The organism is Streptomyces sp. SM10 (assembly GCF_002910915.1).
In the GTDB taxonomy this organism is placed as follows: domain Bacteria; phylum Actinomycetota; class Actinomycetes; order Streptomycetales; family Streptomycetaceae; genus Streptomyces.
In genome coordinates this window covers 1-43,804 of sequence record NZ_NEUF01000093.1, presented here as the reverse complement: position 1 = coordinate 43,804, position 43,804 = coordinate 1, and the positions used below count along the sequence as shown (strand labels likewise).

Below are 43,804 nucleotides of genomic sequence, written 5' to 3'. Positions count from 1 at the left end.
CGGACAGGTTCACGTTCGGTCTGTGGACCGTGGGCTGGCGTGGCAACGACCCGTTCGGTGAGCCGACACGTCCCGCGCTGGACCCGGTCGAGTCGGTCGAGCGGCTCGCGGAGCTCGGTGCGCACGGGGTGACGTTCCACGACGACGACCTGATCCCGTTCGGGTCCTCCGAGACGGAGCGCGCCCGGCTGATCGGCCGGTTCAAGGACGCCCTGTCCCGCACCGGGATGAAGGTCCCGATGGCCACCACGAACCTGTTCACCCACCCGGTCTTCAAGGACGGCGGGTTCACCGCGAACGACCGCGACGTACGCCGTTTCGCGCTGCGCAAGGTCATGCGCAACATCGACCTGGCCGCCGAGCTCGGCGCGACCACCTACGTCGCCTGGGGCGGCCGCGAGGGCGCCGAGTCCGGCGGCGCGAAGGACGTCCGTATCGCCCTGGACCGGATGAAGGAAGCCTTCGACCTGCTGGGCGACTACGTCACCGAGCAGGGCTACGACCTGCGCTTCGCGATCGAGCCCAAGCCCAACGAGCCCCGCGGCGACATCCTCCTGCCCACGATCGGCCACGCCCTGGCCTTCATCGAGCGCCTCGAGCGCCCCGAGATGGTCGGCGTGAACCCGGAGACCGGCCACGAGCAGATGGCCGGGCTGAACTTCCCCCACGGCATCGCCCAGGCCCTGTGGGCCGGCAAGCTCTTCCACATCGACCTCAACGGACAGTCCGGCATCAAGTACGACCAGGACTTCCGCTTCGGCGCCGGCGACCTGCGCCAGGCCTTCTGGCTCGTCGACCTCCTGGAGACCTCCGACTACACCGGATCCCTCCACTTCGACTTCAAGCCCGTACGCACCGACGGCATCGACGGCGTCTGGGAATCCGCGAAGAACTGCATGCGCAACTACCTCATCCTCAAGGAACGCGCCCTCGCCTTCCGCGCCGACCCCGCCGTCCAGCAGGCCCTGACCGCCTCCCGCCTGGACGAACTCGCCCAGCCCACCGCCGACGACGGCCTCAAGAGCCTCCTCGCCGACCGGTCCGCCTACGAGAACTTCGACGCCACCGCCGCAGCGGAGCGCTCCATGGCCTTCGAAGCCCTCGACCAGCTCGCCATGGAACACCTCCTCGGCGTCCGCTGACCCACCCCCCGGGGCACCCGGCCCACCACCGGGCGCCCCGGACGGGCGGGCCCGCTGACCGGCGCGGGCCGGTGTACGTGAGCCCGCTGTCAGACGTCCACCGGCGCGGGCGCGGCGTACGCGACCGGGTCGGCCAGCACGTCCTGCACCACCAGTGCCGCAGCGCCGCGCGCCGCGTCGCCCGCCACGGACGACGCGCGCAGTCGGCCGTCGCCCCGGGACCAGAGGCCGGACACCACGCGGTCCGTCAGCTCCGCGTCGGCGGGCGGCGAGAGCCACGGCATCAGGCCGCGGTACATCCCGCCGAGCACCACCGCGTCCGGGTCGAAGAGGTTGACCGCGCCGGAGAGCACCTGCCCCAGCATCCGGCCGGCGTCGGCCACGGCGGCCAGCGTCACGGGGTCGCCCGCCCCCGCCCGCCGCTCCAGCTCCATCACTCCGGCCGCTCCGCCCGGGGCCTCGTCGATACCGGCCGCCCTCAGCAGGGCCGACTGGCCGGCGTACTGCTCGAGGCAGCCGCGTGAGCCGCACCGGCACTCGGGCCCGGTGGGGTCGACCACCACGTGCCCGATCTCCCCGGCGAAACCGTGCGCGCCGCGCAGCAGTTCGCCGTCGAGCACCAGGGCGCCGCCGACGCCGATCTCGCCCGTCAGGTACAGAAAGCTGCGGACGGTGTCGAGCCCGCCGAACCACAGCTCCGCGAGCGCCGCCAGATTCGCCTCGTTCTCCGAGCGCACCGGCAGCGGTGCCGTGCCGGGGCGCAGGCCGGCGAGCGCGTCGGCGAACAGGTCCTCCGCGGCGACCTGGTTCCAGCCGAGGTTGGGCGCCTGGCGCACCGAGCCGCCCGAGACGAGTCCCGGCAGCGCGAGCGCCGTACCGACAGGGCGGAGGTCCTGTTCCCGCGCCGAGTCGAGGGCGCGGGCGGCGATGCCCGCCGCCCGGGCGAGGACCTCCTCGGGCGGGGCGCCGCGGTTGTCCAGGTGCTCGGTCTGCCGCACCCGGCCGGCGCCCGCAAGGTCCACCACGCAGACCGACACGTAGTCGATGTTGACCTCCACCCCGAGCCCGGCGGGTCCGGTGCGCGCCACCTTCAGGGCCGTGCCGGGGCGCCCGGCCTGTCCGCTGAACGTCTTGCCCGACTCGGTGACGAAGCCGCTGTCCAGCAACTGCTCGACCAGAGAGGACACCGCGGCCCGGGTGAGTCCGACCCGCGCCGACACTCCGGCGCGGGTCGCCTCGCCGGCCTCGCCCTCGTCCCGCACGGCACGCAGCACGAGGCTCAGGTTGTGACGGCGCACGGTGTCCTTGTCGGCCTTGGACCCCAGGGGTGTGAGGTAGCTCTTCATATCGTCGACGAGCCTATGCGATCCCCCTCCGGACGCGCCGCGGGAGACCTGGCCGCGGGCTACAGGCCCGCCGCGTCCTTGACCGCGCGCAGGTCCACGAACTTGAAGCCGGTCGCCTCCCGGCCCTCCTCGCTGCCCGAGGCCGACGTCTCGTGCCCGTCCTGGACCACCAGCAGCCCGTGGGGATAGCGGGCCCCCAGCGGCTTGTCGAGCGCGGCGGTGCCGTCGCACTCCTCGCTGCCGTCGAGGTCGGCGGAGACGGCGGTGACCCGGAAGCCGCCCTTGTAGGCGTTGCGCCCGGAGACCTCGCGGCCGTACAGGGCGAAGCTGTTGTCACCCTGGCCGGAGGCCATGAGGTAACCGTGGCCGCCGGGCTTCCCGAGGAGGGTCAGGCCCTCCACGTCGGCCGCCAGACGCCTGCCGCCGAAGCCGGGGTCGGTGCCCGGCGCGCACTCCTCGGTCTCCGGGTCGTACGTGCCGGGGATGCCGTACTCCCGGACCGTGTCCACCAGGACCGGGCGTCCGTCCAGCCCGGCGGGCAGGCGCCAGATGCCGACGTCCTCCTGTCCCGCGTAGAGCGTGCCGTTCTCCGGGTCGACGACCATGCCCTCGACCTGCGGCAGCTCACCCGGCTCGCCGCACGGGGTCCACGAGGTGCCGTCCGGCAGCCGGAAGGAGGAGGGCAGCGAGAGGGTGCGCACCAGGCGGTAGCCCACCGTGCCCGCCGCCGTGGGCCGGAGCTCCAGCAGGGCCAGGTCCGTGGTGTCGCGCCGGCTGACGAGCGCGTACGAGCGTCCGGTGGAGCGGTCCTGCCAGGTGGCGAGCCCGTACGCGGTCCGCTGCTCGTTGATCTCGGCCTGGTCCGCCGAGAAGACAGGGGCGGCGGCGGGGTCCGTGACGTCCTTCAGCGGGCCCCCGCGGCGCGAGGGGTCGATGCGGTAGACGCGCAGCCGGTCGTTGCCCCGGTCGCTGACCACGGCCACGTCGGCGCGGCCGGCCGGGGTGCGGAGCCCGGTCACGAGGTCCACGTTGTTGAACCGGCCGGGCGCGTCGTCCTCCGTCGCCGGGGAGGGCGCCGGGACCGACTGGACCAGGGCGGCGTCCAGACCGTAGACGCGGAGCCCGCCCTCCTTGGCCGTGGCCACCACCAGACTGCGCCCGGGGTGGGCGTCGTCGCGCCAGATCGCCGGGTCGTCGGCGTTGGCGTTGCCACCGTCCTCGTCGTCGTACAGCGCCGCCGTCTCCGCCGTCGCGCCGACGGCCGGGAGCGACCGCGCGTAGGCGGGGGACAGCGGGACGAGGGTGAGGAGCGCCGTACCGAGCAGAGCGGTGGCCGCAAGGCGAGGGGAGCGGTGCATGCGCACAGTGCTTCCTGTCGTGAGAGGGACATGTCCATGACTCGTCAGGAAGTGTCGGGCGGCGGAGCGGTGCACCGGTGTCGAGGCCATGAGGACGACACGGGCGGCAGGTGAATTCGCGGTGTGAGGAGCCGGGGCCGGTGACGGGGCCAAGCGGCGTGGGGCCCGGGTGCGGTGACGGCTGCCACCGAACCCGGGCCCACCCGCTGCGCGGGTTCAGGGCTTCGCGCCCCGGGCCTCGAGCATGTCCGCCATGAGCGAGATCTCCGAATCCTGCGCCCGGGCCATGCCTTCGGCGAGATTCCGGATCTCGTCCGTGCCGGCCGATCCGGCCGCGGCCCGCGCCATGTCCGCCCCCGAACGGTGGTGGACGGTCATCAGCCGCAGGAACAGCACCTCGGCGTCCCTGCCCGAGGCCGCGCGCAGACCGTCCAGCTGGGTGTCCGTCGCCATGCCCGGCATGAGCGAGCCGTCGGACGGGGTGACCGGGTGGCCCATCCACTCCATCGGCGGCCGGTCCGAACTCTTCGGCCTGTCCCAGGACTCCAGCCAGCCCAGCATCATGCCGCGCTGGTTGGCCTGGGTGTTGATGACGTCGTACGCGAGCCGTCGCACGTCCTCGTCGTCGGTGCGGTCCCGCACGAGGAACGCCATCTCGACCGCCTGCTGGTGGTGGACCGACATGTCCCGCGCGAAGCCGACGTCCGCCGAGCTCTCACCCGGGACGGCCGGGGCCGCCCCGGAGCCGGACGGCGAGGCTGCCGAGGGTCGCACCACCATCAGCAGCACGAGCCCCACGGCCACCACGAACACCATGGCACCGGCCCAGACGAGTGCGCGGGGAGCCCGCGCGGACGAGCTCACTCGGCGACCCCGCCGGAGCAGGCTGCGCCCGGCTCCGGGGTCTGCGCGCCCTGGACGTACTTCGTGAAGAACTGCCCGACGCGCGCGTCGGTGGCGCTCTTCACCGTGAGCTGCTTGCCCCAGGCGCTGAGCATCAGCGGGTCCTTCTGATCGGTCACGGGGCTCATCAGCGAGTAGGGCGTCCTGGACACGCGGTCGGAGAGCGCCTCGACGTCGGCGTCCTTCGCCGTGTCGTTGTACGTGACCCAGACGGCGCCGTGCTCCAGCGAGTGGACGGCGTTCTCGTCCGGTATCGCCTCGGTGTAGACGTCGGCGTCGCAGTTCATCCAGACCGGGTTGTGGTTGCCGCCGACGGGCGGGTTCATCGGGTAGTCGACGGGCGTCTCGACATGGTCCTGAGTCAGGTCGTCCCAGGACTTCTCGCCGGTGACCGGCGAGGTCCTGGCCTGTTCCTCGGCCTTGTCCTGCTCGTCCGCGGCCGACATCAGGTAGCCGCCGCCGGCGACGAGGCCGGCGAGCACGACGACGGACGCGGTGATGGTGATGACGCGGCTGCGACGCTCGCGGGCCCGCTCCTTGCGGCGGGCCTCGTCGAGCTTGGCGCGGCGTGCGGCGGACGGGCTGTTCTGGTTCTTGGCGGAAGCCATGTCAGGTCCTCGGGTTCACGGATCGCGTGTGCGCACGGCGCGTCACGCGGGGCAAGGGCACGCGGAAGGCCGCCTCCGGCGCATCGGTGGCGCGGAGGGCGGACCCGGGCGGGGCCTAGATCCGTTGGATCTGAAGACGCATCCGGTCGACAGCGCCCACGCTGTCGTCGGAGGGGCCGCGGATGGCCGCGGCGCCGGTGAGGGGCGCGGTCCTCGTCACTGCCGAGGGGCAGGGCAGGGCGACGGGGGTGGGGTGGCCGGGCAGGACGACGGCCGTCGAGTGGTCCGTCGCCCCGTGGCAGGAGCTGCCGATTCCGCGTTCGTCGGGGGCGTCGACCACGACGACCGACACGGCCGCTCCGGACACGGGGGTGAAGCCCCTGACCGCCGCCGCCGAAGGCGTCTCGGCGCCGGCCGCGGCGCCGGTGTGCGGGGAACAGCAGAGGAACACCGCGATGAGCAGCAGAGCCCAGCCGAGGACGGCGGGCAGGCTCCTGCCGCTCCGTCTCCGGGCCGTCGGTCCGCTCGCTCCGGTCATCGCCGCCATCATAGATGGTGTGTGAATCTTCAAGGAGTTCGGCCCGGGGGTTGGCGGGATTCCGGCCCCCGGCTTGGCAGGATAGTGTGCCCCGGTGACGACGCAATCGAACGTACCTGCGGGCTGGCATCCGGACCCCCATGGCGCACCCCAACTGCTGCGCTACTGGGACGGCTCGCAGTGGACCGAGCACACGCACCCGGCTCAGGGGCAGGCGCCCGCCCAGGGGCAGGCCTCCGTCCAGGGACAGGCACCGGCCCAGGCGCAGGCGCCCGCCCAGCAGCACGCCGCGATGCCGCAGCAGCAGGCCGCTCCCCAGCAGTTCGCCCCTCAGCGGGGCGCTCCTGGTGCGGGCTCGCTGTTCAACCAGCAGGTCCTGGTCGTGAACCAGAAGGCCAAGCTGATCGAGGTCACGAACGAGTACCGCGTCTTCGACCAGCAGGGCAACACCGTCGGTTCGGTCGTCCAGGTCGGCCAGAGCGCGCTGCGCAAGGTGCTCAGGTTCGTCTCCAGCATCGACCAGTACCTCACGCACCGCCTGGAGATCCGCGACGCCCACGGGCAGCCGCAGCTGCTCCTGACCCGGCCGGCCAAGTTCATCAAGTCCCGGGTCGTCGTGCAGCGCCCGGACGGTCAGCCCGTCGGCGAGATCGTCCAGCAGAACGCCATCGGCAAGATCAACTTCGCCATGATGGTCGACGGGCAGAAGGTCGGTGCCATCAAGGCCGAGAACTGGCGTGCCTGGAACTTCGCCATCGTCGACGGCAACGACGCCGAGATCGCCAGGATCACCAAGACCTGGGAAGGCCTGGCGAAGACCATGTTCACCACGGCGGACAACTACGTGCTGCAGATCCACTACCAGCTCCCCGAGCCTCTGCTGAGCCTCGTCGTGGCCACGGCCCTGACCGTGGACACCGCGCTCAAGCAGGACTCCCGGGGCCTCGGCTGACCGTCCGGGTGCGGGGGGCCCGGCGGTGGCAGGATGCCGGGCATGCCCACTCTGGTTGCCCCCCACATCCCGCCGGGACGGCTCTCGTCGTGCCCACAGCCCTCGATTCCCGCCGACGGCGGACTGCACCAGCGCACCCAGATCGGCGATACCGGCTCCCGGGCCGATCGGTCCGGCCGACGAGCCGCCGTGCCCGGGGAGGTCCCACCGCACGACCCGGTGGGCGGCGGAGAGCTCGGGGGCGACCCCGTCCCAGAGCGCGGTGGAGGTGCCGAGGGAGGGGCCGAGCAGGAGCGGGGGAGCGCCCGCCGGTCCTTCGGCGCTGTGGTGGAGGAGGAGGGAGGATGTCATGGTCATCGGCGCTCCAGAGCGCGGTCGGTGAGGGGCCCGGCGCAGCCGGAGTAGCGGACAGGGTCGGTCAGTTCGTCGAGGTCCAGGCCGTCGAGGGCGGGCTCGGCCGCGAGGATTTCCGCGAGCGGTCCGCCCTCGCCCCGGGAGCGCGCGGCGGCCTCGTTGAGGATCACCTCGGCCCGGTCGCGGCCCACCCGCTCGGCGGCGACGGCGGCCAGCCTCTCGGAGACGATCAGCCCGCCGGTCAGCCCCGGATGGCTCCGCATGGCCGCGGGGAACACCTGGAGTCCTTCGGTGAGTTCCGCCGCATCCTTCGCGGCCCCGCCGACCAGGCGCAGAAGGTCGCGGAGCGGCTCCCATCCGGCGTGCCAGGCACCGGCGGGCCGCCCAGGTGCCGCCGACGGCTCACTCAGGCAGATGATTTACATGTGTAACACCTGTTAATCTAAATGGGTGAGTGATACAGCCGTGCGGCCCCGGAAGCCATCCGTCCACAAACTGCCGGTCACCGGTGTCCTGCGGCTCAGGAGCCCCGCCGAGACCTGGTACAAGCCCGCGCTGAGCGTGGTGGTCGCCTCAGCGGTCCCGAACCTGCTGCTGTACTCCCTCGACCGCCTCGACCTGGTGATGTACACCATGGCGGGCTCGCTCTGTGCGCTGTACGGGCACAACCTGCCGTACGCACGCAGGGCGCACACCGTCCTCCGTGTGATCCTCGGGATGGCGGCGGGCCTGACGGTCGCCCTGGTCGCCGCCTCGCTCACCGACTCGACGGCCGTGCTGATCGCCGTCGGCGCGCTGCTCGCGGCCGTGCAGAAGACCTTCTGCGACGCGAGCCGTCTCGGCCCGCCCGGCAACGTGATCTTCGCCTTCGTCACCTCGGCCGCCCTGTTCGCCCCGCAGGAACTCGGGCAGGTACCGGGGCACCTGGTCCTCATGCTGACCGTGGGTGCCTTCTCGTGGCTGGTCACCGCCGCTCCGGCCCTGTGGCACAGGGAGGGGCCCGAACGCCTGGCCACCGCGCGCGCTCTCGACGCCGCCGCGGCCCACGCCGAGGATCCCGGCGCCCGGAACCGGCACGCCGCCGCGGCAGCGGTCCAGGCCGCCTGGCAGTCCCTGCTGGCCGCCGGCCGCCCCACCCCCGTCCGGCAGGAGCTCGAGCGGCTGGTCGTGCACGCCGAGCGGGCCCTCGCCACCTCCGCGCTCGACGGCCGTGCCGGCGGCGCGGACCCCCAGGAGCTGCGCGGATGGGCGGTGAGGACCCGGGGCCGGGGCCCCGTCCCCTGCCCGCCGCCCGCACCCGGCACGGTCGAGCAGCTCTTCGGGATCGACGCGGAACGGGCCGGTCAGCGGATGCGGCGGGGCCGTCGCGAGGCGCGGCGCAGGCTGCTGCGCACCCTCGGTCCGGGCTCCCCCGTGCTGCCGACCGCCGTCCGCACTCTCGTCGGCTGCGCCCTGGCCGGATGCGTCTCCTCGGCGCTCGGTGTGGGGCACCCGTACTGGGCCATCGTCACCGCAGCCTCCGTCTACCAGCCAAACCTCAGCCTCTCGTGGAGCAGGGCCGTGCAGCGGACGGTCGGCAACCTTCTCGGTGTGCTGGTCTTCGCGGCAGTCATCCCGCTCGCCCGGGTCAGCCCCCTCGTCCTCGTGCTCTGCGTCCTCTGCTTCAACTTCGCAGCCGAGGCCCTGATCACCCGCAACTACTGGCTCGGCTCCGTCGCCGTCACTCCGATGGCCCTGCTGATCCTGGAATTCGGGGGGTTCCAGCCGGCGGGCGAGCTGGTCGCGGACCGCGCCCTGGACACCCTCGTGGGTGTCGCCCTGGGCATCCTCGCCGCGGTGGCCGTCACCAACCGCCGGGCGTCCGGCCTCGTGGAGCGTGCCCTCGCCGCGGTACGCGACGCCCGGGAGCGGGCCGAGCGGACGGTCGCCGACCCGGCGTCCGGAGCCCCGGCGCTGGAGGCCGCACGCAGGAGGCTCACCGCGTCGCTCGTCGAGCTGCGCGACGCGAGCGACGTCGCATCGGGAGAATGGTGGCAGCGTGCCCTGCCCGAGGAAGAGCTGCTCACCGCTGAGCAGGCAGGGCACCGTACGCTCGCGGCGACAGCACGACGGCAGGGTCTGATCACCCTGCCCCCGGCGAACGGAGCGGTGTGACCGACGACATCGTGGCCTCGGTGGTACGGCAGTGGCAGGCCGTCATCCCGGGGCTGGACACCGGACCGATGGAACTCATCGGCCGCATCAACCGCTGCGCTGCCCTCCTCCAGCAGGCCGAGGACGCACCCTTGCGGGCCGCCGGTCTGACCCGTGCCGAATTCGACCTGCTCGGCGCGATGCGCCGCACCGACCGTGAGCTCACCCCCGGCGAGCTGGCCCGTGAGACCTTCTCGTCGGGAGCCGCTGTCACGAAGCGGCTGCGGGTCCTGCAGGACGCCGGTCTGATCGGCCGGCGCAGCGACGACAGGGACCGCAGGGTCGCCCACGTGGGCCTGACGGAGGCGGGGCGCGAGCTGGTCGACCGGCTGCTGCCGGAACAGCTCGCCTACGAGCGTTCGGTGCTCTCCGGGCTCGACGAGGAGACCCGCAGCGGGCTCAGCGGACAGCTCGGCGAGCTCCTGGTGCAGCTGGAGGGCAGGCTCGGCGGCGCCCGCCGCTGACGAGCCGCGTGGCTCCGTCCGCGGCCGGCCACCGGCCCGCGAGCTCACCGACCGTGAGGGGCGCGCCGTGGGGGAGGCCGCACCCTCGGAGCCCTGTGCCCGGCGGCAGGTGCCTCCCCGCGCTCGCACGCGGAGCGCTCGCACACGCGTCCGTCGCTCAGGGATCTGCTCCTTTCGATCCGATTCGATCGTATGTGCCCTCGTCCCGTTCTGAGGTGCACTTGAATTCGCATGCGCTCGGGGCTGTCGCTCGCGCGTACCCATGATCAGGCGTTTCTGCTGGTCATTCGCCGCTTGTCGGAACCGGCGTGAGCGCCTTCTGTCCCGCAGGACGGGACGGAAGGGTCTGTATTTCCCCGATTTTCGATCACGTCACTCCCTGCGCACGCTCGGCGGCGGTGAGTGCGAAAACTGGCGAGTGTATTACCGCCGGCGGGCTCGCGCAGGGGGTTGGGTGAATATGCCGAGGCACTGTTCTGATCTGGTTAGGCTCACGCGCAGTGAAGTCGAGTTGAGATGAATCCAGGCACTTGTTCACACCTGTCCGTGCAAGTGCGTATACCTCCCGAATCAACCGCCAGAGGGTTTAGATGGTCCGTGTTGAATCACCGCCGACCAACAGAGACGTCCCCGTAGTACGCGCCGCGCTCCTGCCCGTTGTGCTGATGGCCGGCGCCACCGCCGCCGGCGCGGTGCCGGTCACCGGGGCCACCCGGGCGGCAGTCGTCTGGTGCGGTGCGATCGCCACCGTCGTGGTCGCCACGCTCACCGTCGTACTGAACCGCCGACGCCGGGCGATGCGTGTCCAGCGCGCCGAGTACGAACAGCGCATCGCCTTCCTGGAACACCGCATCGCCTCCTACGACCAGGAGACCGCGCGCCTCAGCAGGGAACTCCTGCCCGCGGCCATTCGCCGGCTGCGCGCGAGCAACTCGCCGCAGGAGGTGATGCGCGACATCGTCGACGCGGACGAGTCCTACCGCAACCTTCCCCAGGCACAACGCGCCCTGGTCCTCCAGGTCCTCGACATCATCGACAACGAGGAGGCCATGCGTGACTCCGCGCAGCGCGCCTTCGTCAGCGTCGCCCGCCGGGTCCAGGCCATCGTCCACCGGCAGGCCAGTGAACTCCGGGAGATGGAGGATCACCACGGGCGCAACCCCGACGTCTTCGACGACCTGCTCCGCATCGACCACGGCACCGCGCTGATCGGACGGCTCGCCGACTCCATCGCCGTACTCGGCGGTGCCCGCCCCAGCCGCCAGTGGCCCAAGGCCGTGCCGCTGTTCAGCGTGCTGCGCGGAGCGATGTCCCGGATCCTCGAGTACCAGCGCGTCGATCTGCACTCGATCGCCAAGGTCGCCATCGTCGGCACCGCGGTCGAACCGCTCATCCACGCCTGCGCCGAACTCCTCGACAACGCGACGCGCTACTCGCCGCCCCAGACCCGGGTCCACGTCACCGCGGTCGAGGTGCAGACCGGCATCGCCATCGAGATCGAGGACGGCGGCGTCAGCCTCAGCGAGGAGGCCCGCGTCAGGGCCGAGAACATGCTCGCCCAGGCCCAGGCCGGCATCAACATGAACGACCTCGGGGAGTCCCCGCGCCTCGGCATGGCCGTGGTCGGCCGACTCGCCCGCATGTACCAACTCCAGGTCTCCCTGAGGCAGTCCGCCTACGGAGGTGTCCGCGCCGTGCTCATCGTGCCGCGCGACATGATCACCACCGGCCCCGCGCCGGGCATCGCCCACGGCATCGGTGCCACCTCGCGGCCCCAGAGCTCGCTCGACATGTCGCAGATGCAGCACGTCGTCCCGCCGCGCGGCAAGCACAAGACCCGTCCCGCGGCGAGCGGGCCCGTCCCGTCGCTCGCGTCCTCCGCCGCCGCGCCCGTCCCCGCTCCGGCGGCGTCCGCACCACGGTCCGCGCCCCCCGCGCCGGCCATGGGCGCCGACGACGAGATCGTCGTCACCGAGTGGACCGACGGCGGCCTTCCGCAGCGCCGCAGCCGGGGGCGCGCACCCCTGGGTTCGCACAATCTTCCGCAGCAGTCCGCGCCGTCCCCGGAGGCCGCCCCGCGCAACGGGCACAACGGCGGCGGCGCCGCGGCGCCGCCCGGCCTCTGGCTGGAGGCCTTCACCCAGGCCGTCAACGGTGTGCCCAAGGAGCCGAAGAACGACTCAGACTCTGACGACGCGTGGGACAAGGGAGACGAGAAGTGATCCAGCAGCGGGGAAACATGGACTGGATGCTCAAGGAACTGGCCGACGACGTACCGAGCATTCACCAGATCGTGGTGCTCTCCGCCGACGGCCTCCGGATCGCCCGGCACGGCGGTGACCCCGACGTCGCCGACCGTCTCGCCGCCGCCTGCGCCGGGCTGCAGAGCCTCGCCGCGGCCGTCGCCACCGAGATCCCCTACAGCGACGGCCTGATGAAGCTCGTCGTCATCGAGGTCACCGGAGGGTTCTTCTACCTGATGGCGGCGGGCGCGGGCGCCTACCTCGCCGTCCTGGCCGGCGAGACGGTCGACGCGGGGCTGGTGGGTGCCCGCATGCGCGACATGGTCGTACGGATCGGCGCGCACCTGACCAGTCCTCCGCGCCATGACGGGCAGGGCGGATGAGTCCTCCCCGACGAGAACGCCGCAAGGCCGAACCGGCGTTGAGTGATCCGGAACGGCTGTATGTGATCACGGGCGCCCCGGACGGCGAGCGAGCGGCGCTCGACCTCGTCACGATGGTGGTGTCGCAGGCCGAGCCGTCGCCCACGGTCCAGCCCGAGCAGGCCGCGATCCTGCGGCTCTGCAGGGCCCCGTTGTCCGTCGCGGAGATCTCGGCCTATCTGAGCCTGCCCTTCAGCGTGGTCACCTCGCTCCTGACAGAACTCCTGGCGACCGAACTGATCGAGTCGCGTGCGCCCATCGTCCGCGCCGCGCTCCCCGACCGGTCCCTTCTCGAAGCGGTGATGCATGGACTTCAGAAGCTCTGACACGATCACGGGCCCCCGCAGCGAGGACGTCCTTCCCAGCACGGCCACGGCCGCGGTGAAGGTCGTCGTCGTGGGCGGGTTCGGGGTCGGCAAGACGACCATGGTCGGCTCGGTGAGCGAGATCCGCCCCCTGACGACCGAAGAGACCATGACCCAGGCCGGTGTCGGCGTGGACGACAACGTGGGTGTGGAGACCAAGACCGCCACCACCGTCGCCATGGACTTCGGCCGGATCAGCCTCAGCGAGGAACTGGTCCTCTATCTGTTCGGTACCCCCGGCCAGGAGCGCTTCTGGTTCCTGTGGAACGGACTGTTCGAAGGAGCGCTCGGAGCTGTCGTCCTCATCGACACCCGCCGGCTCCAGGTCAGCTTCGACGTCATCGGAAGGCTGGAGGAGCGCGGCGTGCCGTTCGTGGTCGCGGTCAACACCTTCCCGGACGCACCGCACCACCCCGTCGAGGCGCTGCGCAGCGCGCTGGACCTGCCGGACGAGGTGCCGATGATCGACTGCGACGCCCGGCTGCGCGCGTCCAGCCGCGATGTGCTGATGACCCTGATGCGCTACCTGCACCGCCTTGCCGTGCCGCTCGCCTGACGACCGCACACCCCTCTGCCTCTGAACGGGCCCTGTCCCCCACGCGCCCGGACTCGGAACGTCTTATTCCTGGAGCCACTGTGACAACCCCCTTCCAGCACGAACCCGGATCGGCCACCGGCCCGGTGCCGCCCCCGCAATGCCCCGCGCACGGCATGGGCATCGGCCCCGGCGGGCTGCGCCGGCTGTACGGCCCCGAGGCCGAGGCGGACCCCACGGGCCTGTACGAGAAGCTGCGCGCCGAACACGGCACGGTGGCGCCCGTCCTGCTCCACGAGGACGTCCCCGCCTGGCTGGTGCTCGGGCACAGCGAGAACCTCCACATGACCCGCACCCCCTCGCAGTTCTCCCGCGACTCACGCCGCTGGCGCGGCCTGCAGGACGGAAGCGTCGCCCCCGACCATCCCCTCGCCCCGCTCTTCACCTGGCAGCCCGTCTGCTCGTTCGCCGAGGGTGCCGAACACGAGCGGCTGCGCGGGGCGGTCACCGACAGCATGGCGCGCATCGACACCCGTGGCGTACGCCGCCACATCAACCGGTACAGCAACCGGCTCGTCAACGACTTCTGCCGGGCGGGCCGCGCCGAACTCGTCAGCCAGTTCGCCGAGCGGCTCCCGATGATGGTGATGTGCGCGATCATCGGGATGCCCGAGGAGTACAACGACCGCCTGGTGCAGGCCGCCCGCGACATGACGCGGGGTTCGGAGACCGCCGTGGCGAGCAACGTCTACGTGATCGGCGCCCTGGACCGGCTGGTCCGGCGCCGCCGGGCGGCCCCCGCGGAGGACTTCGCCACCTGGCTGGTCGAGCACCCCGCCGGCCTGACCGACAAGGAGGTCAGCGAGCACCTGCGGGTGGTCCTCATCGTCGCCTACGAGACGACCACCAACCTGATCGCCAACGTGCTGCGCATGGTCCTCACCGACCCCAGGTTCCGGGCCAGGCTCAGCGGCGGGCACATGACGGTGCCCGAGGCGGTCGAACAGACGCTGTGGGACGAACCGCCGTTCACCTCCGTGCTGGGCCGGTGGGCGGTCGGCGACACCGAACTCGGCGGGCAGCAGATCAAGGCGGGTGACGCCCTGATCGTCGGCATCGCGGCAGCCAACACGGATCCCGCCGTACGGCCCGACCTCACCGTCAACATGGAGGGCAACCGTGCCCACATGGCCTTCAGCAGCGGCCCCCACGAGTGCCCCGGCCAGGACATCGGACGCGCCATCGCCGACGTGGGCGTCGACGCCCTGCTGATGCGCCTGCCCGACCTGGAACTCGGCGTCGACGAGAGCAGGCTGACCCGAGCCGGGAACTTCATGTCGCGGCACCTGGTGGAGCTGCCGGCGGGCTTCGCCCCCGCCCCGCAGCAGGAGATCGACGCCGAACCGCTGCCCGCGGTGGCCCGGTCCCGGTCGCGCGCCGACTGGGAGGTGTCGTCGCCCGCCGTCCACCGCACCCCCGCGGGAGCCCCCGGGGGCCACTCGCCGGCCGCACAGGGCAGTGCGGAAGCGGCACCCGGGGCGGGAGCCGTCATCCCGGCACAGCGCAGCGGGCCGACGAGGATCTGGCAGGCCGTCGTGCGCTGGTGGAGCGGCCACTGACACCGTCGCCGTTCCCGGTGCCCCGGACCCCAGGGTCCGGGGCACCGGGCCTCCCGCCCCGTACCATCGAGCAGCGTGAAGCTGACAATTCTTGGCGGTGGCGGATTCCGGGTCCCTCTCGTGTACGGGGCGCTGCTCGGCGACCACGCCGAAGGCCGCGTCTCCCGGGTGACCCTCTACGACACGGACACGGACCGCCTCACCGCCGTCGCCCGGGTTCTGGCGGAGCAGGCGGCGGGCGTGGACGACGCCCCCGTCGTCGTCGCCACCGGTGATCTCGACGAGGCCCTGCGAGGTGCGGACTTCGTCTTCTCGGCGATCCGGGTCGGCGGCCTGGAAGGCCGCGCGGCGGACGAGCGCGTCGCGCTCGACGAAGGCGTCCTGGGACAGGAGACGGTCGGAGCCGGCGGGATCGCCTACGGGCTGCGCACCGTCCCCGTCGCCACGGATCTCGCCCGGCGCATCGCCCGCCTCGCCCCCGGTGCGTGGGTCATCAACTTCACCAACCCGGCGGGCCTGGTCACCGAGGCCATGGCCCGGCACCTCGGCGACCGGGTCATCGGCATCTGCGACTCCCCGGTGGGACTTGGCCGCCGCATCGCGCGGGTTCTCGGCGCGGACCCGGAGCGGGCGTGGATCGACTACGTCGGGCTCAACCATCTCGGCTGGGTCCGCGGCCTGTGGGTCGGTGGCCGCGACGAACTCCCGCGCCTGCTCGCCGACCCGGGGCTTCTCGGCTCCTTCGAGGAGGGCCGGCTCTTCGGCCCCGACTGGCTGCGCTCGCTGGGTTCGGTCCCCAACGAGTACCTGCACTACTACTACTTCAACCGGGAAGCGGTCCGCGCCTACCAGGAGGCCGAGCAGACCAGGGGCGCCTTCCTCCGCGACCAGCAGGAGGGCTTCTACGCCCGGATGAGGGACCCGGCCGCCCCACCCCTGGCCACCTGGGACCGTACGCGCGCCGAACGGGAGGCGACGTACATGGCGGAGAACCGGGACGTGGCCGGAGCCGGTGAGCGCGAGGAGAGCGACCTGGAGTCCGGGGGCTACGAGCAGGTGGCCCTCGCCCTGATGCGAGCCGTCGCCCGCGACGAACGCACCTCGCTGATCCTCGACGTCCGCAACCGGGGCACCCTCTCCGTGCTCGACGACGACGCCGTCATCGAGGTGCCGTGCCTGGTCGACGCCAACGGCGCGCACCCCGTCGCCGTCGACCCGCTCCCGTACCACGCGGTCGGGCTGGTCACCGCGGTCAAGGCCGTGGAGCGCGCGGTGCTGGAAGCTGCGGAGAGCGGCTCACGGGCGGCCGCGGTGCGGGCGTTCGCCCTGCACCCGCTGGTCGACTCCGTGTCGGTGGCCCGCCGCCTGGTCGAGGGATACACCGCCGTCCACCCCGGGCTCGCCTATCTCGACCGGCCGTGAGCGGACTGCGCCCCGTCAGGGGGCGTGTACCGCCCGCGGCCGGCCCGCCGGGTCCCAGGACGGCGCGACGCCGGTGACCTGACAGACCATGAGGAAGAGCGGAATGGGGGGCGTGTACGGCGTACGGCTGTCCGGCGCGTGGATCAGCCGGGGGCGGCCCGCGGGGACGTAGGCCCCGGCGGCGTACGACGCCTGCTCCGGCCAGTCCAGATCCTGGTCGGAGCCCGACGGGACGATCCACCACCACTGGTCCGCGTCGGCGAACACGCAGCCGGCGCGCGGCAGATGCGACATCAGGCGGAAGCCGTACCGTGCGGGCACGCCCACCGCGTCGCAGCCGAGGCTGGCCGACAGCGCGGGCGGCAGCGGGAGCCGGACCCGGCGCCGGCCGTCGTCCTCCTCGCCGGGGCGGGCGCGGCGAGCGCCGAGCAGCTGGGACCAGGCGTTCTTCAGCATGTCCGCTCCGGACCGTACGGCAGTTCCGCCCACACGATGCGTCCCGAGTGGTTCCCCGCGTCGTGGGAGCCCCAGGCGGCGCTCATGGCGTCGACGAGCAGCAGCCCACGGCCGTGCTCCCCCTGGGCGTCGTGGGACAGCCGGGGGCCGCCGGGCTGATGGCCCTGGTCCTGCACGGAGATGCGCAGCCGTCCGCCGTCGCAGGCCAGCTCACTGACGACCCGTGTGCTCGCCGTGTGCACCACCGCGTTGGTGACCAGCTCGGAGACGATCAGCACCGCCGATTCGTGGGCGTCCCCGGCGACCCCCCAGTCCGCCAGTCGGGCGCGCGTGAGGCGCCGGGCACCGGCGACCGACTCGGGGTGCGCCGGCAGCGCGAAGCAGTAACGGAGCGCCTCCGTCCCGGGGCTGAGGTCCATGAGCCGGGGGATGAGCGCACTGCCAGGTGCCACGACCGATTCCTCACAGTGGGGGCTGTGTCACGCTTCGCACCGCCCTGGGCGGGCCGGGCACGATCACGCGAACTTGGTTCGGCCTCCAACTCTCCCCCTGACATGAACACTTGGCAAGAGGCACTCTGAAAAATTCAGAGTGACTGTGTCCCTGGAGCCGTGCGCATGGCACACTGCTCGCACACAGCGCATCGGGAGGTCTGAAGTGAGCGAACCGCGGTCCGCCCCGACCGTGGGTCAGGTCGTTCTCGGCAAGCGCCTGCAGGATCTGCGGGAGCGCGTCGGCCTGAGCCGTGACCAGGCGGCGAAGGTGCTCCGTGTAGCTCCGGGGACCATACGCAGGATGGAGACCGCCGAGGTCGGGCTGAAGATCCCGTACGTCCAGCTCCTCCTCAAGGCCTACGGCATCGCCGACAGCGAGACCGAGGCCTTCGTCGAACTCGCCGAGGAGGCCAACAAGCCCGGCTGGTGGCAGCGCTTCCATGACGTACTGCCCGACTGGTTCAGCATGTACGTCAGCCTGGAGGGTGCCGCGAGCCTCCTGCGCATGTACGAACCGCACTTCGTCCCGGGCCTGCTGCAGACCGAGGACTACGCGCGCTCCGTCCTGCGCACCGGCGCGGTCGGACAGACCCGGCCCTCGGACATCGAGCGCCATGTGGCCCTGCGGATGGAACGGCAGTCCCTGCTCACCAAGGCGGAAGCGCCGAAGCTGTGGGTGGTGATGGACGAGACCGTCCTGCGGCGCCCCGTCGGCAGCCCGGACGCCATGCGGGCCCAGGTCGACCGGCTGCTCGCGGCGACCGAACTGCCGAACGTGACGCTGCAGATCGCGGAGTTCGCGACCGGCCACCACCCGGGAACGTACGGTCCGTTCGTCCTCTTCCGCTTCGCCGTCCCCGAACTCCCCGACATGGTCTACAGCGAGTACCTGACCGGCGCCGTCTACTTCGACGCGCGCCCCGAGGTGGCTTCCTATCTCGAGGTGATGGACCGAATGGCGGCTCAGGCCGCAACTGCACAACGCACGAAGGAAATCCTCAGGGACTTCCGCAAGGAGCTGTGATGAACCACATATACAACGGCATGCCGGCCGCCGACCTCGGCACCGAAGGCTGGTACAAGCCGTGGAGCGGTGGTAACGGGGGAAACTGCATCGAGGCCATGAAGCTGGCCGACGGCAGGGTGGCGGTCCGTCAGTCCGCGGACCCCGACGGGCCCGCACTCATCTACTCCAACGGCGAGATCGCCGCCTTCATCCAGGGTGCCAAGGCCGGCCAGGCCGATTTCCTCCTTACCTGACACACCGTCACATTGGCTCGCACCGCTCACTGTTCGCCGAAGTCCCCGACCAACGGAGTGCGTCATGACCGGGCAGGAATCCCAGGCCGTCGAGATCGACACGAGCAAGCCGCATCCGGCACGGATGTACGACTGGTTCCTGGGCGGCAAGGACAACTACCCGGTCGACGAACAGATGGCCCGGCAACTGCTCGCCCTGGACGCCCGGGGCCGCGACATGGCCCGGGTCAACCGCGCCTTCATGCACCGGGCCACCCGCTGGCTCGCCGAGAACGGCGTGCGCCAGTTCCTCGACATCGGTTCGGGCATCCCCACCGAACCCAACCTCCACCAGGTCGCCCAGCGGACCGCCCCGGACGCCCGCGTCGTCTACTGCGACAACGACCCGATCGTGCTCGCCCACGCGGCGGCCCTGCTGCGGTCCTCACCCGAGGGTGCCACCGAGTACATCCAGGCCGACGCCCGCCGGCCGGACGCGATCCTGGAAGCGGCCGGCAAGGTCCTCGACTTCGACAGGCCGATCGCGCTCTCGCTCCTCGCGCTGCTGCACTTCGTGGACGACGAGGACGGCGCCGGGGAGCTCGTCGACCGGCTGGTGGAGCGGCTGCCCTCCGGCAGCTATCTGGTCCTCTCGCACACCACGGGGGACTTCGACCCGGAGGGCGCGGCGAAGGCCCGTGCCATGTACAAGGCGCGGGGGATGACCCTGCGCCCCCGCTCGCGCGCGGAGCTCACCGCCTTCTTCCACGGCCTCGAGATCGTCGCACCCGGCGTCTCGCTCTCCGCCGACTGGCGTCCCGAGCTCGGCGAGGCGATCGACGTCCCCGGCCACGAGCCGATCCCCGGGTACGCGGGCGTGGCGCGCAAGCGCTGACCGATCGCCGTCACTGCCGGCTGACGGATCGGGTGATGCCCGCCGCGATCGTCGTCGCGAGCAGCCACCCGGTCACGATCAGCAGGTACGAGAGCCACTGGTACCAGCCCAGCGGATTGAACGCCTTCTCCTGCCCGACGTGTGCGCCGTGCGGGAAGGCGTCCCACACGCGGCGTTCGGCGGCGGTCAACGAGGTGATCTCCATCGCCGGACTCTGGACCGGGGCTGCCCGGGTGTCAACCCCGTTCCGCGAGGGCCCTGTTCGGGCCGGCTGCCCGCCGCGCGGCAGGGCCCGCCGCCGCGTCGGGACCGCCGGGCCCGGCCCACCGGGCCGCGGGTCACAATGGACGCATGTCACGACGCACCTCACGCCCCCGCCGGCCGGCCGCCCCGCAGGCGCGCACCCCGCGGATCACCCCGGAAGCACCGTGCCCCTGCGGCCTGCCGGCCGTCTACGGCGAGTGCTGCGGCCGGCTGCACGCGGGCAGGGCAGCCGCCCCGACGTGCGAGGTGCTGATGCGTTCGCGGTACGCCGCCTTCGTCGTCCGGGACGCCGGGTACCTGCTGCGCACCTGGCATCCGGAGACCCGCCCTCCGGCCGTCGACTTCGACCCGGCGACGCGCTGGACCGGGCTCGACATCCTGGAGACCACCGAGGGAAGCGCCTTCCACACCACCGGCACGGTCACCTTCCGGGCGCGGTACACCGACGGCGGCGGCCCCGGATCGCTCCACGAGAAGAGCCGGTTCGTCCGGCACGAGGGGGCGTGGGTGTACGAGGAGGCGGTCTTCGCCGAGTAAAGCGTCCCGGATCAGATCACGGTCACGGCCGGCCCGGGCGGGGCCAGCTGCTGCTCCAGATCCTCCGCGAGCAACCGTTTGGCGATCACGTCGACCGCCGCACGGAGCTGCCTGTCGTCGGGCCGGGCGCGTCCTCGGCCAGGCGTTCGTTGCGCCAGCGGCTCCAGGCCGCCAAGAGCGTCGCCGCCTCGCGGCTGCCGGGTAGTGGCCGGTCTTGCTCACCACGTTGCCGTTGAAGATCGAGGCGGCCAGCTGGCCCAGGACGAGGGGCAGCGTCCGCACGACGGAGAGCGCGGCCGGGTCCCCGTCGACGTGCCGCAGATGCGTCGGCAGAAAGATCATCGCCCCGAGCATGGCGAAGCCCACGACGAAGCTGAGGACCGAGCAGACCGCGAACACCGGGTTACGGAAGAGCCGCATCGGGGCACGGGCTCCTGGGCCCGTGTCTCCACGAGGCAGAAGAGCGCGAGGGCGACGAGCCGGGGCGGCGGCATTCTCGCTGGCAGTGGTCACGCTTGCACCCTCACGGTGAGGAGTCGGACGTGTCAGGCCAGGAGCGTCCTCAGGGAGGCGCTCATCCGGGTGACGAAGGCGTCCCGCACCTCTTCGGGGACGCGGTCGAGCGACAGATACGGATTCAGGTCCTCCAGCTCGACGAGGAGCAGGTCGCCCTCCGGCGTCCGGCAGGCGTCCACGCGCTGGATGCCGTGCGTCAGGGAGTTCCACTCCACGAAGCGGCGGGCGAAGTCCAGGTCCTCTGGGCTCGCCGCATAGGGTTCGAGCACCCAGCGCCTGTCCGGACGCGGTGCGTGCAGGGCGTACCGGAAGTCGTCGTCGACGAAGTAGAAGGACACCTCGTAGCGGAAGTCGATCCTGGGCTGGACGAGCAGGGTGCCGTCGGCGTCCTCGGCCAGCTCCGGTTCCTCGGTGAACCGCAGTCCCACCGAGTCCGCGCCGAGCTTGGGCTTCACCACGTACCCGTCCGACCGGGGGAGCAGTCCGAGGTCCGCCGCGCGGTCCACGGTCGGGATCACCGGGAATCCGGACCGGCTCAGATCGACCAGGTACTGCTTGCCCGCCATGTCTCCGCGCCCGTCGAGCGAGTTGTATACCCGGGTCCCCGACTCCCGTGCCCGGGTCCGGAACGCGTCGTACGCCTCCTGGTGGTGCAGGACCGGACCGCTGTTGCGTACGACGACCGCGTCGAACCCGTCCAGCAGGGCCGCCGCGTCCCGGGGGTGACAGAGCGCGACATCGAAGGTCTCGCGCAGCCGGGACGTCAGGAAGATGTCCTCGTCGCAGTAGCGCCGGCCGCGTGCCTCGTAGGCGAGATCGGTGACGAACAGGACGGAGGGACGGGGCGCGGGGGCCGCGGCGATCAAGGATTCTCCCGGGGGGTTCGATATCGGGCTGTCGGTCAACAGTCTTGCCGGTGTTGCCCGTCCACTGCCACGCAGCACCCTGATCTCTGCCCCACAGGAGCGCCCCGCTGATCCACCACGAGGCGGCGGGGAGCCACCTCGTCTCCCGGGACGAGGACGTCGAGCGCGTCCTCGAGTACCGGGCCCAGGAGTTCACCACCGAGAACCACGACTGGCGGCTGGAGCCCGTCCACGGCCGGACGATCCTCCAGCTCAGCGGCAGGGAGCACGCCGCGCGGAGGGCCGTGGTCGCCCCGGCCTTCCGCGGCGCGGACCTCCGGGAGAAGTTCCTCCCCGTCGTCGAGCGCAATGCCCGTCGGTTCATCGACGCCTTCCGGCACACCGGGGAGGCCGACCTCGTCGAGGCTTTCGCGACGCGCTTCGCCGAGGGCTTCGGCCCGGTCGAGACGGGCGTCTGCACTCGGGGGCCGGCGTCCCTCCCCGTCCGGTTCACTCCGGCCGGCGTCTGAGCGGGAGCCGGTACGGGGCTCCGGCGCCGGGTCACCGCCGTCAGCGGATGTGCCGCCCCGAGATGGCCCGGGAGATGACCAGGCGCTGGATCTCGCTGGTCCCCTCGAAGATCGTGTAGATCTTGGCGTCGCGGTACATCCGCTCCACCGGGTGCTCCCTGCTGTAGCCGGCGCCACCGAGGATCTGGACCGCCTTCTCCGTTGCGGACACCGCGAGTTCACCCGCCCGCAGTTTGGACATGGAGCCCTGGCCGGCGTCGAAGGTCCGGTCGTTGCGGGCCATCCACGCGGCCTGCCAGATCAGCAGGCGTACGGCCTCGATCTCGGTACGGATGTCCGCGAGGGCGAACGCGATCGACTGGTTCTCGATGATGGGGCGGCCGAACGCCTCGCGCTGTCCGGCGTACTCCAGCGCGTACTCGTACGCCGCCCGCGCGATGCCCAGCGCCTGCGCACCCACGGTGGGGCGGCTGACCTCGAAGGTCGCCATGGCCGCCTGCCCCTTGGCGGTGCCGCCTTCGCGGGCGCGGGCCAGCCGGGCGTCCAGCTTCTCCTTGCCGCCGAGCAGGCAGTGCCCGGGGACCCGTACGTCGTCGAGGAAGACGTCGGCGGTGTGCGAGGCGCGGAGGCCGAGCTTCTTGATGGTGCGGCTCGCCGCCAGGCCCTTCGTGCCCGGCGGCACGATGAACGCGGCCTGTCCGCGGGCGCCGAGCGAGGCGTCGACCGACGCGACCACGACGTGGATCTCGGCGATCCCACCGTTGGTGATCCACGCCTTCTGGCCGGAGAGCACCCACTCGTCCCTGGCCTCGTCGTAGCGCGCCCGGGTGGCCATCGCGGAGACGTCGGAACCCGCCTGGGGCTCTGAGACGCAGAAGGCGGCCACCTTGGGGTCGTCCTCGTCGCCGTAGCACTGCGGGACCCACTCGGCGAGCTGGTCGGGTGTGCCGGAGGCGAAGATCCCGGCGACCGCGAGCGAGGTGCCGAACAGTGCCATGCCGATCCCGGCGTCGCCCCAGAAGAGCTCCTCGTTGGCGATCTGGAGGGAGAGCCCGCTGGGGTCCCCGTACATGTCGGCGAGGGACTCGAATCCGTACAGCCCGATCTTCGCGGCTTCCTGGATGACCGGCCACGGGGTTTCTTCCCGGGCGTCCCACTCGCCTGCCGCCGGGCGGAGCACACCCGCGGCGAAACCGTGCACCCAGTCGCGGAGGTCCTGCTGTTCCTCGGTCAGGGCGAGGGAGAAGTAGCTCATGGGCCTCAGGCCTTCGGGATGTCGAAGTAGCGGGTGAGGCCCGAGGCCAGGCCGACGTCACCGGCGATCTTCAGCTTGCGCATCATGAACATCGTCACGGGATTGCCGTTGCCGGAGACCAGCTTGAGGAATTCCGCGTCGCCCATGACCAGCGTCGTGCGGGGCTCGGCGTCGGAGCGGCCCGGACTCACCGTGCAGGCGCCGTCGGCTATGGAGGTCTCGTAGACCTCCTCGGTCTCGCCGGTGATCTTCCAGCGGACGAGCGCCTTCAACTGTCCGGCCGCTTCCGGGCGGAACTGCTGCCGCATCCGGCCGAAGACCTCGCTCAGGATCCGTGCGCGCAGGTCGCCGTGCATCACCTCGCCGAGCTGCCTGGCGGACAGACCCCTGACGATCCGTGCGAACTCCTCGGGGGAGACGGCGGCGAAGTCGAGCCCGGACAGTTCGTCGGTGAGGTTGCCGCTGCTGTTGTCGGCCACGCCAGATCCTTACTCCAGAGTAAACTTACTTCTGAGTAAGGTAAGGCGGCCGTCGCCGCTTAGCAAGCAGCGGTCACCAGGTTCCGTCCGGGCGCACCGCGAGGAGCGGGTCGTGGGCGGAGAGCACCTTGTTGGCCCGGGCCAGCTCGGACAGTGCCAGCTCGCGGTCGGCCTGGTCCTCGATGCCGAGCCTCGGCCCCCGGAACCTGCGCACCTCGCGGGCGGCGCAGTCGGCGTCGAGCTCCGCCCGCAGGATGTGCGGCGGGGTGCAGGAGCCGATCAGCGCCGCGACCCGGTCGGGGATCGGCACGGGGACGAGGAGGTGCGAGGCGGTCATGTGGGGGTTCCCTCTCGGATGGTCGGCCAGGAGGTGGCGCTCCGCGGCGGCCGGGTGGGCCACCGCTCCTCCTCATGTAACGGGACGCGGTTCCTGGTTTCTCGTTGAGAACGTCTCCGTGTCGCAACCGTTTGGGACTGACCGTCTATTTCGCGTTACTTGGCAGTAAGTTGACTCCGCACCACGTATGTGATGCGTATTCAGTTCAGGGACTGGCCGCTGCGGGACCGTAACCGCATGGCGCGCAGAACGGCCTCGGTGGAGAAGCGGCTCTCGGGGTCGGTGAGCTGGTCACCGAAGATGGCCTCGAGGCTCCGCATCCGGTAGCGGACCGTCTGCGGGTGGACATCCAGCAACTCGCCCATCTGCGCCGCCGTTCCGCGGGTGTCGAGCCAGATCCGCAGTGTCTCGATGAGTCGCTCGCGCCGGGTGGTGCTGATGCCGGACACGGGGGCGAGCTCGCGCTCGGCGAGCTGGTCGAGGAGGACGGGGTCGGAGAGGAGCCAGAGCGTGATGAGGTGGTCCTCGCAGAGGATGACCGGTGCCTCGTCGATGACCCCCGCGTCGACCAGATCGAGCACCCGGCGCGCCCAGCGGATCGAGTCGGCGGCGAGCGCGGTCGGCACGGTCAGCCCGATCGCCGCGCCACCACCGGGGATCGTCCGGTCGAGCATCTCCCTGCGCGCGTCGGTCATCGGGCCCGGGACCAGCAGATGCGGCTGCGGATCGGCGGGGTCGATCAGGACGTCGTGGTCCGCGCTGATCCGGTCCACGCCGGACGGGGCGCGTACGGCGACGAGCGTGACCTGCTCGGGCAGCGTCCAACCGGTCTGCTCGCACAACTCGGCGATGGCGCTGCGGGGCACCGGTCTGCCGGTGAGGATCAGGTGCAGCAGTCGCCGGCGCACCGCTTCGCTCTGCTGGTCGGACTGGGCCTGTACCTCCAGATAGCCCTCGCGGGACAGCGCTTCGAGCTCGTCCACGTAGGCGAACAGGGCGTCGGCGAAGCTGAGCATCAGCGCGGGCGAGAAGTTGTAGCTGCGGCCCACCTTCTTCGCCCGCCGCAGAGCGACCCGCGCACCCAATCGGTAGGCGCCCTGCAAGGCGTCCATGGTGCGGCCCTCGTACGCCTCGAAGCGGCCGAATCTCCGGCACATGGCGTCACGCAGGACCGTGGAGGAGGAGGGTTCGGCGACCAGGTCGACGAAAGAAGAAAGGCTCTGTTCGACGCCCATGCGGATGGAAGTTCCGTTGGGGCCGTTCAGCAGGCGCGCGTATTCCGGATAGGCCCGGGTCACTTCCATGCCTATCTCTTTGATCAGGCTCGGGAGTTCGGGTCGCATGATCGCGGCGAACTCCTGGGGGAGGGGCCCCAGCGGGTCTCCGGTGTCCAGCGGCTGGATGAGTCTCGGCATGACCGTCCCCTCGTCTATCCCGGGCCCGGCGTTGAGGAGCAGGTGGGGGAGAGCGCTCCCACGGACCGACAGGTGTATACCAACATCGGCGCCGAAGATAGACCAAGTCGGGCGGGGTGCACACTGTCTGGACAAGATCGAAGTGCAAGGGGCACACAACTTCGCTCAGTTGTGGTGCTCCCGTGCAGGTGGGGCGGTAAATGCTCACTTCCGGACAATGTTTTCGGCCGTGGGGTGCATCGTGGCAGCCGAGGCGGGGGCCCGGCCGCCCGGTCGGCGGCCTTCACGGGGTGGCCGCCGGACCCTCGGTCGGTCCCTTCCGGTCTTCTGTCGGCGCCGGAGCGGCAGTCGCATCTGCGCCGGGATTCCGGCGCCGTCCGGTATTCCCGAGAGATATTGCGCACCAAGTGACAAGTGCGTGGGCCGAATTAGTGACCTGCTGACGAGGAAAAAAACTTGCCGGACCAATCTTGACCCGCAGGATTGTGCTCCAAGTTTCCCGCAAGTAACGTCACGCCCTGTCACAGAACGTGTGTGGCTGAAAGCGCAGCACGGACCCCCACGCAACACGATTCATCGCGGCACTCCCTGCACCTTTGCAGGAATTCGGGTGCTGTCCCCGCAACAGTGCGCCCGCACTGCCGAATCGGAGGAATCACTGTGCGCAACACCCTCAGGAAGATCGCACTCACGGCCGGTGCCGCCGCCGCTGCCGTCACCCTCGGAGCCACCACCGCCACCGCCGGCGTCGCCGCGCCGACGTGGACCGTCACCCCGGCGCCCTCGCCGGTGGCGGTCACGGCCACCAACTCCGGTACCGTCTCGCTCAGCCTCAACGGCATCCCGATGACGTGTACCACATCGGCGGCCAGCGCCGTGCTGGCGACCGCCTCCGGCACCTCGAACGTGACGGTGGGCACCATCGCTCCATTGACCTGGAGCGGGTGCACCAGTCCGTTCGGCCCGGTGTCACCGATCGCCACCACCTCTCCGGTGTGGCAGCTGAAGGCGAACAGCTACAGCGGCGGGACCACCACCGGCTACATCTCCGGAGTCCAGGCCTCGGTGACGGTCCTCACCTGCACCTTCACGGTGACGGGCAACGTCACGGCGTCCTACAACAACACCAGCGGTCAGCTCGCCATCGGCAGCAGCGCCACCTACCAGTTGACGGTCGCCACGGTCACCCCGGGCTGCACCGGCATCGCGGCGGTGGGACAGCACCCGATCTACACCGCCAAGTACAACGCGGTCAAGACCGGTACGACCACCAAGCCGGGCATCGTCTACACCCCCTGATCCGGCACCGGTCATGAGGGATCGCACGGCGGGCCTCCCCCGTTGTGCGATCCCTGCGCCTGTCCCGCGCGTTGTCGAATCGGAGAAGTCAACTGTGCGCTGGCACTTCAGGAAGCTCGCACCGGCGGTCGGTGCCGCCCTCTCGTCGGTCGCCGTCGCGGCACCCGCTGCGCCGGCAGGAGTGGCGGCACCCCTGTGGACGGTCGGCCCCAGCTCGCGGGGGGAGCTGGATGTCGCCGACGACACCACCTACAAGCTGACTGTCGACACCACCACGCCCGGTTGCTCGGGCCTCGCGGCTCCGGGTGACAACTGGAAGTACAGCACGAGCTACACGCTTGTCACCCCAGCCGGGGGCACGGGCGTTCCGACCATCGTGTACTCACCTTGACCCGGCCGCGCGCCGGGACAGGGTGAGCAGGCGCACGAGGCACGTCCGGCCGTCCGAGAAGGGGCACAGCCAGTGAAGGGAAGTCGTATGGGGGGAACGCGCAGGCGCACCGCGCGCGGTGCGGCAGTGGCGACTGCCGTGCTGATCGGAGGGATGATCCCCGGTGCCCAAGCCGCCTCCGGTGTGCAGGAGATCGACGCGGAGCTGGCCTACACGTGTGCCTTCCCGGAGGGCGACCAGCCGGTGACGGTTCGGTTGGCCGCGGAAGTACCCGAGTCGACTCACGCCGGACAGGTGATCCAGCCGGAGGAGATGGTGTTGGACCTGACCCTGCCCGAGGCTGCGTCGGCCGCCCTCGCCCAGTCAGGGGCCACGGCCGTGAGCGCGGAGGCGCAGCTCTCCGTCGACGTCGTCCAGGAGGGCCGGCAGGCACGGGCGGAGTGGGTCGGGACGACCCCCGAGGCCGCGCCGGTTCCCGGGGCGGGAGAGCTGACGCTGAGCACGGCAGGCAGCGTGCCCTACGTCCGCCCGGAAGCGCCGGGCGACCTGGAGTTCAAGGCCTCCGCCCTGTCGGTGGACCTGGCCGTGAAGAACGCTGACGGCGCTCCGGCGGAGCCGCCGACCCTCTCCGTGCAGTGCGTGGTGGACGAGGATCAGGAGACCGCCCTGGCGACGGTCGGCGTAGGTGGTGAAGGCGAGACGCCCACACCGGCACCGTCCGCGTCCGACGAGTGGCCCGACGACGAGGAGCAGGAACAGCCTGCCGCGCCCGAGGTCGGGAAGCGGGCGAAGGAAGCCGCGCCCGTGGCCGCGCCACCGTGCGTGGGGGACCCGCTGAACGCAGAGGGCCGCGACATGCTCGCCTACGTGGCCGGCTACGCGAACGTCACCAAACTCGACGGCGCCACCAAGTTCCCTCCGGCCTGCGCGCGCATCCACACGTACGACGGCGAGAACTGGTTCGAGTTCCCTTACGTGCACGCGGTCCTGAACGCGGCGATCGTGCTCGACTACAAGGGCAAGCCCCAGCTGCCACCCACCACGGGGACGTTCCTGACGTTCGGTTTCATGCCGACGACGGCCACCCTCGAGATGACCCAGATTCCTCCGAAGCCCGACTCCCCGGCGGACCGCAACGTGGTCTCCCACGGCATCACGGATCTGCTCAACGGGGGCTTCACCAAGACCACCACGAGCATCGACATGGACTTCGTCCTCCGGCTGCACGACGTCAAGGTCAACGGCGTCGCCCTGGACGTGGGGAAGAACTGCCGGACGGAGCGCCCGTTCCGGCTCTCACTCGCCGGCCTGGGGACCTGGGACCCGGAGAAGGGAAACGAGGGCTACACGGTGGTCACCGGAGGGGAACTGACCGGGTCGGTCACCATTCCGCCCTTCGAGGGATGCGGAGTCGACGAGGACCTGGACAGCCTCTTCACCGCCTCCCTGTCCGGATCCCCCGGATTCGTCAAGCAGGTACAGGGGGCCCCGTGCGTCCCTTCGACCGGTAACGCCTGTACGCCTGAGTTCGAGCCCCAGGAAATCCCCAAGGCGAGGCGCTGACCCGCACGCGCACTCGCTCATCGTGCCGAACGGCGACCGCCGACCCGCAGTCGCACCCGACCATCCTGCCGAGCAGAGAACCTCGCCGCTTCAGCTATCGAATCGAGGGAACAATGAGACCTGCCCCGAAGACCTGGATCAAGGCCGCCGGTGCCGTCGCCGCCTCCGCCGCACTGGTCATGCCCCTGACCGCGTCCCCGGCCGGGGCCGCCACGGCAGCCGCCCAGCTGGGTGGTGCGTGGGCCCCGTTCGACCGGTGTCCCGTGGACGCCCCCGCCATGCTCGCGACGGACGGCGACACCGAGGTCCCGCTGTGCGTGACGTCCACCTCGCCCAACGGGACGATCAAACTCGGCAACGTCACGGCGACGACCGGCTCGACGAACCTGCAGTTCGGTGTCATCCAGCACCCGGCCGAGGGGACGTACACGGTCGTCCCGCCGCCGGCCGGATCCATCGTCAGCGGGAAGACCACCATCCCGGGCGGTCTCCTCGGCATCATGTGCCCCAGCAACATCCCCGTGATCTCCGCCGTCTGCGGACAGATCACCAACGCCACCCTGAACAAGGTGACCGCCACGGTCGAGTCGGCCGGGACGCCGACCGACTTCAGCCTGGTCGCCGGGATCTCCTCCGGGCCGATCGTCAAGCTGCCCGTCAAGATCCGCCTGGAGAACCCCCTGCTCGGGTCCAACTGCTACATAGGGAGCAGCGGCAACCCGGTGCTCCTGCGCCCCGGCAACCTCAGTGCCCCGGCCCTGGCCGCCTCCAGGTTCAACGGTGACGGGACGGCCAACCCGGACGAGGGCTCGCTCATCAACCTCGCCCTGACGGGCGCCGCCCAGGGCGACAGCCAGTTCTCGGCGCCGAAGGCCAACGGCTGCGGTCTCGCCGGCATCCTCAGCTGGGCCATCGACCTCAAGGTGGGCCTGCCCGCCGGAGCCGGGTCGAACAACCTGGTCCTCAACGACGCCAAGACCTCGACGATCGGCCTCACCGCACCGGGGCTGTCCGTCCCCGACGCGGGCAAGGAGCTCTCCCGGAACTGGCACTCCGCCGTGAAGTAGCCCCGGGCCCGACGTGTCGCGCACCTTTGTCACTCGGTGCGTGCCGTCGTGCCTCGCCCGCCCGAGCCCGCCCCGACCTCATGCACCCTGGTCGGGGCGGGCTTCTGCTACTCCCGAGCGGCATTCCCGAGCCGGCCGCCGCCACGCGAAGGCCCTCACATTCCGATAGGTTTCGCGCGCTGACTACTCATCGGGGCACAAGAAAACAGCGCCGCGCAATTGCCCCTGAGAAAGTTCGTGAAGTCCTATTGCGGACTCAGGTTACCGGCCCGTAGCGTCCCGCTTGAGCCGCTCGGAAACGCGTCCGTGCCTGCTCGTTCGACGCACGTGGAGTCCTGGTCGCGCCCCCCTGACCCGGGATTCCTCCGGGAGTTCCTCCGGCCCCGAACTCCACCCGGGGCGGAGGTCTCCCACTCCCGGGTCCCGCGACCCCGGCCCCCCCTGGGCCGCGGGACCCGGGAGAGCTTGCGCAGATTTCGACAAAGCCGCCGAGCGGGTTTGTCAATCGGTGACAAGTGATCCACGCAGAGATCGACATCCGGCGATATCCGCTGTTCAACAGCTTGTCCTGGCGGATTCCGCAGACATAGCGTGCGCCTCCTGGTGCATGTGTGACACGCCGTCGTTGCACGTACCGGAGCCGGAGCGCAGACAGATGACGTCATTCACGACCACTTCGAGGGAGGGTCGATGGGAATCGAAGTAGTCGTCGAAGGCCTGACGAAATCCTTCGGCAGGCAGAACATATGGCAGGACGTCAGTCTCACGCTGCCGGCCGGTGAGGTGAGCGTCATGCTCGGCCCTTCCGGTACCGGAAAGACTGTGTTCCTGAAATCCATCATCGGACTGCTCAAGCCGGAAAAGGGCCGCGTCCTCATCAACGGTGTCGACATGGTGAACAGCCCCGAGCGGGAAATCATGGAGACCCGGAAGCTGTTCGGTCTCATGTTCCAGGACGGCGCCCTCTTCGGCTCGATGTCCCTCTTCGACAACATCGCCTTCCCCTTGCGTGAACACACCCGCAAGAGCGAGTCGGAGATCCGGCGGATCGTCATGGAGCGCATCGACATCGTCGGCCTGCTCGGCGCCGAGGGAAAGCTTCCGGGTGAGATATCCGGCGGGATGCGCAAGCGGGCCGGCCTCGCCCGCGCCCTCGTCCTGGACCCGCAGATCATCCTCTGCGACGAGCCGGACTCCGGGCTCGACCCCGTGCGCACCGCCTACCTCTCGCAGCTGCTCATCGACCTCAACGCGCAGATCGACGCGACGATGCTCATCGTCACCCACAATCTCGACATCGCGGCCACCGTCCCGGACAACATGGGAATGCTGTTCTGCCGCAACCTCGTCACCTTCGGGCCGCGCGAGGTGCTGCTCACCAGCGACATGCCCGTCGTCTCGCAGTTCCTCGCCGGACGCCGTGAGGGCCCCATCGGCATGTCGGAGGAGAAGGACGCGGCCACCCTCGCCGCCGAGCAGACGAACGGCCACGGACACGCCGCAGGCCCCCGTACCGTCGTCCCCCAGCTGGAGCCCTCGCCCGGGATGCCCGTACGGCAGGCGGCCCTGCGCCGCCGGGAGCGGGTCGTCTCCATGATGGGCCAGCTGCCGGAGGCCGCCCGTACGGCCATCATGAACAGCTACACGCCGACCTTGGACGGTGGGCGCCGATGACGGCACCGCTGCCCGTACGCCCCCCGGCGGAGCCCGCCCCCGAGAAGGCCCCTCAGGAGACGCCGGGGCGGAGGCAGCCCTCGCGGGTCCTCGCCCCGCTGCGTCAGACCGGCCAGCTCTTCGCCCTCGCCCTCGCGGTCTCCCGGGCCATCTTCCGCCGGCCTTTCCAGGCAAGGGAGTTCGTCGAACAGTTCTGGTTCGTCGCCAGCGTCACCATCCTGCCCGCCGCCCTCGTCTCCATCCCCTTCGGCGCGGTCATCGCCCTCCAGGTGGGCTCCCTCACCGAACAGCTCGGCGCCCAGTCCTTCACCGGCGGCGCCAGCGTCCTCGCCGTCATCCAGCAGGCCAGCCCGCTCATCGTGGCCCTGCTGATCGCCGGGGCCGCCGGATCCGCCATCTGCGCCGACCTGGGGTCCCGCAAGATCCGCGAGGAACTCGACGCCATGGAGGTCATGGGCGTCTCGCCCATCCAGCGCCTCGTCGTGCCGCGCGTGCTGGCCACCATGTTCGTCGCCGTGCTGCTCAACGGCCTGGTCTCCGTCGTCGGCACGCTCGGCGGCTACTTCTTCAACGTGATCATGCAGGGTGGTACACCCGGTGCCTACCTCGCGAGCTTCTCCGCCCTCGCGCAGCTGCCCGACCTCTACGTCGGTGAACTCAAGGCGCTGATCTTCGGATTCATCGCCGGCATCGTCGCGGCCTACCGCGGACTCAACCCGCGCGGCGGCCCGAAGGGAGTCGGCGACGCGGTCAACCAGTCCGTCGTCATCACCTTCATGCTCCTGTTCGCCGTGAACATGGTCCTCACGGCGATCTACCTCCAGATCGTCCCCCCGAAGGGGGGCTGAGCGATGTCGATGCTCGGCTGGCTGGACCGCTCCGGCGAACAGCTCACTTTCTACGTACGCGCCCTGATCTGGATCCCCAGGACCCTGCGCCGCTACCTCAAGGAGGTCCAGCGGCTCCTGGCCGAGGTCGCCTTCGGCAGCGGCGGCCTCGGCGTCATCGGGGGAACCATCGGCGTGATGATCGCGATGACCCTCGCCACCGGCTCGGTCGTCGGCCTCCAGGGGTACGCCGCCCTCGACCAGATCGGCACCTCCGCCTTCACCGGCTTCATCTCCGCCTACTTCAACACCCGGGAGATCGCCCCGCTCGTCGCCGGGCTCGCCCTCTCCGCGACCGTCGGGGCCGGCTTCACCGCCCAGCTCGGCGCCATGCGGATCAACGAGGAGGTCGACGCCCTCGAAGCGATGGGCGTGCGCTCCATGCCCTACCTCGTCACCACGCGGATCATCGCCGGCGTCGTCGCCATCATCCCGCTGTACGCGATCGGGCTGCTCTCCTCCTATCTCGCCTCCCGCTACATCACCGTCCTGTTCAACGGACAGTCCGCGGGTACCTACGACCACTACTTCAATCTCTTCCTCTCCCCGGACGACGTGCTGCTGTCGGTGCTCAAGGTGCTGATCTTCAGCGTGCTGGTGATCCTCGCCCACTGCTACTACGGCTTCCACGCCACCGGCGGCCCCGCCGGTGTCGGCGTCGCCGTGGGCCGGTCGGTGCGCAACGCCATCGTGCTCATCAGCGTCACCGACTTCTTCCTCTCGCTCGCCATCTGGGGCGCGACGACAACGGTGAAGGTGGCCGGCTGATGTCCTCCTCCACGGCGCAGACGGTGCGCCGCAGACTCGCGGGTGTGGCCTTCGTGCTCGTGCCCGCCGTGCTCGTATGGGTGTCGGTCTCGGTGTACGAGAAGGATTTCACCGACGACGCCACCGTGACCGTACGCACCGGAAGCGTCGGCAACGAGATGCACGACAACGCCGAGGTGAAGCTGCGCGGCGTCGTCATCGGCGAGGTCCGCCACATCGCTGTCGAGGGCGATGGGGCCCGTCTCACCCTCGCCATCGATCCGGACCGGCTGGAGCGGATCCCGGCCGACGTCACCGCGCAGATGCTGCCCACCACCCTCTTCGGGGAGCGGTTCGTCGCCCTCGTGCCTCCGGCCGTCCCCTCCGCCGAGACCCTGCGGGCCGGGGCGGTGATCCCGCAGGACCGCTCCAGCAACGCGATCGAGCTGGAGGAGGTCCTGGACAACGTCCTGCCGATGCTGACCGCCGTCAAGCCGGAGAAGCTCGCCGCGACCCTGGGGGCCGTCTCCCAGGCGCTCGAAGGACGCGGCGACAAGCTCGGCGACACGCTGGTCACCCTCGACGCGCACCTGAAGGAGTTCAACCCCCAACTCCCCACGCTCAACGCGGACATCAAGGAACTCGTCAAGGTGAGCCATCTCTACGCCGATGCCGCGCCCGATGTCCTGGACGCGCTCACCGACTTCACCACCACCAGCGGAACGATCGCCGAACAGCAGGCGGAACTCGCGGATCTGTACGGATCCACCACCGCCTCCGCGAACGACGTCACCGCCTTTCTGCGGAAGAACAAGGACAACCTCATCCGCCTCTCCGCCTCCGGCCGTCCGACCCTGGAGCTCCTGGCGGAGTACTCCGACGCCTTCCCCTGCACCCTGCGCACCATGGCCGGGTTCGTCCCCGCCATGGACAAGGCGCTCGGCAAGGGCACCGACAGGCCGGGGCTCCACGTCACCGTCAAGGTGGTGGAGTCCAAGGGCAAGTACGTCGCCGGCGAGGACACCCCGGTCTACGGCGCCACCGGCGGCCCGCACTGCTACTCGGTGCCGTACACGGGCAGGACGGTGCCGACCGCGGACGCGCGCAGGCCCGCCGACCCTGCCCAGGACGTCGGTGACGTGGAAGCGGCCGACGACGTCCCGGCCGCCGACACCGCGCTCGGCATGCCGAACTCCCCCGAGGAGAGCCGGCTCGTCAACGAACTCGTCGCCCCCTCGCTCAAGATCCAGCCACAGTCCCTGCCCGACTGGAGCAGCGTGCTCATCGGTCCGGCCTTCCGCGGTGCGGAGGTGAAGCTCAAGTGAAGCGCCGCTCCCTCGCGGGACCGCTCGTGAAGTCCCTGGTCTTCGTCGTGGTGACCGCGCTGGCCACCACCGTCCTGGCCCTCTCCATCGCCGACACCGGCGTCGGCGACACCACCGCGTACAAGGCGAGGTTCACCGACGCCACCGGGCTGGTCGTCGGTGACAGTGTCAGGATCGCCGGCGTCAAGGTCGGCCAGGTGGAGTCCATCAGGGTCGCCGACCGACGGCAGGCGGAAGTCGGCTTCGCCGTACGCAAGGGCCGCGAGCTGCCCGCCTCGGTCACCGCGTCGATCAAGTACCTCAACATGGTCGGCCAGCGCTACATCGACCTCGACCAGGGGGCCGGCCCCGTGGGGGCGACCTTCAGGTCCGGGGGGACGATCCCGCTCTCGCGCACCACGCCGGCACTCGACCTCACCCAGCTCTTCAACGGCTTCCAGCCGCTCTTCGAAGGGCTCTCCCCGCCTGACGTCAACCAGCTCGCCGGCTCCATCGTGCAGGTCCTCCAGGGCGAGGGCGGCACCGTCGACAGCATCCTCTCCCACGTCGGATCGCTGACCGGCACCGTCGCGGCCAAGGACAAGGTGATCGGAGAGGTGATCAAGAACCTCAACACGGTCCTCACGACCGTCAACGACCGCGAGGCGGGCTTCGACGACCTGGTCGTCACCCTCGAGAAGCTCGTCAAGGGCTTCTCCGGAGACCGCAAACCGCTCGGCGACGCGGTCACGGCGATGGGGGCGCTCACCACCGTGACCGCCGACCTCCTCCAGGACGGCCGGGCACCCCTGAAGAAGGACATCGCCGAGCTCGGCAGACTCAGCGGGCAGCTCGACAAGAACGCGCCGACGATCGAGAGCTTCCTGAAGAGGACACCCGCCAAGATGGAGGCGATCACCCGCCTCACGTCGTACGGGTCGTGGCTCAACCTCTACCTCTGCGAGGCGAAGGTGGCCGGTGTGACCACCGAGGACGGCAGCGCGCCGCCCACCGGCATCACGATCGGCGGATCGAGGTGCACCGGATGAGGATCAAGCCCGTACGGGAACGCAACCCCGTCCTCATCGGCGTCGTCGGACTCGTCGTCCTGGCCCTCCTCGGCCTCGCCGCCTACCGCGCCGACGCCCTGCCGTTCGTCGGCGGGGGAACCCTCTACAGCGCCGACTTCACCGAGTCCGCCGGGCTGGACGCCGGCGACGAGGTGCGGATCGCCGGAGTGAAGGTCGGCGAGGTCACCGGTGTCTCGCTCGACGGCGCCGTGGTGAAGGTCGACTTCAAGGTGAAGGACGCCTGGATCGGCGACTCCTCCACCGTCGGCATCGCCATCAAGACCCTCCTGGGCGACAAGTACCTCGCCGTCGACCCGCTCGGCGACGCCCCGCAGGACCCGTCCTCCCGCATCACGAAGAGCCGCACCACCTCCCCGTACGACGTCACCCAGGCGTTCAACGGACTCGGCGAGACCATCGAGGAGATCGACACCGCCCAGCTCGCCCAGAGCTTCGAGACCATCTCGGACACCTTCAAGGACTCGCCCCCCGACGTACGCAGCGCGGCGGAAGGGCTCTCCGCCCTCTCGAAGACCGTCTCCGAGCGAGACGCCCAGCTCGCCACCCTCCTCAAGGGCAGCAAGCAGCTCACCAGGACGCTCGCCACGAAGAAGAGCAGCTTCGAGACGCTCCTGGAGGACGGCAATCTGCTGCTCGGCGAGATCCAGGCCCGGCGCGACTCCATCCACCTGCTGCTCACCGGTACGCGGGACCTCGGTACCCAGCTCACCGGTCTCGTCACCGACAACAACAAGCAGCTGAAGCCCACTCTCGACGCGCTGGGGCGGGTCACCACCGTCCTGGTGAAGAACCGCAAGAGCCTCGACAAGGTGCTCTCGATGGCGGGCACCTACAACCGGCTCGTCGGCAACACCCTCGGCAACGGGCGCTGGTTCGACAACTACGTCTGCGGGGTCGTCCCCAAGGACTACCTGCCGAAGGACACACCCCCGACCAACGACTGCATGCCGCCGAAGCAGGGGGGCCGCTGACATGAGACGCACCCGCATCATCGGGATCGGGGCCGGGCTCGCCGTCGTGGCCGTGGCCGTCGGCTCGGGCGTGGCGGCCATGGACCAGGAAGGCACGACCACCGTGACCGCCTACTTCGACCGGGCCACCGGCGTGTACCCCGGGTCGGACCTGCGGATCCTCGGGGTGAAGGTCGGCACCGTCGAATCGGTGAAGCCGCGCGGCAAGGAGGTCCGGGTCACCCTGCGCCTCGACAAGGGCGTCGAGGTCCCCGCGGACGCCCACGCGCTCGTCGTCGCCCCCAGCCTCGTGGCCGACCGCTACGTCCAGCTCGCCCCGGCCTACACCGGGGGAGCGCGGCTGGAGGAGGGCGCCGTCCTTCCCGCGGCGAACAACGCCACCCCCGTCGAGGTGGACCAGCTCTACGAGTCGATCACGGAACTCTCCACCGCACTCGGCCCGGACGGAGCCAACGCCGACGGCGCTCTCTCCGGACTCCTGGAGACCGGATCCAAGAACCTCAAGGGCAACGGCGAAGCCATCGGGGACTCCATCGAGCAGTTCGGCAAGGCGACGAAGACGCTCGACAGGAGCAGCGGCAACCTCTTCGACACGCTGTCCTACCTGCAGACCTTCACCACCATGCTGAAGGAGAACGACACCGAGGTGCGAACCGCCGAGCAGCAGCTCAACTCCGTCACCGGCTTCCTCGCCGACGACAAGGAGAACCTCAGCGCGGCGCTCAAGGAACTGGGCACCGCACTCGGCCAGGTCAAGACCTTCATCCAGAAGAACCGCGGGGCCCTCAAGAAGAACGTGGACCTCCTGGTGCCGCTCACCCAGACCCTGGTGGACCAGCGTGCCTCGCTCGCCGAGTCGCTCGACACCCTGCCGCTCGCGGCCGGCAACGTGCTCAACGCCTACGACCCGGCGAACCGCACCCTGAACGGACGCACGAACCTCAACGAACTGTCCATGGGCGGTCCGCTCGTCGAGTCGGAGGCGGGGACCGCGGGCCTCGAGGGCCTGGCCCCGGTGGACGCCGGCCGGCTGAAGACCCTGCCCGTCCTGCCTCTGCCGGCCGTCGGCACCGTCTACGGCACCCCGGACGACCCGCGGAAGAAGACCGGTACGGGCGAGAAGAAGGAGGCGGACCGATGAGCCCCGCCCTGCGCAGACCCGGCACCCGGGTGGTCGCGGGCCTGGGCGCCCTGGTCGCCGCCGGCGTCTGCTTCGCCCTCGTCGCCACGACCACCGGCCTGCCGTCGTTCCCCGGCATCGACCAGATGCCGCTGCCGGGCGGAGCCGACCTCGGCGACCACCCGTACGAGATCACCGCCGAGTTCGGAGACGTCCTCAGCCTCTCGCCGCAGTCGTCCGTCAAGGTCAACGACGTCGCCGTGGGCCGGGTCACCAAGATCTCCCTCACCCCGGACAGCTGGACCGCCAAGGTCACCATGCGGGTCAACGGGAAGATCAGGATGCCGGCCAACGCCTACGCCCACCTCGAACAGTCCAGCCTCCTCGGCGAGAAGTACGTCCAGCTCTCCCCGCCCGCCGACGGTACGGCCCAGGGCGCGCTCTCCGACGGAGACCGGATCCCGCTCGTCCGCACCAACCGCAACCCCGAGGTCGAAGAGGTCTTCGGCGCCCTGTCCATGCTCCTCAACGGCGGCGGCGTCGCCCAGCTCAAGACCATCACCACGGAGCTCAACAAGGCACTGTCCGGACAGGAACCGCAGATCCGCTCGATGCTGGGCCGCGTCGACACGCTGGTCACCGACCTGGACACCCACAAGGAGGACATCACCGACGCCCTCGACGGCGTCAACCGGCTCGCCGCCACCCTCGCCACCCGGAAGCAGGACGTGGGAACCGTACTCACCGGACTCAGCCCGGGCCTGAAGGTACTGGAGAAGCAGCGCGGTTCACTCCTCACCATGCTGCGCTCGCTCGACACGCTCTCCACCGTCGCCGTCGACACGGTCAACAGGAGCAAGGCCGACATGGTCGCCGACCTCAAGGCCCTCGCCCCCACCCTCACCGCCCTCGCCGACTCGGGCAACGACCTCCCCGACTCCCTGCAGGTGCTGCTCACCTACCCGTTCACGGACGAGGTGCTGCGCGGAGTGAAGGGCGACTACCTCAACGTCTACCTGGACGTCACCGCCATGCCCGGCACGCAGATCATTCCCGCGCTCACCCCGGAAGTCCCGGCGGAGACCGGCGCCCGGACGTCCGGCCCGGCCCTGCCCCTGCCCCTTCCCTCGGTCACGACGTCCGGCACGGAGGGCACCCGCTGATGATCACCCTCGCCACGCGGCTCAAGAACATCGCCTTCCTGGTCATCGCGGTGCTCGTCCTCGGCTACCTGGGCGTCCGGTACGCCGACCTCGGCCACTACGTCGGGCTGCGCGGCTACTACACCGTCACGGTCCAACTTCCGCAGACCGGAGGCTTGTTCACCCACTCCAACGTCACCTACCGGGGTGTCTCCGTCGGCCGGGTCGGTCCGATCGACCTCACCGACGACGGCGTCGAGGCCGAACTGCGCATCGAGAACGACGCGCCCCCCATCCCCGACAGCCTGCACGCCGTCGTCGCCGGTCTCTCGGCGGTCGGCGAGCAGTACGTCGACCTGCGGCCGTCCCGCGAGGACGGGCCGTTCCTGGAGAACGGCTCGGTCATCGACCAGGCCGACACCACCATTCCCGCACCCGTCACCGACGTCCTCACCAGCGTCAACGACCTCACCGCCTCCGTCGACACCGAGGCCCTGCGCACCGTCGTGGACGAGTTCGGCGCGGCGTTCGAGGGGCGCGGCGACGACCTCCAGGTCCTGCTCGACACCGGGAGCGAGTTCGTCGACGCCGCCGACGAGGCCCTGCCGACGACCACCAGGCTGATGACGGACGGCGAGACGGTGCTGCGCACCCAGGCCGAACAGGGCGAGGCACTCAAGGGGTTCGCCTCCGGAGCCGAGGAACTCGCGGCGGAACTCAAGGGATCTGACACCGACCTGCGCCGGCTGATCGCGGCGGCGCCCGGTGCCACCGCCCAGATCAGCGGGCTCCTGCGTGACCTCGAACCCGGATTCGGAGTCGTCGTCGCCAACCTCCTCACCACCTCCGAGGTCGCCGTCACCCGGCAACGCGGTCTGGAGGAGCTCCTGGTGAAGGTGCCCGCGGTCGCGGCGGCCGGAGCGAGCATCATCGACGAGGACGGGGCCGCCCGCTTCGGGATGTCCGTCACCTTCTTCGAGCCGCTGCCCTGTACCGCCGGTTACGGCTCCACGACCTACCGCCCCGGCAAGGACCTCTCGACCGCGCCCGCGGTCAACACCGAGGCGCGCTGCGCCTCCTCGCCCGGCAGCGGCATCAACGTCCGCGGCAGCGCCAACGCCCCGGGAGGCGGAGGCGTCCCCGAACCGGCTGAACCCGGCTCGCTGCTCGGTGGAACGGGCGGAGCCGGCCTGCCCGGCGTCCTCGGAACCGGCGGCGACACCGGACGCGCTGCCGACGGCATGGCCGGCCTGCTGGGCCTCGGAGGTGGCGCGTGAACGCCCGCACCAGGAGGCTGGGCGGCTGGGCCGTCCTGCTCGCGGCCGCACTGGTCTGCGCACTCGGCGGCTGGTCCTACCTACAGGCGCGGGGCGACGACACCCTGGCGTACGCCACGGCCCGGGACGCCGCGATGGCCGACGGCAGGAGCGGTCTCGCGCGGCTGAACAGCATGGACGGCAGGAGCGCCACCACCGTGAGGTCCGGGCTCGACACCTGGCTCGCCGCCTCCACGGGTCCCCTGCACGACCGGTTGGAGAGCTCCCGGAAGAAGGACGCCGCCGAGCTCACCGAGTCCGGGGCCACCGCCCGCGGCAAGGTCACCGACGCGGCGCTCACCGCACTCGACGAACGCGCCGGCACGGCCGCGCTGATCGCCACCGTCGACGTCGAGGTCACCCCCCGCACCGGCACGGGCGGAACGGAACGCAAACGCTTCGAGGCGGCCCTCGCCCGCACCGGGGACGGCTGGAAGATCAAGGCACTGGACGCGATACCGGTCGGGAGCGGCGGATGAAGCGGACCGGAGGGACCACGATCGAGGGCGCCACCGGGGATCCTGACACGGACGTACGGGACGAAGGGACCGGCGCCGGCCAGGAGGGGACAGCGCCCCGGCACGTGGCCTGGCGTCGCGGTCTCGCATCGGTCCTGGTCGCCGCCCTGCTCGCCGCCGGCGTCGGTCTCCACGTCGCGGCGCGGCAGGTGCGGGACACCCCCGCCACCTCCAACCGTGCGCTGACCGACACGGCGGAGACCACCCGGGTCGCGGGTGACGTGAGCAGCGCCCTGGGCAAGGTCTTCTCGTACAGCCCGCAGTCCACCGCCGTCACCAAGGAGGCGGCGAAGCGGCTCCTCGCGGGCAAGGCGCTCCAGCAGTACGCGGCGCTGTTCGGCCAGGTCGAGAAGCAGGCGGCCGACCAGAAGCTCACGCTCACCTCGCAGGCCGTACGTGCCGGAGTCACCCGGCTCGGTGCCCGCAGCGCCCACCTCCTCGTCTTTCTCGACCAGGTGTACGAGCGCGAAGGGAAGGCCGCCACCACGGCGGGGGCGCAGCTCTCGGTGACGGCGGAACTGCGTGGCGGCCGCTGGATCATCGTCGACATCACCTCCAGATAGGGGAGAGCACCCATGGCACGGGCAGGGACGACGAGGAATCCGCTGGTGGTGGCGGCGATCGTGCTGACGGTCGCGGCGGCCGGCGCGGCGGGATGGGGCGGGTGGTCGCGTTACGACGCGGCGCACGACCGATCGGCCGCCTACGCCGAGGCCCGCGACGACGCGCTGGCGGCAGGCGAACAGGCCGTGCAGAACATGAACACGCTCGACCACGCCCAGGTGGAGAAGGGGCTCGACAGCTGGGAGGACTCCTCCACCGGCGATCTCCACAAGCAACTCGTCGACGGGCGGGACGCGTTCGTCAAGCAGATCGAGGCGGCCAGGACCGTCAGCACCGCCAGGATCCTGTCCGGCGCGGTGACCGAGCTCGACGACAGGGCCGGCAAGGCCGGGGTGATGGTGGCGCTGCGGGTCACCGTGACCGCCCCCGAGGGCGAGCCCGCAGTCAAGGAGAGCCGGATGCTCGGGCAGCTCACCCGCACGTCCGAGGGGTGGAAGCTCAGCGCCCTCGGGCAGGCGCCCGTCGGCAACACCGCCGGCTGAACCCGCCCGACCGCCCCGCTCCGAGAGGACCACTGACATGTCGACGACCCGACACCTCGTCAACCGCCGCCGCCGTCTCGCCCCCGTCGCGTCGGCCACCACCCGGCGGGCGGGCGCCGCCCCGGAGAAGGGGCGGCAGCCCACCGACGCCCCGGCGCCCGAGCAGGGAACCGCCGACGAACCCGCCCCCGGCTCCGACACCGCGTCCGCCGCCGGCTCCGACGCCGAGCCCCACGCAGGTGCCCTCGGCGAGTCCGCCGCGGTGGAGGGGCAGACCGGGGACGAGCCGCCCCGCAGGAGACTTCCCCGCCTCCGTATCCGGCTCCCCGCCGCACTCTGCGCGGCCACCGTCCTCCTCGGCGCCTTCGCCGCCTGGGCGTTCGCCTCCGCCGGTGCGCTCCGCGACGACCCCACCCGGCAGAACACCGCCCTCACCGACATCAGCCGGACCAGTCAGGTCAAGGGACAGATCACCGAGGCCGTGGGCGCCGTCTTCTCGTACACGTACGCCTCGCCGGGGAAGTCCGACCTGGCCGCGCGGAAGTACCTGACCGGCAAGGCGGTCCAGCAGCACAAGGACATGCTCGCCGAGGTACGCGCGCAGGCCCCGAAGCAGAAGCTGGTGCTCACCACGACCGTCACCGAGAGCGGTGTCGAACGGCTCGACGGTGACCGGGCCCGCCTGCTGGTCTTCGCCGACCAGAGCAACACCCGTACCGGCAAGGAGGAGGAGACGACGTACGCCGCGGCCATGTTCGCCGTGGACGCCGTCCGCCAAGGTGACACCTGGCGGATCGCTGCCATCGACACGTTCGCGCGATGACCCAGGAGAGGGAGGACACATGAGGTTCGAGGGAACCATGCGCCGCGGGCTCACCGGCACGGCGACCGCGGTCGCCGCCATGGCGGCGCTCACGGCGTCCCAGGCCCCCGGACTCGCGGGTGGCGCCACCGCGGGCGATCTGAAGAACGTGGCATCGGACGACGTCGTCTGGACCGAGGTGCCGAACGACGACAGCTACCACACCGAACTGCCACCCCTGCGATCACCGGAGCCGCCGAAGGACGCAGCGAAGAAGAAGCAGAAGCCCGCCGAGACCGTCACGCAGTCCTGGGCCGAAGCCGGCATCCCCGCGACCGTCCTGGCGGCCTACCGGAACGCGCAGAGCGTGCTCGGCCGCCGCGACCCCGGCTGCCGCCTCCCCTGGCAGTTACTCGCGGCCATCGGCAAGGTGGAGTCCGGCCACGCGGGCGGGGGCCGGGTGAACGCCGCCGGCACCACACTCACGCCGATCCTGGGACCCGTACTCAACGGGGCGGGCTTCGCCCACATCCCGGACACCGACGGCGGGGCCTACGACGGCGACGCCACGTACGACAGGGCCGTCGGGCCGATGCAGTTCATCCCGTCCACCTGGGCGCACTGGGGCAAGGACGGCAACGGCGACGGACGCAAGGATCCGAACAACGTCGTGGACGCCGCGCTCGCCGCGGGTCACTACCTCTGCGCGGGGAACCGGAACCTCTCCGTACGGGGGGATCTGGACAGGGCGGTCCTCAGCTACAACCACTCGGAAACCTATCTGCGGACGGTCCTGTCCTGGCTGGACTTCTACCGCAAGGGTGTCCACTCCGTCGCCGACGGCAAGGGCGTGATCCCGAAGAGCCCCGGAGCGGGCGGCCCCCACGCGCCGAAGGCCCCGGTCGGAGGTCCCGGCAGCCCGAGCGACCCCGGTCACGGCGGCGGCATCATCGTCGGCCCGCAGCCCAGCGCCACTCCGACGCCGTCCACCTCGCCGACGCCCACACCCACGGCGACGGACTCCGGCAGCCCCGGCCCCACCCCGGAACTGGGCGCGTTCGGTCGGCATCGTGAACGTCG

General features: G+C 70.8%; 45 protein-coding genes and 4 pseudogenes. 33 read left to right on the top strand and 16 right to left on the bottom strand.

Features of this window, described 5'->3' with window-relative positions:
• Positions 1-1,142 (top strand): xylose isomerase (xylA, locus tag B9S57_RS13915; protein WP_103515886.1); only part of this gene is annotated, 1,142 nt, incomplete at its 5' end.
• Positions 1,143-1,231: 89 nt separating this feature from the next.
• Here xylA and B9S57_RS13910 read toward each other — a convergent pair.
• The 5 genes from B9S57_RS13910 to B9S57_RS13890 all read right to left on the bottom strand — a co-directional run bounded on the left by B9S57_RS13910 (position 1,232) and on the right by B9S57_RS13890 (position 5,895).
• Positions 1,232-2,488 carry an ROK family protein gene (locus B9S57_RS13910; RefSeq protein WP_103515883.1) on the bottom strand — a complete coding sequence of 419 codons (1,257 nt, stop codon included), beginning with the start codon at positions 2,486-2,488 and terminating at the stop codon, positions 1,232-1,234.
• Positions 2,489-2,547: 59 nt separating this feature from the next.
• Entirely contained in the window at positions 2,548-3,846 is a 1,299-nt protein-coding gene (locus B9S57_RS13905; protein ID WP_103515882.1) for a phytase, read from the bottom strand.
• Positions 3,847-4,062: 216 nt separating this feature from the next.
• Positions 4,063-4,662: a DUF305 domain-containing protein gene (locus tag B9S57_RS13900; RefSeq protein ID WP_181011341.1), complete on the bottom strand. Its 600-nt coding sequence runs from the start codon at positions 4,660-4,662 to the stop codon at positions 4,063-4,065.
• Positions 4,663-4,706: 44 nt separating this feature from the next.
• Positions 4,707-5,357, bottom strand: a complete 651-nt coding sequence (locus B9S57_RS13895; protein WP_103515880.1) for a DUF3105 domain-containing protein — start codon at positions 5,355-5,357, stop codon at positions 4,707-4,709.
• 115 nt (positions 5,358-5,472) lie between these two features.
• Entirely contained in the window at positions 5,473-5,895 is a 423-nt protein-coding gene (locus B9S57_RS13890) for a hypothetical protein (RefSeq protein WP_374935934.1), read from the bottom strand.
• Between the two features lie 94 nt (positions 5,896-5,989).
• On the opposite strand from B9S57_RS13890, the gene B9S57_RS13885 reads away from it, so the two are divergent.
• Positions 5,990-6,847, top strand: a complete 858-nt coding sequence (locus tag B9S57_RS13885) for a phospholipid scramblase-related protein (protein WP_103515879.1) — start codon at positions 5,990-5,992, stop codon at positions 6,845-6,847.
• Between the two features lie 126 nt (positions 6,848-6,973).
• On the opposite strand, the pseudogene B9S57_RS35425 reads toward B9S57_RS13885, so the two are convergent.
• Positions 6,974-7,198: pseudogene (locus B9S57_RS35425) on the bottom strand (4-carboxymuconolactone decarboxylase); the annotation flags it as partial.
• A 2-nt stretch (positions 7,199-7,200) separates the two neighbouring features.
• Positions 7,201-7,599: pseudogene (locus B9S57_RS13875) on the bottom strand (3-carboxy-cis,cis-muconate cycloisomerase); the annotation flags it as partial.
• A 52-nt stretch (positions 7,600-7,651) separates the two neighbouring features.
• On the opposite strand from B9S57_RS13875, the gene B9S57_RS13870 reads away from it, so the two are divergent.
• The 8 genes from B9S57_RS13870 (at position 7,652) to B9S57_RS13835 (ending at position 16,464) form a co-directional block, all read left to right on the top strand.
• Positions 7,652-9,355: an FUSC family protein gene (locus B9S57_RS13870; RefSeq protein ID WP_181011339.1), complete on the top strand. Its 1,704-nt coding sequence runs from the start codon at positions 7,652-7,654 to the stop codon at positions 9,353-9,355.
• Positions 9,352-9,858 (top strand): MarR family winged helix-turn-helix transcriptional regulator, encoded by a 507-nt coding sequence (locus B9S57_RS13865; RefSeq protein WP_103515876.1) that lies wholly within the window; start codon positions 9,352-9,354, stop codon positions 9,856-9,858. Before B9S57_RS13870 ends, B9S57_RS13865 begins: the two co-directional genes overlap by 4 nt.
• Before the next feature lie 590 nt (positions 9,859-10,448).
• Positions 10,449-12,080, top strand: a complete 1,632-nt coding sequence (locus B9S57_RS13860; RefSeq protein WP_103515875.1) for a sensor histidine kinase KdpD — start codon at positions 10,449-10,451, stop codon at positions 12,078-12,080.
• Complete coding sequence (locus B9S57_RS13855; protein WP_103515874.1) at positions 12,077-12,484, top strand: roadblock/LC7 domain-containing protein; 408 nt, start codon at positions 12,077-12,079, stop codon at positions 12,482-12,484. The genes B9S57_RS13860 and B9S57_RS13855 overlap by 4 nt, the downstream gene beginning before the upstream one ends.
• Positions 12,481-12,849, top strand: coding sequence for a DUF742 domain-containing protein (locus tag B9S57_RS13850; RefSeq protein ID WP_103515873.1), 369 nt, complete (start codon positions 12,481-12,483; stop codon positions 12,847-12,849). The genes B9S57_RS13855 and B9S57_RS13850 overlap by 4 nt, the downstream gene beginning before the upstream one ends.
• Positions 12,830-13,444, top strand: a complete 615-nt coding sequence (locus tag B9S57_RS13845) for an ATP/GTP-binding protein (RefSeq protein WP_103515872.1) — start codon at positions 12,830-12,832, stop codon at positions 13,442-13,444. The genes B9S57_RS13850 and B9S57_RS13845 overlap by 20 nt, the downstream gene beginning before the upstream one ends.
• Positions 13,445-13,524: 80 nt before the next feature.
• The gene (locus B9S57_RS13840) at positions 13,525-15,042 is read left to right on the top strand and encodes a cytochrome P450 (RefSeq protein ID WP_103515871.1); all 1,518 of its coding nucleotides are present in this window, start codon (positions 13,525-13,527) and stop codon (positions 15,040-15,042) included.
• 75 nt (positions 15,043-15,117) lie between these two features.
• Positions 15,118-16,464: a 6-phospho-beta-glucosidase gene (locus tag B9S57_RS13835; protein WP_103515870.1), complete on the top strand. Its 1,347-nt coding sequence runs from the start codon at positions 15,118-15,120 to the stop codon at positions 16,462-16,464.
• A 15-nt stretch (positions 16,465-16,479) separates the two neighbouring features.
• On the opposite strand, the gene B9S57_RS13830 is transcribed toward B9S57_RS13835, so the two are convergent.
• On the bottom strand, positions 16,480-16,920 hold the full coding sequence (locus tag B9S57_RS13830) for a hypothetical protein (RefSeq protein WP_103515869.1): 441 nt from the start codon (positions 16,918-16,920) through the stop codon (positions 16,480-16,482).
• Complete coding sequence (locus B9S57_RS13825; RefSeq protein ID WP_103515868.1) at positions 16,914-17,372, bottom strand: ATP-binding protein; 459 nt, start codon at positions 17,370-17,372, stop codon at positions 16,914-16,916. Before B9S57_RS13825 ends, B9S57_RS13830 begins: the two co-directional genes overlap by 7 nt.
• Positions 17,373-17,577: 205 nt before the next feature.
• Here B9S57_RS13825 and B9S57_RS13820 point away from each other — a divergent pair, with 205 nt between their 5' ends.
• From B9S57_RS13820 to B9S57_RS13810, 3 genes are all read left to right on the top strand, one after another.
• Complete coding sequence (locus B9S57_RS13820; RefSeq protein ID WP_103515867.1) at positions 17,578-18,438, top strand: helix-turn-helix transcriptional regulator; 861 nt, start codon at positions 17,578-17,580, stop codon at positions 18,436-18,438.
• Positions 18,438-18,674 (top strand): DUF397 domain-containing protein, encoded by a 237-nt coding sequence (locus B9S57_RS13815; RefSeq protein ID WP_014049581.1) that lies wholly within the window; start codon positions 18,438-18,440, stop codon positions 18,672-18,674. The genes B9S57_RS13820 and B9S57_RS13815 overlap by 1 nt, the downstream gene beginning before the upstream one ends.
• A 64-nt stretch (positions 18,675-18,738) precedes the next feature.
• A complete protein-coding gene (locus B9S57_RS13810) occupies positions 18,739-19,548 on the top strand; it encodes an SAM-dependent methyltransferase (RefSeq protein ID WP_103515866.1) in 810 nt (269 codons plus the stop codon).
• Between the two features lie 10 nt (positions 19,549-19,558).
• Here the strand turns inward: B9S57_RS13810 and B9S57_RS13805 are convergent, their stop codons facing one another.
• Positions 19,559-19,753 carry a hypothetical protein gene (locus B9S57_RS13805; protein ID WP_103515865.1) on the bottom strand — a complete coding sequence of 65 codons (195 nt, stop codon included), beginning with the start codon at positions 19,751-19,753 and terminating at the stop codon, positions 19,559-19,561.
• Between the two features lie 146 nt (positions 19,754-19,899).
• On the opposite strand from B9S57_RS13805, the gene B9S57_RS13800 reads away from it, so the two are divergent.
• Entirely contained in the window at positions 19,900-20,349 is a 450-nt protein-coding gene (locus B9S57_RS13800; protein ID WP_103515864.1) for a YchJ family protein, read from the top strand.
• A gap of 201 nt (positions 20,350-20,550) precedes the next feature.
• Here the strand turns inward: B9S57_RS13800 and B9S57_RS13795 are convergent.
• Together B9S57_RS13795 and B9S57_RS13790 are read right to left on the bottom strand one after the other, a co-directional pair.
• Positions 20,551-20,828 (bottom strand): annotated as a pseudogene (locus B9S57_RS13795) (MFS transporter); the annotation flags it as partial.
• Positions 20,829-20,894: 66 nt separating this feature from the next.
• Entirely contained in the window at positions 20,895-21,731 is an 837-nt protein-coding gene (locus B9S57_RS13790) for a hypothetical protein (protein ID WP_103515863.1), read from the bottom strand.
• An 86-nt stretch (positions 21,732-21,817) separates the two neighbouring features.
• On the opposite strand from B9S57_RS13790, the pseudogene B9S57_RS13785 reads away from it, so the two are divergent.
• Positions 21,818-22,153: pseudogene (locus B9S57_RS13785) on the top strand (cytochrome P450); the annotation flags it as partial.
• Between the two features lie 127 nt (positions 22,154-22,280).
• Here the strand turns inward: B9S57_RS13785 and B9S57_RS13780 are convergent.
• The 4 genes from B9S57_RS13780 to B9S57_RS13765 all read right to left on the bottom strand — a co-directional run bounded on the left by B9S57_RS13780 (position 22,281) and on the right by B9S57_RS13765 (position 25,726).
• On the bottom strand, positions 22,281-23,495 hold the full coding sequence (locus tag B9S57_RS13780; RefSeq protein ID WP_103515862.1) for an acyl-CoA dehydrogenase family protein: 1,215 nt from the start codon (positions 23,493-23,495) through the stop codon (positions 22,281-22,283).
• 5 nt (positions 23,496-23,500) lie between these two features.
• Entirely contained in the window at positions 23,501-23,974 is a 474-nt protein-coding gene (locus tag B9S57_RS13775; RefSeq protein ID WP_103515861.1) for an SCP2 sterol-binding domain-containing protein, read from the bottom strand.
• A gap of 73 nt (positions 23,975-24,047) precedes the next feature.
• Positions 24,048-24,311 (bottom strand): hypothetical protein, encoded by a 264-nt coding sequence (locus tag B9S57_RS13770; protein WP_103515884.1) that lies wholly within the window; start codon positions 24,309-24,311, stop codon positions 24,048-24,050.
• Between the two features lie 200 nt (positions 24,312-24,511).
• Entirely contained in the window at positions 24,512-25,726 is a 1,215-nt protein-coding gene (locus B9S57_RS13765) for a helix-turn-helix domain-containing protein (RefSeq protein ID WP_103515860.1), read from the bottom strand.
• A gap of 660 nt (positions 25,727-26,386) precedes the next feature.
• Here B9S57_RS13765 and B9S57_RS13760 point away from each other — a divergent pair.
• The 18 genes from B9S57_RS13760 to B9S57_RS13675 all read left to right on the top strand — a co-directional run.
• Positions 26,387-27,025 (top strand): hypothetical protein, encoded by a 639-nt coding sequence (locus tag B9S57_RS13760; RefSeq protein WP_103515859.1) that lies wholly within the window; start codon positions 26,387-26,389, stop codon positions 27,023-27,025.
• 94 nt (positions 27,026-27,119) lie between these two features.
• Positions 27,120-27,416 carry a hypothetical protein gene (locus B9S57_RS13755; protein WP_103515858.1) on the top strand — a complete coding sequence of 99 codons (297 nt, stop codon included), beginning with the start codon at positions 27,120-27,122 and terminating at the stop codon, positions 27,414-27,416.
• Positions 27,417-27,503: 87 nt separating this feature from the next.
• The gene (locus B9S57_RS13750; RefSeq protein WP_258036382.1) at positions 27,504-28,979 is read left to right on the top strand and encodes a DUF6801 domain-containing protein; all 1,476 of its coding nucleotides are present in this window, start codon (positions 27,504-27,506) and stop codon (positions 28,977-28,979) included.
• A gap of 113 nt (positions 28,980-29,092) precedes the next feature.
• The gene (locus B9S57_RS13745) at positions 29,093-30,046 is read left to right on the top strand and encodes a hypothetical protein (RefSeq protein ID WP_103515856.1); all 954 of its coding nucleotides are present in this window, start codon (positions 29,093-29,095) and stop codon (positions 30,044-30,046) included.
• Between the two features lie 690 nt (positions 30,047-30,736).
• Entirely contained in the window at positions 30,737-31,720 is a 984-nt protein-coding gene (locus tag B9S57_RS13740; protein ID WP_103515855.1) for an ABC transporter ATP-binding protein, read from the top strand.
• Complete coding sequence (locus B9S57_RS13735) at positions 31,717-32,568, top strand: ABC transporter permease (RefSeq protein WP_103515854.1); 852 nt, start codon at positions 31,717-31,719, stop codon at positions 32,566-32,568. The genes B9S57_RS13740 and B9S57_RS13735 overlap by 4 nt, the downstream gene beginning before the upstream one ends.
• 3 nt (positions 32,569-32,571) lie before the next feature.
• The gene (locus B9S57_RS13730) at positions 32,572-33,375 is read left to right on the top strand and encodes an ABC transporter permease (RefSeq protein WP_031094766.1); all 804 of its coding nucleotides are present in this window, start codon (positions 32,572-32,574) and stop codon (positions 33,373-33,375) included.
• A complete protein-coding gene (locus B9S57_RS13725; protein ID WP_103515853.1) occupies positions 33,375-34,679 on the top strand; it encodes an MCE family protein in 1,305 nt (434 codons plus the stop codon). Before B9S57_RS13730 ends, B9S57_RS13725 begins: the two co-directional genes overlap by 1 nt.
• Positions 34,676-35,707: an MCE family protein gene (locus B9S57_RS13720; protein WP_103515852.1), complete on the top strand. Its 1,032-nt coding sequence runs from the start codon at positions 34,676-34,678 to the stop codon at positions 35,705-35,707. Before B9S57_RS13725 ends, B9S57_RS13720 begins: the two co-directional genes overlap by 4 nt.
• Complete coding sequence (locus tag B9S57_RS13715) at positions 35,704-36,720, top strand: MCE family protein (RefSeq protein WP_103515851.1); 1,017 nt, start codon at positions 35,704-35,706, stop codon at positions 36,718-36,720. Before B9S57_RS13720 ends, B9S57_RS13715 begins: the two co-directional genes overlap by 4 nt.
• A gap of 1 nt (position 36,721) precedes the next feature.
• Positions 36,722-37,861, top strand: coding sequence for an MCE family protein (locus B9S57_RS13710; RefSeq protein WP_103515850.1), 1,140 nt, complete (start codon positions 36,722-36,724; stop codon positions 37,859-37,861).
• Complete coding sequence (locus B9S57_RS13705; RefSeq protein WP_103515849.1) at positions 37,858-39,003, top strand: MCE family protein; 1,146 nt, start codon at positions 37,858-37,860, stop codon at positions 39,001-39,003. The genes B9S57_RS13710 and B9S57_RS13705 overlap by 4 nt, the downstream gene beginning before the upstream one ends.
• A complete protein-coding gene (locus tag B9S57_RS13700) occupies positions 39,003-40,259 on the top strand; it encodes an MCE family protein (protein ID WP_103515848.1) in 1,257 nt (418 codons plus the stop codon). The genes B9S57_RS13705 and B9S57_RS13700 overlap by 1 nt, the downstream gene beginning before the upstream one ends.
• The gene (locus B9S57_RS13695) at positions 40,256-40,777 is read left to right on the top strand and encodes a hypothetical protein (RefSeq protein WP_103515847.1); all 522 of its coding nucleotides are present in this window, start codon (positions 40,256-40,258) and stop codon (positions 40,775-40,777) included. The genes B9S57_RS13700 and B9S57_RS13695 overlap by 4 nt, the downstream gene beginning before the upstream one ends.
• Complete coding sequence (locus tag B9S57_RS13690) at positions 40,774-41,379, top strand: hypothetical protein (RefSeq protein WP_103515846.1); 606 nt, start codon at positions 40,774-40,776, stop codon at positions 41,377-41,379. The genes B9S57_RS13695 and B9S57_RS13690 overlap by 4 nt, the downstream gene beginning before the upstream one ends.
• Positions 41,380-41,391: 12 nt before the next feature.
• A complete protein-coding gene (locus B9S57_RS13685) occupies positions 41,392-41,922 on the top strand; it encodes a nuclear transport factor 2 family protein (RefSeq protein ID WP_103515845.1) in 531 nt (176 codons plus the stop codon).
• Between the two features lie 37 nt (positions 41,923-41,959).
• Positions 41,960-42,745, top strand: a complete 786-nt coding sequence (locus tag B9S57_RS13680) for a hypothetical protein (RefSeq protein WP_103515844.1) — start codon at positions 41,960-41,962, stop codon at positions 42,743-42,745.
• A gap of 19 nt (positions 42,746-42,764) precedes the next feature.
• A partial coding sequence (locus B9S57_RS13675; RefSeq protein WP_103515843.1) for a lytic transglycosylase domain-containing protein occupies positions 42,765-43,804 on the top strand: 1,040 nt, incomplete at its 3' end.

What these genes read in the sequence shown, in the direction of transcription:
- B9S57_RS13815 (WP_014049581.1), top strand. Translation starts at nt 18,438, where the DNA reads ATGAACCACATATACAACGGCATGCCGGCCGCCGACCTCGGCACCGAA.
- B9S57_RS13710 (WP_103515850.1), top strand. Translation starts at nt 36,722, where the DNA reads ATGAGACGCACCCGCATCATCGGGATCGGGGCCGGGCTCGCCGTCGTG.
- B9S57_RS13895 (WP_103515880.1), bottom strand. Translation starts at nt 5,357, where the DNA reads ATGGCTTCCGCCAAGAACCAGAACAGCCCGTCCGCCGCACGCCGCGCC.
- B9S57_RS13910 (WP_103515883.1), bottom strand. Translation starts at nt 2,488, where the DNA reads ATGAAGAGCTACCTCACACCCCTGGGGTCCAAGGCCGACAAGGACACC.
- B9S57_RS13900 (WP_181011341.1), bottom strand. Translation starts at nt 4,662, where the DNA reads ATGGTGTTCGTGGTGGCCGTGGGGCTCGTGCTGCTGATGGTGGTGCGA.
- B9S57_RS13685 (WP_103515845.1), top strand. Translation starts at nt 41,392, where the DNA reads ATGGCACGGGCAGGGACGACGAGGAATCCGCTGGTGGTGGCGGCGATC.
- B9S57_RS13735 (WP_103515854.1), top strand. Translation starts at nt 31,717, where the DNA reads ATGACGGCACCGCTGCCCGTACGCCCCCCGGCGGAGCCCGCCCCCGAG.
- B9S57_RS13800 (WP_103515864.1), top strand. Translation starts at nt 19,900, where the DNA reads ATGTCACGACGCACCTCACGCCCCCGCCGGCCGGCCGCCCCGCAGGCG.
- B9S57_RS13750 (WP_258036382.1), top strand. Translation starts at nt 27,504, where the DNA reads ATGGGGGGAACGCGCAGGCGCACCGCGCGCGGTGCGGCAGTGGCGACT.
- B9S57_RS13690 (WP_103515846.1), top strand. Translation starts at nt 40,774, where the DNA reads ATGAAGCGGACCGGAGGGACCACGATCGAGGGCGCCACCGGGGATCCT.
- B9S57_RS13805 (WP_103515865.1), bottom strand. Translation starts at nt 19,753, where the DNA reads ATGGAGATCACCTCGTTGACCGCCGCCGAACGCCGCGTGTGGGACGCC.
- B9S57_RS13680 (WP_103515844.1), top strand. Translation starts at nt 41,960, where the DNA reads ATGTCGACGACCCGACACCTCGTCAACCGCCGCCGCCGTCTCGCCCCC.
- B9S57_RS13845 (WP_103515872.1), top strand. Translation starts at nt 12,830, where the DNA reads ATGGACTTCAGAAGCTCTGACACGATCACGGGCCCCCGCAGCGAGGAC.
- B9S57_RS13765 (WP_103515860.1), bottom strand. Translation starts at nt 25,726, where the DNA reads ATGCCGAGACTCATCCAGCCGCTGGACACCGGAGACCCGCTGGGGCCC.
- B9S57_RS13700 (WP_103515848.1), top strand. Translation starts at nt 39,003, where the DNA reads ATGATCACCCTCGCCACGCGGCTCAAGAACATCGCCTTCCTGGTCATC.
- B9S57_RS13715 (WP_103515851.1), top strand. Translation starts at nt 35,704, where the DNA reads ATGAGGATCAAGCCCGTACGGGAACGCAACCCCGTCCTCATCGGCGTC.
- B9S57_RS13705 (WP_103515849.1), top strand. Translation starts at nt 37,858, where the DNA reads ATGAGCCCCGCCCTGCGCAGACCCGGCACCCGGGTGGTCGCGGGCCTG.
- B9S57_RS13780 (WP_103515862.1), bottom strand. Translation starts at nt 23,495, where the DNA reads ATGAGCTACTTCTCCCTCGCCCTGACCGAGGAACAGCAGGACCTCCGC.
- B9S57_RS13740 (WP_103515855.1), top strand. Translation starts at nt 30,737, where the DNA reads ATGGGAATCGAAGTAGTCGTCGAAGGCCTGACGAAATCCTTCGGCAGG.
- B9S57_RS13725 (WP_103515853.1), top strand. Translation starts at nt 33,375, where the DNA reads ATGTCCTCCTCCACGGCGCAGACGGTGCGCCGCAGACTCGCGGGTGTG.
- B9S57_RS13890 (WP_374935934.1), bottom strand. Translation starts at nt 5,895, where the DNA reads ATGACCGGAGCGAGCGGACCGACGGCCCGGAGACGGAGCGGCAGGAGC.
- B9S57_RS13745 (WP_103515856.1), top strand. Translation starts at nt 29,093, where the DNA reads ATGAGACCTGCCCCGAAGACCTGGATCAAGGCCGCCGGTGCCGTCGCC.
- B9S57_RS13810 (WP_103515866.1), top strand. Translation starts at nt 18,739, where the DNA reads ATGACCGGGCAGGAATCCCAGGCCGTCGAGATCGACACGAGCAAGCCG.
- B9S57_RS13830 (WP_103515869.1), bottom strand. Translation starts at nt 16,920, where the DNA reads ATGCTGAAGAACGCCTGGTCCCAGCTGCTCGGCGCTCGCCGCGCCCGC.
- B9S57_RS13860 (WP_103515875.1), top strand. Translation starts at nt 10,449, where the DNA reads ATGGTCCGTGTTGAATCACCGCCGACCAACAGAGACGTCCCCGTAGTA.
- B9S57_RS13905 (WP_103515882.1), bottom strand. Translation starts at nt 3,846, where the DNA reads ATGCACCGCTCCCCTCGCCTTGCGGCCACCGCTCTGCTCGGTACGGCG.
- B9S57_RS13770 (WP_103515884.1), bottom strand. Translation starts at nt 24,311, where the DNA reads ATGACCGCCTCGCACCTCCTCGTCCCCGTGCCGATCCCCGACCGGGTC.
- B9S57_RS13850 (WP_103515873.1), top strand. Translation starts at nt 12,481, where the DNA reads ATGAGTCCTCCCCGACGAGAACGCCGCAAGGCCGAACCGGCGTTGAGT.
- B9S57_RS13730 (WP_031094766.1), top strand. Translation starts at nt 32,572, where the DNA reads ATGTCGATGCTCGGCTGGCTGGACCGCTCCGGCGAACAGCTCACTTTC.